The organism is Protofrankia sp. CiP1_Cm_nod3, assembly GCF_982290655.1.
Genome location: NZ_CEVIVD010000003.1, coordinates 17,955 through 74,957, shown reverse-complemented (window position 1 = coordinate 74,957; position 57,003 = coordinate 17,955). Strand labels below are relative to the sequence as shown.

At 69.8% G+C, this 57,003-nt stretch carries 54 protein-coding genes and 4 tRNA genes (1 of these 58 cut by a window edge); 8 read left to right on the top strand and 50 right to left on the bottom strand.

Features of this window, described 5'->3' with window-relative positions; all coding sequences use genetic code 11:
- From rpsE to AC5LUJ_RS01750, 24 genes are all read right to left on the bottom strand, one after another.
- A protein-coding gene (gene rpsE / locus AC5LUJ_RS01865; RefSeq protein WP_013875095.1) for a 30S ribosomal protein S5 crosses the window boundary here: on the bottom strand, positions 1 to 381 show its 5' portion. It extends 228 nt beyond the left edge of the window; only the first 381 of its 609 coding nucleotides appear in the window; it begins with the start codon at positions 379 to 381; the stop codon falls past the left edge of the window.
- 49 nt (positions 382 to 430) lie between these two features.
- Positions 431 to 799 (bottom strand): 50S ribosomal protein L18, encoded by a 369-nt coding sequence (gene rplR / locus AC5LUJ_RS01860; protein WP_250282609.1) that lies wholly within the window; start codon positions 797 to 799, stop codon positions 431 to 433.
- An 11-nt stretch (positions 800 to 810) separates the two neighbouring features.
- A complete protein-coding gene (rplF, locus tag AC5LUJ_RS01855; protein WP_250282606.1) occupies positions 811 to 1,347 on the bottom strand; it encodes a 50S ribosomal protein L6 in 537 nt (178 codons plus the stop codon).
- 11 nt (positions 1,348 to 1,358) lie between these two features.
- Positions 1,359 to 1,766, bottom strand: a complete 408-nt coding sequence (rpsH, locus tag AC5LUJ_RS01850) for a 30S ribosomal protein S8 (protein WP_250282604.1) — start codon at positions 1,764 to 1,766, stop codon at positions 1,359 to 1,361.
- 196 nt (positions 1,767 to 1,962) lie between these two features.
- A complete protein-coding gene (locus AC5LUJ_RS01845; protein WP_131748532.1) occupies positions 1,963 to 2,148 on the bottom strand; it encodes a type Z 30S ribosomal protein S14 in 186 nt (61 codons plus the stop codon).
- A gap of 142 nt (positions 2,149 to 2,290) precedes the next feature.
- Positions 2,291 to 2,863 carry a 50S ribosomal protein L5 gene (rplE, locus tag AC5LUJ_RS01840; RefSeq protein WP_250292537.1) on the bottom strand — a complete coding sequence of 191 codons (573 nt, stop codon included), beginning with the start codon at positions 2,861 to 2,863 and terminating at the stop codon, positions 2,291 to 2,293.
- A gap of 136 nt (positions 2,864 to 2,999) precedes the next feature.
- Positions 3,000 to 3,326 (bottom strand): 50S ribosomal protein L24, encoded by a 327-nt coding sequence (gene rplX, locus AC5LUJ_RS01835; protein ID WP_493464369.1) that lies wholly within the window; start codon positions 3,324 to 3,326, stop codon positions 3,000 to 3,002.
- Between the two features lie 2 nt (positions 3,327 to 3,328).
- Positions 3,329 to 3,697, bottom strand: a complete 369-nt coding sequence (rplN, locus tag AC5LUJ_RS01830; RefSeq protein WP_013875102.1) for a 50S ribosomal protein L14 — start codon at positions 3,695 to 3,697, stop codon at positions 3,329 to 3,331.
- Between the two features lie 175 nt (positions 3,698 to 3,872).
- On the bottom strand, positions 3,873 to 4,238 hold the full coding sequence (gene rpsQ, locus AC5LUJ_RS01825; protein WP_493464364.1) for a 30S ribosomal protein S17: 366 nt from the start codon (positions 4,236 to 4,238) through the stop codon (positions 3,873 to 3,875).
- A complete protein-coding gene (gene rpmC, locus AC5LUJ_RS01820; protein WP_250282598.1) occupies positions 4,235 to 4,540 on the bottom strand; it encodes a 50S ribosomal protein L29 in 306 nt (101 codons plus the stop codon). Before rpmC ends, rpsQ begins: the two co-directional genes overlap by 4 nt.
- Positions 4,540 to 4,956: a 50S ribosomal protein L16 gene (rplP, locus tag AC5LUJ_RS01815; protein ID WP_250282597.1), complete on the bottom strand. Its 417-nt coding sequence runs from the start codon at positions 4,954 to 4,956 to the stop codon at positions 4,540 to 4,542. The genes rpmC and rplP overlap by 1 nt, the downstream gene beginning before the upstream one ends.
- Positions 4,957 to 4,960: 4 nt before the next feature.
- Entirely contained in the window at positions 4,961 to 5,890 is a 930-nt protein-coding gene (gene rpsC / locus AC5LUJ_RS01810; RefSeq protein WP_493464363.1) for a 30S ribosomal protein S3, read from the bottom strand.
- Positions 5,890 to 6,312 (bottom strand): 50S ribosomal protein L22, encoded by a 423-nt coding sequence (gene rplV, locus AC5LUJ_RS01805; protein ID WP_250282092.1) that lies wholly within the window; start codon positions 6,310 to 6,312, stop codon positions 5,890 to 5,892. The genes rpsC and rplV overlap by 1 nt, the downstream gene beginning before the upstream one ends.
- Positions 6,305 to 6,586 (bottom strand): 30S ribosomal protein S19, encoded by a 282-nt coding sequence (rpsS, locus tag AC5LUJ_RS01800; RefSeq protein WP_239310550.1) that lies wholly within the window; start codon positions 6,584 to 6,586, stop codon positions 6,305 to 6,307. The genes rplV and rpsS overlap by 8 nt, the downstream gene beginning before the upstream one ends.
- A gap of 73 nt (positions 6,587 to 6,659) precedes the next feature.
- Complete coding sequence (rplB, locus tag AC5LUJ_RS01795; RefSeq protein WP_250282091.1) at positions 6,660 to 7,493, bottom strand: 50S ribosomal protein L2; 834 nt, start codon at positions 7,491 to 7,493, stop codon at positions 6,660 to 6,662.
- Between the two features lie 84 nt (positions 7,494 to 7,577).
- Positions 7,578 to 7,874, bottom strand: a complete 297-nt coding sequence (gene rplW / locus AC5LUJ_RS01790) for a 50S ribosomal protein L23 (protein ID WP_250282089.1) — start codon at positions 7,872 to 7,874, stop codon at positions 7,578 to 7,580.
- Positions 7,871 to 8,686 carry a 50S ribosomal protein L4 gene (gene rplD / locus AC5LUJ_RS01785; RefSeq protein WP_493464362.1) on the bottom strand — a complete coding sequence of 272 codons (816 nt, stop codon included), beginning with the start codon at positions 8,684 to 8,686 and terminating at the stop codon, positions 7,871 to 7,873. Before rplD ends, rplW begins: the two co-directional genes overlap by 4 nt.
- On the bottom strand, positions 8,683 to 9,417 hold the full coding sequence (gene rplC, locus AC5LUJ_RS01780) for a 50S ribosomal protein L3 (RefSeq protein WP_250282086.1): 735 nt from the start codon (positions 9,415 to 9,417) through the stop codon (positions 8,683 to 8,685). Before rplC ends, rplD begins: the two co-directional genes overlap by 4 nt.
- Positions 9,418 to 9,433: 16 nt before the next feature.
- Positions 9,434 to 9,742, bottom strand: coding sequence for a 30S ribosomal protein S10 (gene rpsJ, locus AC5LUJ_RS01775; protein ID WP_013875113.1), 309 nt, complete (start codon positions 9,740 to 9,742; stop codon positions 9,434 to 9,436).
- A gap of 168 nt (positions 9,743 to 9,910) precedes the next feature.
- Positions 9,911 to 11,104 (bottom strand): elongation factor Tu, encoded by a 1,194-nt coding sequence (gene tuf, locus AC5LUJ_RS01770; RefSeq protein WP_131768537.1) that lies wholly within the window; start codon positions 11,102 to 11,104, stop codon positions 9,911 to 9,913.
- 173 nt (positions 11,105 to 11,277) lie between these two features.
- Positions 11,278 to 13,374, bottom strand: coding sequence for an elongation factor G (fusA, locus tag AC5LUJ_RS01765; RefSeq protein WP_250282084.1), 2,097 nt, complete (start codon positions 13,372 to 13,374; stop codon positions 11,278 to 11,280).
- 6 nt (positions 13,375 to 13,380) lie between these two features.
- The gene (rpsG, locus tag AC5LUJ_RS01760) at positions 13,381 to 13,851 is read right to left on the bottom strand and encodes a 30S ribosomal protein S7 (protein WP_250282083.1); all 471 of its coding nucleotides are present in this window, start codon (positions 13,849 to 13,851) and stop codon (positions 13,381 to 13,383) included.
- Positions 13,851 to 14,225 (bottom strand): 30S ribosomal protein S12, encoded by a 375-nt coding sequence (gene rpsL / locus AC5LUJ_RS01755; RefSeq protein WP_047221564.1) that lies wholly within the window; start codon positions 14,223 to 14,225, stop codon positions 13,851 to 13,853. Before rpsL ends, rpsG begins: the two co-directional genes overlap by 1 nt.
- Before the next feature lie 534 nt (positions 14,226 to 14,759).
- Positions 14,760 to 15,710: an RsmB/NOP family class I SAM-dependent RNA methyltransferase gene (locus AC5LUJ_RS01750; protein ID WP_250282082.1), complete on the bottom strand. Its 951-nt coding sequence runs from the start codon at positions 15,708 to 15,710 to the stop codon at positions 14,760 to 14,762.
- Between the two features lie 1,034 nt (positions 15,711 to 16,744).
- Between AC5LUJ_RS01750 and AC5LUJ_RS01745 the strand changes: the two genes are divergently transcribed.
- Entirely contained in the window at positions 16,745 to 18,754 is a 2,010-nt protein-coding gene (locus AC5LUJ_RS01745) for an ABC transporter ATP-binding protein (protein WP_250282081.1), read from the top strand.
- A 28-nt stretch (positions 18,755 to 18,782) separates the two neighbouring features.
- Here the strand turns inward: AC5LUJ_RS01745 and AC5LUJ_RS01740 are convergent, their stop codons facing one another.
- The 10 genes from AC5LUJ_RS01740 to AC5LUJ_RS01695 form a co-directional block, all read right to left on the bottom strand.
- Entirely contained in the window at positions 18,783 to 19,412 is a 630-nt protein-coding gene (locus AC5LUJ_RS01740; protein ID WP_250282080.1) for a Uma2 family endonuclease, read from the bottom strand.
- Between the two features lie 260 nt (positions 19,413 to 19,672).
- Positions 19,673 to 23,566 (bottom strand): DNA-directed RNA polymerase subunit beta', encoded by a 3,894-nt coding sequence (locus tag AC5LUJ_RS01735; protein WP_250282077.1) that lies wholly within the window; start codon positions 23,564 to 23,566, stop codon positions 19,673 to 19,675.
- Positions 23,567 to 23,857: 291 nt separating this feature from the next.
- Positions 23,858 to 27,280, bottom strand: a complete 3,423-nt coding sequence (rpoB, locus tag AC5LUJ_RS01730; RefSeq protein ID WP_250282074.1) for a DNA-directed RNA polymerase subunit beta — start codon at positions 27,278 to 27,280, stop codon at positions 23,858 to 23,860.
- 1,115 nt (positions 27,281 to 28,395) lie between these two features.
- Positions 28,396 to 28,785, bottom strand: coding sequence for a 50S ribosomal protein L7/L12 (rplL, locus tag AC5LUJ_RS01725; protein WP_250282072.1), 390 nt, complete (start codon positions 28,783 to 28,785; stop codon positions 28,396 to 28,398).
- A gap of 267 nt (positions 28,786 to 29,052) precedes the next feature.
- Complete coding sequence (rplJ, locus tag AC5LUJ_RS01720; RefSeq protein ID WP_250282070.1) at positions 29,053 to 29,625, bottom strand: 50S ribosomal protein L10; 573 nt, start codon at positions 29,623 to 29,625, stop codon at positions 29,053 to 29,055.
- A 390-nt stretch (positions 29,626 to 30,015) separates the two neighbouring features.
- Entirely contained in the window at positions 30,016 to 30,732 is a 717-nt protein-coding gene (gene rplA, locus AC5LUJ_RS01715; RefSeq protein WP_250282068.1) for a 50S ribosomal protein L1, read from the bottom strand.
- A 321-nt stretch (positions 30,733 to 31,053) separates the two neighbouring features.
- A complete protein-coding gene (gene rplK / locus AC5LUJ_RS01710) occupies positions 31,054 to 31,488 on the bottom strand; it encodes a 50S ribosomal protein L11 (RefSeq protein ID WP_250282066.1) in 435 nt (144 codons plus the stop codon).
- A 42-nt stretch (positions 31,489 to 31,530) separates the two neighbouring features.
- Entirely contained in the window at positions 31,531 to 32,343 is an 813-nt protein-coding gene (gene nusG / locus AC5LUJ_RS01705) for a transcription termination/antitermination protein NusG (protein ID WP_250282063.1), read from the bottom strand.
- Positions 32,344 to 32,426: 83 nt separating this feature from the next.
- Positions 32,427 to 32,675 carry a preprotein translocase subunit SecE gene (gene secE, locus AC5LUJ_RS01700; protein WP_250282061.1) on the bottom strand — a complete coding sequence of 83 codons (249 nt, stop codon included), beginning with the start codon at positions 32,673 to 32,675 and terminating at the stop codon, positions 32,427 to 32,429.
- Between the two features lie 30 nt (positions 32,676 to 32,705).
- A tRNA-Trp gene (locus AC5LUJ_RS01695) sits at positions 32,706 to 32,778 on the bottom strand.
- A 468-nt stretch (positions 32,779 to 33,246) separates the two neighbouring features.
- Between AC5LUJ_RS01695 and AC5LUJ_RS01690 the strand changes: the two genes are divergently transcribed.
- Positions 33,247 to 34,455: a pyridoxal phosphate-dependent aminotransferase gene (locus AC5LUJ_RS01690; protein ID WP_250282059.1), complete on the top strand. Its 1,209-nt coding sequence runs from the start codon at positions 33,247 to 33,249 to the stop codon at positions 34,453 to 34,455.
- Between the two features lie 169 nt (positions 34,456 to 34,624).
- On the opposite strand, the gene AC5LUJ_RS01685 is transcribed toward AC5LUJ_RS01690, so the two are convergent.
- From AC5LUJ_RS01685 to AC5LUJ_RS01665, 5 genes are all read right to left on the bottom strand, one after another.
- Positions 34,625 to 35,053 carry a MaoC family dehydratase gene (locus AC5LUJ_RS01685; RefSeq protein ID WP_250282057.1) on the bottom strand — a complete coding sequence of 143 codons (429 nt, stop codon included), beginning with the start codon at positions 35,051 to 35,053 and terminating at the stop codon, positions 34,625 to 34,627.
- 68 nt (positions 35,054 to 35,121) lie between these two features.
- Positions 35,122 to 35,571 (bottom strand): FAS1-like dehydratase domain-containing protein, encoded by a 450-nt coding sequence (locus tag AC5LUJ_RS01680; protein WP_250282055.1) that lies wholly within the window; start codon positions 35,569 to 35,571, stop codon positions 35,122 to 35,124.
- 300 nt (positions 35,572 to 35,871) lie between these two features.
- Positions 35,872 to 36,036, bottom strand: coding sequence for a 50S ribosomal protein L33 (rpmG, locus tag AC5LUJ_RS01675; RefSeq protein ID WP_250282052.1), 165 nt, complete (start codon positions 36,034 to 36,036; stop codon positions 35,872 to 35,874).
- Between the two features lie 99 nt (positions 36,037 to 36,135).
- Positions 36,136 to 36,209, bottom strand: a tRNA-Met gene (locus AC5LUJ_RS01670).
- 85 nt (positions 36,210 to 36,294) lie between these two features.
- Positions 36,295 to 36,367, bottom strand: a tRNA-Thr gene (locus AC5LUJ_RS01665).
- Between the two features lie 640 nt (positions 36,368 to 37,007).
- Here AC5LUJ_RS01665 and AC5LUJ_RS01660 point away from each other — a divergent pair.
- Positions 37,008 to 37,958 carry a glycoside hydrolase family 25 protein gene (locus tag AC5LUJ_RS01660; RefSeq protein ID WP_250282051.1) on the top strand — a complete coding sequence of 317 codons (951 nt, stop codon included), beginning with the start codon at positions 37,008 to 37,010 and terminating at the stop codon, positions 37,956 to 37,958.
- A gap of 293 nt (positions 37,959 to 38,251) precedes the next feature.
- Positions 38,252 to 38,797: a DUF7144 family membrane protein gene (locus AC5LUJ_RS01655; RefSeq protein ID WP_250282050.1), complete on the top strand. Its 546-nt coding sequence runs from the start codon at positions 38,252 to 38,254 to the stop codon at positions 38,795 to 38,797.
- Positions 38,798 to 39,036: 239 nt separating this feature from the next.
- On the opposite strand, the gene AC5LUJ_RS01650 is transcribed toward AC5LUJ_RS01655, so the two are convergent.
- The 4 genes from AC5LUJ_RS01650 to AC5LUJ_RS01635 all read right to left on the bottom strand — a co-directional run bounded on the left by AC5LUJ_RS01650 (position 39,037) and on the right by AC5LUJ_RS01635 (position 40,779).
- A complete protein-coding gene (locus AC5LUJ_RS01650; RefSeq protein WP_493464361.1) occupies positions 39,037 to 39,444 on the bottom strand; it encodes a gamma-glutamylcyclotransferase in 408 nt (135 codons plus the stop codon).
- 8 nt (positions 39,445 to 39,452) lie between these two features.
- Positions 39,453 to 39,980 (bottom strand): orotate phosphoribosyltransferase, encoded by a 528-nt coding sequence (gene pyrE, locus AC5LUJ_RS01645; protein ID WP_250287235.1) that lies wholly within the window; start codon positions 39,978 to 39,980, stop codon positions 39,453 to 39,455.
- 165 nt (positions 39,981 to 40,145) lie between these two features.
- Complete coding sequence (locus AC5LUJ_RS01640) at positions 40,146 to 40,463, bottom strand: VOC family protein (RefSeq protein WP_250287236.1); 318 nt, start codon at positions 40,461 to 40,463, stop codon at positions 40,146 to 40,148.
- A gap of 231 nt (positions 40,464 to 40,694) precedes the next feature.
- Positions 40,695 to 40,779: transfer RNA gene (locus tag AC5LUJ_RS01635), tRNA-Tyr, on the bottom strand.
- A 475-nt stretch (positions 40,780 to 41,254) separates the two neighbouring features.
- On the opposite strand from AC5LUJ_RS01635, the gene AC5LUJ_RS01630 reads away from it, so the two are divergent.
- Positions 41,255 to 41,743, top strand: coding sequence for a YajQ family cyclic di-GMP-binding protein (locus AC5LUJ_RS01630; RefSeq protein ID WP_250287237.1), 489 nt, complete (start codon positions 41,255 to 41,257; stop codon positions 41,741 to 41,743).
- A 241-nt stretch (positions 41,744 to 41,984) separates the two neighbouring features.
- On the opposite strand, the gene htpX is transcribed toward AC5LUJ_RS01630, so the two are convergent.
- Positions 41,985 to 42,863 (bottom strand): zinc metalloprotease HtpX, encoded by an 879-nt coding sequence (gene htpX, locus AC5LUJ_RS01625; RefSeq protein WP_250287238.1) that lies wholly within the window; start codon positions 42,861 to 42,863, stop codon positions 41,985 to 41,987.
- Positions 42,864 to 43,214: 351 nt separating this feature from the next.
- Positions 43,215 to 44,372, bottom strand: coding sequence for a Rossmann-like and DUF2520 domain-containing protein (locus AC5LUJ_RS01620; protein WP_493464360.1), 1,158 nt, complete (start codon positions 44,370 to 44,372; stop codon positions 43,215 to 43,217).
- Positions 44,373 to 45,065: 693 nt separating this feature from the next.
- On the opposite strand from AC5LUJ_RS01620, the gene AC5LUJ_RS01615 reads away from it, so the two are divergent.
- From AC5LUJ_RS01615 to AC5LUJ_RS01605, 3 genes are all read left to right on the top strand, one after another.
- Positions 45,066 to 46,952: a 2-oxoacid:acceptor oxidoreductase subunit alpha gene (locus tag AC5LUJ_RS01615; RefSeq protein ID WP_250285600.1), complete on the top strand. Its 1,887-nt coding sequence runs from the start codon at positions 45,066 to 45,068 to the stop codon at positions 46,950 to 46,952.
- On the top strand, positions 46,949 to 48,010 hold the full coding sequence (locus AC5LUJ_RS01610) for a 2-oxoacid:ferredoxin oxidoreductase subunit beta (protein WP_250285601.1): 1,062 nt from the start codon (positions 46,949 to 46,951) through the stop codon (positions 48,008 to 48,010). The genes AC5LUJ_RS01615 and AC5LUJ_RS01610 overlap by 4 nt, the downstream gene beginning before the upstream one ends.
- A 657-nt stretch (positions 48,011 to 48,667) precedes the next feature.
- A complete protein-coding gene (locus tag AC5LUJ_RS01605; RefSeq protein WP_250285602.1) occupies positions 48,668 to 49,954 on the top strand; it encodes a hypothetical protein in 1,287 nt (428 codons plus the stop codon).
- 220 nt (positions 49,955 to 50,174) lie between these two features.
- On the opposite strand, the gene AC5LUJ_RS01600 is transcribed toward AC5LUJ_RS01605, so the two are convergent.
- The 5 genes from AC5LUJ_RS01600 to nuoK form a co-directional block, all read right to left on the bottom strand.
- The gene (locus tag AC5LUJ_RS01600; protein ID WP_250285603.1) at positions 50,175 to 51,176 is read right to left on the bottom strand and encodes a polyprenyl synthetase family protein; all 1,002 of its coding nucleotides are present in this window, start codon (positions 51,174 to 51,176) and stop codon (positions 50,175 to 50,177) included.
- Between the two features lie 16 nt (positions 51,177 to 51,192).
- Entirely contained in the window at positions 51,193 to 52,767 is a 1,575-nt protein-coding gene (nuoN, locus tag AC5LUJ_RS01595; RefSeq protein ID WP_250285607.1) for an NADH-quinone oxidoreductase subunit NuoN, read from the bottom strand.
- A gap of 17 nt (positions 52,768 to 52,784) precedes the next feature.
- Entirely contained in the window at positions 52,785 to 54,371 is a 1,587-nt protein-coding gene (locus AC5LUJ_RS01590) for an NADH-quinone oxidoreductase subunit M (RefSeq protein ID WP_250285604.1), read from the bottom strand.
- A gap of 1 nt (position 54,372) precedes the next feature.
- Positions 54,373 to 56,334: an NADH-quinone oxidoreductase subunit L gene (gene nuoL, locus AC5LUJ_RS01585; RefSeq protein ID WP_250285605.1), complete on the bottom strand. Its 1,962-nt coding sequence runs from the start codon at positions 56,332 to 56,334 to the stop codon at positions 54,373 to 54,375.
- A gap of 278 nt (positions 56,335 to 56,612) precedes the next feature.
- The gene (nuoK, locus tag AC5LUJ_RS01580; protein WP_250285606.1) at positions 56,613 to 56,912 is read right to left on the bottom strand and encodes an NADH-quinone oxidoreductase subunit NuoK; all 300 of its coding nucleotides are present in this window, start codon (positions 56,910 to 56,912) and stop codon (positions 56,613 to 56,615) included.
- Positions 56,913 to 57,003: the final 91 nt, after the last annotated feature.

Sequence of the window (57,003 nt, the reverse complement as noted above, 5' to 3'; positions counted from 1 at the left end):
GCCGGTACCCGGGGATGCCGGCTTGAGCAGCACGATCCCCGCGGCGGCCTCGCCCTGGATCGGGTGCGGGATCGTCGAACCGATCCGCGGCACCTTGAAGAAGTGCTTCTTGGCCTCCTCCACGCCCTTGGCGATGGCGGCCGGCACCTCCTTGGCCTTGCCGTAGCCGACACCGACGGTGCCGTCGGCGTCCCCGACCACGACCAGGGCGGTGAAGCTGAACCGCCTACCGCCCTTGACGACCTTCGCCACCCGGTTGATGGCGACCACTCGTTCGACGTACGCGTTCTTGTCCTGGGCCGGACCGCCGCCCTGGCGGTCGCGGCGTTCCCGACGGTCAGAGCCGCCGGAGCCGCCTCCGCGGCGCTGCTGGCCTGGCATCAGTGAATCTCCCTGTTCGTTGAATATCCGCGCGTGCAGGCCCGAGGCATCAGAACTCCAGCCCACCTTCCCGGGCCGCGTCCGCCAGCGCGGCGATCCGCCCGTGGTAGGTCCGCCCGCCGCGGTCGAAGACCACCGCGGTGACGCCGGCCTTGCGGGCGCGCTCGGCGACCAGCTGGCCGACGGCCTTCGCCAGCTCGGTCTTGTCGCCGTCCACGGTACGCAGCGCGAGGTCCAGCGTGGACGCCGAGGCCAGGGTGTGGCCGGCGACGTCGTCGATGACCTGGGCGTAGATGTGGCGGGTCGAGCGGGTGACCACGAGGCGCGGGCGGACGGGCGTGCCCGAGACCTTCTTGCGTATCCGCGCGTGCCGGCGGAACTTCGCCGTACGCCGCTGGGCGCTGACACTGACAGCCATGATCCGTTCCCCTACTTCCCGGACTTGCCGACCTTGCGGCGGACGACCTCGCCCTGGTACCGCACGCCCTTGCCCTTGTACGGGTCGGGCTTGCGCAACCGCCGGATCTTGGCTGCCACCTCGCCGACCTGCTGCTTGTCGATCCCGTGAATGACGAAACGGGTCGGCGTCTGCACCTCGAACCTGATGCCCTCGGGGGCCTTCACCGGGACCGGGTGGCTGAAACCCAGAGCAAACTCCAGATCCGAGCCCCGGGCCTGCACGCGGTAGCCGACACCGACGATCTCAAGCGTCTTGGAGTAGCCGGCGGTGACGCCGGTCACCATGTTCGCCACCAGGGTGCGGGTCAGCCCGTGCAGGGCGCGCGAGCGGCGCTCGTCGTCCGGGCGGGCGACGAGCAACTGCCCGTCCTGCGCGCTGACGGTGATCGGCTCCGCCACCGAGTGGCTGAGCGTGCCCTTCGGGCCCTTGACCACGACCTCCGTGCCGTCGACGGAGACATCCACACCGCTTGGCACCGGAATCGGTAGACGTCCGATACGTGACATCGCGCGACTCCTTACCAGACGTAGGCGAGGACTTCCCCGCCTACTCTGCGCTTGTTCGCCTGCTTGTCGGTCAGCAGGCCCGACGATGTGGAAATGATCGCCACACCGAGCCCACCGAGCACCTTGGGAAGGTTGGTCGCCTTGGCGTAGACCCGCAGGCCCGGCTTGCTGATGCGCTTCACGCCGGCGATGGAGCGCTCCCGGTTCGGGCCGTACTTCAGCTCCACGACGAGGGACGCGCCAACGGTCCCGTCCGGGGGCTCCTCGACGTGCCACCCGGCGATGTAGCCCTCCTGCTGGAGGATCTCGGCGATATGCGTCTTGATCTTGCTGTTCGGCATGACCACTCGATCGTGGTATGCCCGGTTGGCGTTGCGGACACGGGTCAGCATGTCCGCAATCGGGTCTGTCATCGTCATGGGGCTGGAACCTTCCTCGCGACGGTTCCCCGCGGCGCGTAGCCGTGGGGCCTACCGCGAACGGTGGGTGGTGTGCGTCAGCTTCCGTGGCCCGCGCGGCCCGCGTCGGCGCGGCCCGTCAGGTACGACGCCCGGCGGGCTGGACGGCATCCCCGTCACGCCGGCACGACGCGCCGGGGAGCCGTTCCCGCGGGCTCTACCACGAGCTCTTGGTGACCCCGGGAAGCTCGCCGCGGTGCGCCATCTGCCGCAGGCAGACCCGGCAGAGGCCGAACGCGCGGTATACCGACCGCGGACGCCCGCACCGCTGGCAGCGGGTGTAACCCCGCACGCCGAACTTCGGCTTGCGGATCGCCTTCTCAATCAGTGCTTTCTTCGCCATCTGACCTGTTTCCTCCAGGGCCGCCGGCCGTATGAAAAAATCTTCGCACAGCCTTTGGCCGGCACTTCTTCCAGGGCCGCCGGCCGTACGAAAAAATCTTCGCACAGCCTTTGGCCGGTATCTCCTAGCGGAGGGCCGCCGGCTAGCTCTCGCGGAACGGGAAGCCCAGCGCCCGCAGCAGCGCGCGGCTCTCGTCGTCAGTGGTCGCGCTCGTGACGACCGTGATGTCCATCCCGCGGACCCGGTCGATCCGGTCGATGTCGATCTCGTGGAAGATCGACTGCTCGGTGACGCCGAAGGTGTAGTTGCCGGCGCCGTCGAACTGCTTCGGCGAGAGCCCCCGGAAGTCACGGATACGCGGGAGTGCGACCGAGACCAGCCGGTCCAGGAACTCCCACATGCGGTCGCCGCGCAGGGTCACCTTCGCCCCGATGGGCATGCCCTCACGCAGCTTGAACTGCGCGATGGACTTCTTCGCCCGCCGGACGGCCGGCTTCTGGCCGGTGATCGAGGCAAGGTCCCGCAGCGCACCGTCGATGAGCTTGGCATCCCGGGCGGCGTCCCCGACGCCCATGTTGACCACGACCTTGACCACGGTCGGGATCTGCATCACGTTCGCGTACTGGAACTGCTCGCGCAGGCCCGCCGCGATCTCCTCGCGGTACCGCTGCTTCAGCCGCGGCAGCGGACGGGCTTCAGTGGTGGTGGTTGTCATCTCTCGTTTCCTTGCAGCCTCGGCCCAACGGACGGCGATCCCCACCGCGATCCGACAGGAACGCCGTCGGCGGCCACCCGAACGCCACCGACGGCCCCTTCGATCACACCGGCTCCGCTCACACCAGCCATGCCGGCTACAGCTCGGTGCCGGTACGGCGGGAGATCCGCACCTTCGTACCGTCGTCGTTGACGCGGTAGCCGATCCGGGTGGGACGGTTGTCGGAGGGATCCACGATCATGACATTGCTGACGTGGATGGGCGCCTCCTGGGTGATGATCCCCCCGGACTGCGAACCGCGGGCCGAGGTGTCCACCCGGGTGTGCCGGGTGACCCGGTTGGCACCCTCGACGAGCACCTTGTTCTCGGTCGGGAAGGCCCTGATGACCTTCCCCCGCAGGCCCCGGTCCTTACCCGTGATGATCTGGACCGTGTCACCCTTCCTGATCTTCATTCCGGCCACGGTCACAGCACCTCCGGCGCCAGTGAAATGATCTTCATGAACTTCTTGTCACGCAACTCGCGACCAACCGGCCCGAAGATACGCGTGCCTCGGGGATCCCCGCCGTCCTTGATGAGCACGGCGGCGTTCTCGTCGAACCGGATGTAGGAGCCGTCAGGACGACGACGCTCCTTGGTAGTGCGTACGACGACCGCCTTGACCACGTCACCACGCTTGACGCCGGCCCCGGGCAGGGCGTCCTTCACGGTCCCGACGATGATGTCGCCGATGCCGGCATAACGACGCCCCGAACCACCGAGCACGCGGATGCACAGCAACTCCCTGGCACCCGTGTTGTCGGCGACCCGAAGTCGCGACTCCTGCTGGATCACTTCCCGCTCCCGAACTGCGTCGGCGCCCGCCTGCCGGCGGCCGGCTCGCTGGACCTACTGTGCGGCCCGCGGCGACACGCCGGACTCGTCGCGTCGCCGTCGGGCCATCTATCCGTCGCCTGCCACTGCCCGGGCGACGCGCCAGCCATCGTCGCGTCGCCGTCAGCGGGTCGACCTATTTGGCTTTCTCCAGAATTTCCACCACGCGCCAGCGCTTCGTCGCCGACAGCGGCCGGGTCTCCATGAGCAGGACCCGGTCGCCGACGCCGCTGGTGCTGTTCTCGTCGTGTGCCTTGATCTTCTTGGTGCGCCTGATCGTCTTACCGTAGAGCGGGTGCTGCACCCGGTCCTCGACGGCGACGACCACGGTCTTGGTCATCTTGTCGCTGACCACCAGGCCCTCGCGGACCTTGCGGAAACCGCGGCCGGCCTCCGCCGCCGGCGCGTCGTGCCCCGCGCCCGTCGCCGCGCCGTCCGTCGCCGCGCCGTCCGTTGCCGGGGTGTCCGTTGTCGGGGTGTCGTCCGTTGTCATCCCACTCACGCCCGTTCCGCCTGGGTAGCCGTCTGTGCCTGCTCGGCCTGCGCCTGGTCAGTGTCAGCCGCGACCGCCACGCCGGTTCCCACCAGCTCCGGGTCCTCGGAAAGACCCAGCTCGCGCTCGCGCAGCACCGTGTAGATACGCGCGATGTCACGCCGGACGACCCGCAGCCGGTGGTTGCTGCTGAGCTGGCCGGTCGCGGCCTGGAAACGGAGGTTGAACAGCTCCTCCTTGGCCTCCCGCAGCTTGTCCCCCAGATCCTGCCGGGACAGTGCCCGCAGCTCGTCCGCGGTCGCGGTCGCCATCACGCACCTCCCTCACGGGTGACGAAGCGGCACTTCATCGGCAGCTTGTGGATGGCGCGCCGCATCGCCTCGCGGGCCACCGGCTCGGCGACACCGGACAGCTCGAACAGCACACGCCCGGGCTTGACGTTGGAGACCCACCACTCGGGCGAGCCCTTGCCGGAGCCCATCCGGGTCTCGGCCGGCTTCTTCGTCAGCGGACGGTCCGGGTAGATGTTGATCCAGACCTTGCCGCCACGACGGATGTGACGGGTCATCGCGATACGCGCCGACTCGATCTGCCGGTTCGTCACGTAGGCCGGCTCGAGCGCCTGGATGCCGAACTCGCCGAACGCGAGCCTGGTCCCGCCCTTGGCCGCGCCGTCACGGCTAGGGTGATGCTGCTTGCGGTGTGCGACCTTACGAGGAATCAGCATCGTTCTAGCCCTCCGTCTCCTGGGTGGCCGCGCCAGCGGCAGGCCCGGCGGTGTCGGCCGGAGACGCGGCCGGTGCCGTGGAGGCCGTGGCCTCGGAGCTCGCCGGTGCCGACGTGGCCTCGGCCGCGCCGCCCGCGCCAGCGCCGCCGCCGCCGCCGCGGCCACGGCGCTCGCCCTGGCGGGCCGCCGCCCGGCCGGCGTCGGTGCCACCGGTGGTGGTACCGGACGAGCCCGACCGCGGCCCGCGGCGCGGACGCTCCCGGCGGTGCTGCCGCTGCAGCGCCTCCTGGGCCTCCCGCTCCGCCCGGCTCTGCACGACGTCACCCTTGTAGATCCAGACCTTCACGCCGATGCGCCCGAAGGTGGTCCGGGCCTCGTAGAACCCGTAGTCGATGTTGGCGCGCAGCGTGTGCAGCGGCACCCGGCCCTCACGGTAGAACTCCGAGCGGCTCATCTCGGCGCCGCCGAGGCGTCCCGAGCACTGCACCCGGATGCCCTTGGCGCCGCCCTTCATCGCCGACTGCATGGCCTTGCGCATCGCCCGCCGGAAACTGACCCGGCTGGAGAGCTGCTCGGCCACGCCCTGCGCGACGAGCTGGGCGTCCACCTCGGGGTTCTTCACCTCGAGGATGTTGAGCTGGACCTGCTTGCCGGTCAGCTTCTCCAGGTCACCACGGATGCGGTCGGCCTCGGCGCCACGGCGTCCGATGACGATCCCCGGACGGGCGGTGTGGATGTCCACCCGCAGCCGGCCCTGGGTGCGCTCGATGTCGACCCGGCTGATACCCGCGCGCTCCATGCCCCGGGACATCATCTTCCGGATCTTCACGTCCTCGCCGACATACGCCTTGTACTGCTTGTCGGCGTACCAGCGGGAGGTGAACTCCGAAGTGATACCCAGCCGGAACCCGTGCGGGTTGACTTTCTGACCCACTACCGGGTCCTCCCTGTGCTCTTCGCGCCGCGGGTTCCCGCGACCGGCGGCCGGCTCTCCACGACAACCGTGATGTGGCTGGTCCGCTTGCGGATCCGGTAGGCACGGCCCTGGGCCCGCGGCCGGATACGCTTGAGGGTCGGGCCCTCGTCGACGAAGGCCTCACCGACCCAGAGCGTGGCCGGGTCGAGGCCGTGGTTGTGCTCGGCGTTGGCCACCGCGCTCGCGACCACCTTGTAGACGTCCTCGCTGGCCGCCTGCGGGGCGAACCGGAGGATGTCGAGGGCTTCGCGGGCCGAGCGGCCACGCACCAGGTCGATGACCCGACGGGCCTTCGTCGGCGACACCCGGACGTAACGGGCCGACGCGCGGGCGCCCGCCAGCCCGGAACGGGTCACCCCGTCGACAAGAGCGTCAGCCACGGCGTGACCTCCGGTCCTCCTTGACATGGCCACGGAAGGTCCGCGTCGGCGCGAACTCGCCGAGCTTGTGGCCGACCATTCCCTCGGTGATGAACACCGGGACGTGCTTGCGACCGTCGTGCACGGCGATCGTGTGACCGAGCATGTCCGGGATCACCGTCGAACGTCGCGACCAGGTCTTGATGACGTTCTTCGTGCCCTTGGCGTTCTGCACGTCCACCTTCTTGAGCAGGTGGTCGTCGACGAACGGGCCCTTCTTCAGACTGCGTGGCATGGCGTGTGTCTCCTCCTTCCCGCTCAGAATCGGTGGTCGGACGTTGGGTGCCGCCGGGTGTGCGCCATCGTGATCACCGCCGCCTGTTCTGCTTCCGACGACGGACGATCAGCGCGTCGCTCGCCTTTCGGGTCCTGCGGGTGCGCCCCTCCGGACGGCCCTTCGGGTTCACCGGGTGGCGGCCACCGGAGGTCTTGCCCTCACCACCACCGTGCGGGTGGTCGACCGGGTTCATCGCCACGCCGCGGACGGTGGGGCGACGGCCCTTCCAGCGCATCCGGCCGGCCTTGCCCCAGTTGATGTTGCTCTGCTCGGCGTTGCCGACCTCCCCGACCGTGGCCCGGCAGCGGACGTCGACGTTGCGGATCTCCCCGGACGGCATCCGCAGCTGGGCGAAGGGACCGTCCTTGGCGACCAGCTGGACGCTCGCCCCCGCACTGCGCGCGATCTTCGCGCCGCCACCGGGACGCAGCTCGATGGCGTGCACCACGGTGCCGGTGGGGATGTTGCGCAGCGGGAGGGCGTTGCCGGGCTTGATGTCGGCGGTCGGGCCCGAGGCGACCACGTCACCCTGCCGGAGCTTCACCGGGGCGAGGATGTAGCGCTTCTCCCCGTCGGCATAGTGCAGCAGGGCGATCCGGGCGGTGCGGTTCGGGTCGTACTCGATGTGGGCGACCTTGGCCGGCACGCCGTCCTTGTCCCGCCGGAAGTCGATCAGACGGTAGGCGCGCTTGTGGCCACCGCCCTGGTGCCGGGTGGTAATGCGCCCGTGGACGTTGCGGCCGCCCTTGGAGTGCAGCGGGCGGACCAGCGACTTCTCCGGGTGGTCACGAGTGATCTCGACGAAGTCGGACACGCTCGCACCGCGGCGCCCCGGCGTCGTCGGCTTGTACCTACGAATCCCCATCGTCACCCACCGTGTCCTCGTCCCCGCGGGCCAGGCCCGGTGAGGCCCTGGCCGCGGACGGCTGCGTACTCGTCGGTCTGCATGTCACGCACCGGGACCCCCGAAGATCTCGATGGAGTCCCCCGGCGCCAGCGCGACCATGGCCCGCTTGGTGGACTTGCGCTGCCCCCAGCCGGTGCGGGTGCGCTTGCGCTTGCCCACCCGGTTGCTGGTGTTGACGCTGAGGACCCGGACGTTGAATATCCGCTGGACCGCGATCTTGATCTCGGTCTTGTTCGCGTCCGGGCGGACGATGAAGGTGTAGACGTTCTCGTCCAGCAGGCCGTAGCTCTTCTCGGAGACGACCGGCTTGATGATCACGTCACGCGGGTCGGCACTCACTTGGTCTCCTCCTCGGCTACCGCGTCCTCGGCTGCCGCGTCCTCGGCTGCCGCGTCCGCGTCGGCACCGGCCGGTGCCGACGGCTCGTCGGAAGCGGTCCGCGCACCGCGGGAGACCGGCGTCAGCGCCCGGTCCACGAACGTGGCCAGTGCGCCGCGGGTGAACACCACGTCGTCGCTGACCAGCACGTCGTAGGTGTTGAGCTGGCCGGGGTCGAGCAGGTGCACGCTGGGGAGGTTGCGCAGGCTCTTCCAGGTGCGCTCGTCGGCGTGGTCGACCACCACCAGCACCCGCCGGACGTCCGCGATCGTCCGCAGCGCGACGCGCGCGGCCTTCGTCGACGGCGCGTCACCGCTGACGAACGATGACACGACGTGCACCCGGCCGCCGCGCGCCCGGTCGGACAGGGCCCCGCGCAACGCGGCGGCCTTCATCTTCTTCGGCGTCCGCTGGTCGTAGGAACGCGGCTTGGGGCCGTGCACGACGCCACCGCCGGTGAACTGCGGGGCGCGCAGCGAGCCCTGCCGGGCCCGGCCGGTGCCCTTCTGCCGGTACGGCTTGCGCCCACCGCCGCGGACCTCGCCGCGGGTGCGGGTGGAGTGGGTCCCCTGCCGGGCCGCGGCGAGCTGCGCCACCACCACCTGGTGGATGAGCGGCACGTTCAGCGGCACGTCGAAGATCTCACCCGGCAGGTCGACGCTGCCGCCCTCGCCACCGGCGGGGGCGTGCACGACGACCGTGCGGGTCTGTGGCAGCGCGCTCCGCTCGTCGTCGGCGGCCCGTGACCGCCGGCGCGCCGTCACTGCGCTCATGCCGATACCTCCTCGCTGGACGTCGCGGCGTCACCGGTGGCGGATGCCGCGGCCGGCTCGGCGACGGGCTCGAAGTCCGCCGGCGCGGGCCGCTTGGCCGCGCTGCGGACGAGCACCAGGCCGCCGTCCGGGCCGGGAACCGCGCCCTTGATCAGCAGGAAGCCGCGCTCGGTGTCGACGGCATGGATGGTCAGGCCGGCGATGGTGACCCGCTCGTGCCCCATCCGCCCGGCCATCCGCAGGCCCTTGAAGACGCGGCCGGGGGTGGCGCACCCGCCGACCGAGCCGGGCGAGCGGTGCTTGCGCTCGACGCCGTGGCCGGCGCCGAGGCCCTTGAAGCCGTGCCGCTTCATCACACCGGCGAAGCCCTTGCCCTTGGACGTGCCGGTCACGTCCACGATGCCGCCCGCGGAGAAGATCTCACCGGTCAGTTCCTGGCCGGGGCGGTAGTTGGTGGCGTCCGCGGTGCGCAGCTCCACCAGATGCCGCCGCGGCGGGACCCCGGCGCGCGCGAAGTGACCGCGCAGCGGCTGGGTCACCCGGCGGGAGTCGATCTCGCCGTAGCCGAGCTGGACCGCCGAGTAGCCGTCCCGGTCGGATGTCCTGACCTGCGTCACCACGTTCGGCCCGGCCTTGACGACCGTGACCGGGACGACGCGGTTGTTCGCGTCCCATACCTGGGTCATCCCGAGCTTGGTGCCCAGGAGCCCCCTGTAGTTGCGATTGAGCATGACTGCGCCGGCCCCTTTAAAGCTTGATCTCGATGTCGACACCGGCGGGAAGGTCGAGGCGCATCAGCGAGTCGACCGTCTTCGGTGTCGGGTCAAGAATGTCGATCAGCCGCTTGTGCGTACGCATCTCGAAGTGCTCGCGGCTGTCCTTGTACTTGTGCGGCGACCGGATCACGCAGTAGACGTTCTTCTCCGTCGGCAGCGGCACCGGTCCCGCGACCTGCGCACCAGTCCGCGTCACCGTCTCGACGATCTTGCGGGCCGAGCTGTCGATGATCTCGTGGTCGTAGGCCTTGAGCCGGATGCGGATCTTCTGTGCCGCCATGGTGGGCTTCGCCTGTCCTGTCTGTCTCGTCCGGCTGGCAGGCCCCACAGGGTCCGTTCCTTCGCCGGAGCTGCCGCCGGATGTACCGCTTGTTGTCAGGTGCGTGCACCGTGCAAGCGGCGGGCCGTATGCCCTGGATGAGGCATAGTGGGCCCGCCGCCGCGGTGGCTACTTCAGGATCTTGGTGACGCGACCGGCACCGACGGTACGACCGCCCTCGCGGATGGCGAACCGCAGGCCTTCCTCCATGGCGATCGGCTGGATGAGCTCGACCGTCATCTCCGTGTTGTCGCCCGGCATGACCATCTCGGTGCCCTCGGGGAGGGTCACCACACCGGTCACGTCGGTGGTACGGAAGTAGAACTGCGGGCGGTAGTTGTTGAAGAATGGAGTGTGACGACCACCCTCGTCCTTGCTGAGGATGTAGACCTGAGCCTCGAAGTTGGTGTGCGGCGTGATCGACTTCGGCTTGGTGACGACCTGGCCGCGCTCGACGTCCTCGCGCTTCACACCGCGCAGGAGCAGGCCGACGTTGTCGCCGGCACGCCCCTCGTCAAGCAGCTTGCGGAACATCTCCACGCCGGTGACGGTCGTCGTGGTGACGTCCGGCCGGATGCCGACGATCTCGACCGTCTCGCTGACCTTGACCACACCGCGCTCCACACGACCAGTGACGACCGTGCCACGACCGGTGATCGTGAAGACGTCCTCGATCGGCATGAGGAAGGGCTTGTCGATGTCACGCTCGGGCTCCGGGATGGAGTCGTCGACAGCCTGCATGAGCTCGAGGAGCTTGGCTCCCCACTCCTTGTCGCCCTCCAGCGCCTTGAGCGCCGAGACCCGCACCACCGGCACGTCGTCGCCGGGGAACTCGTACGAGCTCAGCAGCTCCCGGACCTCCAGCTCGACGAGCTCGAGGATCTCCTCGTCGTCGACCATGTCGGCCTTGTTCAGCGCCACGACGATGTAGGGCACGCCGACCTGGCGGGCGAGCAGCACGTGCTCCTTGGTCTGCGGCATCGGGCCGTCGGTCGCCGAGACGACGAGGATCGCGCCGTCCATCTGCGCCGCGCCGGTAATCATGTTCTTGATGTAGTCGGCGTGGCCGGGGCAGTCGACGTGAGCGTAGTGCCGGTTGTCGGTCTGGTACTCGACGTGGGCGATCGAGATCGTGATGCCGCGGGCCTTCTCCTCCGGCGCCTTGTCGATCTGGTCGAACGGCGTGAAGGGGTTCAGGTCCGGGTGCGCGTCGTGCAGGACCTTGGTGATGGCCGCGGTCAGCGTGGTCTTGCCGTGGTCGATGTGACCGATGGTCCCGATGTTGACATGCGGCTTGTTCCGCTCGAACTTCTGCTTCGCCACGGGTGTCCCTCCAAGGACGGGTGGTGTCGTGCCGTGCTGGTGGTCCTGGGACCGCCGGCGGCGCGGGAGAAGGGATCGCGCCGCCTGCCGGCCACTTGTAGCCTGCTAATGATCAATAGTGGCGCCGGGCCCGTGAGTGGCCCCCGGACGGGGCCGCCGCGCCCGGCCACCGGTCACTCCCCGCGCGCCTTCGCGATGATCTCCTTCGCGACTCCCGCCGGAACCTCGGCGTAGGAGTCGAACTGCATCGAGTAGACGGCCCGTCCCGAGGTCTTCGAGCGCAGGTCCCCGACGTAGCCGAACATCTCCGACAGCGGGACGATCGCCTTGACGATGCGCGCGCCGGACCGTTCGTCCATCGCCTGGATCTGCCCGCGCCGCGAGTTCAGGTCGCCGATCACGTCACCCATGTAGTCCTCGGGGGTGGTGACCTCGACCGCCATCATCGGTTCGAGCAGCACCGGGTCGGCCCGCCGCGCCGCCTCCTTGAACGCCATCGAACCGGCGATCTTGAAAGCGAGCTCGGACGAGTCGACGTCGTGGTACTGGCCGTCGAGCAGGGTGACCTTTACGTCGACGAGGGGGTAGCCGGCGAGCACGCCGAACTCCATCGCCTCCTGGCAGCCGGCGTCGACCGAGGGGATGTACTCACGCGGGATGCGGCCACCGGTGACCTTGTTCTCGAACTCGTAGCCGCCGCCGTCGCCGCCGGAGGGCTCGAGATCGATGATCACGCGGGCGTACTGCCCGGAGCCACCGGTCTGCTTCTTGTGCGTGTAGTCGACCTTCTCGACCTTGCGCCGGATGGTCTCCCGGTAGGCGACCTGCGGCTTGCCGACGTTGGCGGCGACACCGAACTCGCGGCGCATCCGGTCGACGAGCACGTCCAGGTGCAGCTCGCCCATGCCGGCGATGATCGTCTGCCCGGTCTCGTCGTCGGTGCGGACCTGGAAGGTCGGGTCCTCCTCGGCCAGCCGGCCGATGGCCGTGCCCAGCTTCTGCTGGTCGGCCTTGGTCTTCGGCTCGATCGCGACGCTGATGACCGGCGCCGGGAAGGTCATCGACTCCAGGATGACCGGAGCGTTCGGGTCACACAGCGTGTCACCGGTCGTGGTGTTCTTCAGACCGACGACCGCGACGATCTGGCCCGCGCCGACGCCCTCGCGGTCCTCCCGGTGGTTGGCGTGCATCTGGAGGATGCGGCCGATGCGCTCCTTGCGGTCCTTGGTGGAGTTCAGCACCGGGGAGCCCGAGGTGAGCCGGCCGGAGTAGACCCGGATGTAGGTCAGCTTCCCGACGTAGGGGTCAGTCATGATCTTGAAGGCGAGTGCGGCGAACGGCTCGCTCTCGTCCGGCTCACGGGAGACCTCGGTGTCCTCCCGGCCGATGGCGTGACCGACCGTGACACCGATGTCCAGCGGGCTCGGGAGGAAGTCGACGACGGCGTCGAGCATGGGCTGCACGCCCTTGTTCTTGAACGCCGACCCACACAGCACCGGGTTGAGCGAACCGGCCAGCGTGCCCCGGCGCAGCGCCGCCCGCAGCTGCTCCTCGGTCGGTTCCTCGCCCTCGAGGTAGAGCTCCATCAGGGCGTCGTCGTTCTCGGCGACGGTCTCGATGAGCTTGTCCCGCCACTCCTGCGCGGCCTCCAGGTGGTCACGCGGGATGTCGACGGTCTCGTAGGAGGCGCCCTTGTCCTCGGTGTGCCAGAGCAGGCCCTTCATCTGGATCAGGTCGATGACGCCCTTGAAGTCGGCCTCGACGCCCCAGGGCAGCTGGATGACGGCCGGGGTCGCGGCGAGCCGGTCGACCATCATCTCCACGCACCGGTGGAACTCCGCGCCGACCCGGTCCATCTTGTTGACGAACGCGATCCGCGGGACGTTGTAACGGTCGGCCTGGCGCCAGACGGTCTCGCTCTGCGGCTCCACACCGGCCACGGCGTCGAAGACGGCGACCGCACCGTCGAGCACCCGCAGCGACCGCTCCACCTCGACGGTGAAGTCGACGTGCCCCGGAGTGTCGATGATGTTGATGGTGTGGCCGCGCCAGGTACAGGTGGTGGCGGCGGAGGTGATGGTGATCCCCCGCTCCTGCTCCTGCTCCATCCAGTCCATCGTGGCGCCGCCGTCGTGGACTTCACCGATCTTGTAGTTGACGCCGGTGTAGAACAGGATCCGCTCGGTGGTCGTGGTCTTGCCCGCGTCGATGTGGGCCATGATCCCGATGTTGCGGGTCGCGGCCAGCGCGGCACGTACGTCAGCAGACATTGTTGGTTACCAGCGGTAGTGGGCGAAGGCTCGGTTGGACTCCGCCATCTTGTGGGTGTCCTCGCGCCGCTTCACGCTCGCGCCGAGACCGTTACTGGCGTCGATCAGCTCGTTCATGAGGCGCTCGGTCATGGTCTTCTCGCGGCGCTGCCGGGCGTAGCCGACCAGCCAACGCAGCGCGAGGGTGGTGCTCCGGCTCGTGCGCACCTCGACCGGTACCTGGTAGGTGGCGCCACCGACCCGGCGGCTGCGCACCTCCAGCGTCGGCTTGACGTTGTCGAGAGCGCGCTTGAGCGTGACCACGGGGTCGTTGCCGGTCTTCTCCCGAGCGCCCTCGAGCGCCCCGTAGACGATCCGTTCGGCCAGCGACTTCTTACCGCTGAGCAGAACCTTGTTGACCAGCGCTGTCACCAGCGGTGAGCCGTAGACCGGATCGACGACGACGACGTGCTTGGGAGCCGGGCCCTTGCGTGGCATCAGGCCTTCTCCTTCTTTGCTCCGTACTTGCTGCGCGCCTGCTTGCGGTTGCGGACACCCTGCGTGTCCAGCGTCCCGCGAACGATCTTGTAGCGGACGCCCGGAAGGTCCTTCACCCGGCCGCCGCGCACCAGGACGATCGAGTGCTCCTGCAGGTTGTGCCCCACCCCCGGGATGTAGGCGGTGACCTCTATCCCGCTGTGGAGCCGGACCCGGGCGACCTTGCGCAGCGCCGAGTTCGGCTTCTTGGGCGTGGTCGTGTAGACGCGGGTGCACACGCCACGGCGCTGCGGGCTCCCCTTGAGCGCCGGGGTCTTGGTCTTCTCGACCTTGTCCTGCCGGCCCTTGCGGACCAGCTGCTGGATCGTCGGCAACGCCGCTCCCGTTCCTCTTCCGTTCCTGCCGGTACCTGCCGTCATCTCATCTGTGTCCGACCCACGCTGTCCGACCCACGCGGTCGGGCGTGTCGCGACCCCCGGGAACAGCCCGACAACTGGGACGGTCTGCCATGGGAGTACGCCCGCCCGCCTTGGTGAAGGCCGGGCCACCCTCGGCACCACGGGCCCGGCAGGACGGGCCACGGTGCCACGGGACGGCCATGGGATGGCGCAGGACACAGGTCAACCTTGCAACGCACAGCGCCGCAGAAAGCGAGACTACAGACCCGTCGACGGCTGTGTCGAATCGGGGTACCCCACGTGCCACTGGTAGCCGGATCCCCCGCGCTGCCGGAACCGCCGGAACCGCCGGCAGCAGCGGGATCTTCGGCGCGCATCCCCTGGTCGACGATGCCGCACAGGCCGTTTGTTGTGATGGCGGCGTCCATCTGATGTGACAGCGTTGCTGGATGGTGCGCGGGCCGCTGCCCCCGGCAGCTTGGCCGGCCCGGCGGTTCCAGCCCGGCGGTGTCAGTCCGGCAGCTTCCGCAGCTTGCAGACGAAGAAGCCCTCGAACGCCGGGCCTGGCAGGATGCGCCGGGCGTCGGCGAGCGCCGGATGGAAGGTCTCGGTCCGCCAGTGGCGCAGGCCTGGCCGCCACGCGTCCGGCGCGGAGCCGTCGATGTCGACCTCGATCGGGCACACCTCGACGGGATGGTGGCGCAGCAGGTAGCTCAGCGGCGCCTCGTTCTCCTCCGGGCCGAACGTGCAGGTGGAGTACACCAGGATGCCGCCGGGACGCAGCAGCCGGCAGGCCGCCACCAGCATCTTGCGCTGCAGCCAGCCGTAGTCGGTCACCCGCTGCTCGGTCCAGTACCGCAGCGCCGAGGACGACCGCAGGTCGACCAGGCCCTCGCCGCTGCACTGGGCGTCCAGCAGCACCCGGTCGAAACGCTCCGTTATGAACTTGTCGGCGTACTGCGCCGGGTGACAGCTCGTCTCGGCCAGGCGGACGTGGAACTGCCGGGTGACCGCGCGCAGCTTCTCCAGCCGGGGCGCGATGCCGTCGTTGGCCCACAGCCGCGCGTCGTTACCGACCAGTGCCGCGATGTGCGCCGTCTTGCCGCCCGGCGCCGCGCACAGATCGATGATCGATTCGGCGGGCGCGGGCGCGAGGGCCAGCGCCGGCACCAGGCTGGAGATGTTCTGGATGTAGGCGTGACCGCCGCCGAACACCTCCGAGCCCGACAGCACCCGCTTGTCGCCGCGCAGGAGGTAGCCGTCGGGGCACCAGTCGAGCGGGTCGAGGACGAGCCCGAGATCCCCGATGGCGCGGTGGACCGCCGCCGCACCCAGCGGTGAGAGCCGGTTGACCCGGACGCCGGGACGGCGGTCCAGGCAGAGCCGCTCGACCACCTCGGGCTCGGCGAGCTGGAGGATCTCGGACAGCCGCCGTACGAACAGCGCCCGCTTCCGGCTCACCCAGCCCCCCGCCACGTCCTGCCCGCGCGCCACCACGGGTACGCCAGCCCGGCGACACCGCCGCCGCCGCCAAAATACCCACCGCGCACCCACAGCGCGGCCGGGCCCCACCCAGCCACGGCATACCTGGTTGACACCTGGTGATACCTGGCTGTAACTGGCCGGTGACCAACCGGCACCTGGCCGCGGCGGCCGGGCCCCGTCCAGCCCCGGCGCCGGTGGCGGCCCTGAGATATCCGCCACATCGGGTGCACGGGGCGTCACATACGAAGCGTCGCGGGCTCGACCGGACGAGACGCGGCCGGGACCACCGGCCTCACGCCAGGCATACCGCCGCCGGCGGGATGGCCGCAAACGCCCGGCCGGCGGCCACACCCCCCGGGCCGTCCGATTACCGACCACGGCGGTGTACAGCAGCCGACGAACCGCTTTTCCCGGGCCGCCACCGGCCAGCCCGGCCGCCCCTGCCGGCGCCCCCGCCACCTGCGAAAACACCGCGGACCGGCCGGCCGGCAAAAAATCCGCCGGCACGTCACAACCTTTGTCGCAGCGCACATGTCGTGCTCGAGACCGAATACCCGAGTACCGCGAAATCTGTGAGCCGATTCATGATGTTGAATCCTTGCCCGGTAATCGGCGCCCCGATAACTTCGGCTTTGCCACCGCCACGTCCAGCCGATCCCGATGGAGGACAAATGTCTAGTTCCTTCCCCTTTCCCAGCCATACGGAAATTAGCTCGTCAAGCGCTTTCGGGCTGGTCATAGAAATATCCGACGCCGTCGAGATATCCGTCTTCCGCGGCACCGAGGAAATCCCCGGGAAAACCCCTCCGGTATGGCCGGACACCCGTGCCGGGCGGTGGGAAGAAGACCACGGCGACCAGCCCGTGAGCACCCGCCCCGGCCCGGGCGACGCCGTCAGGGCGGATTCCGGCACCGCTGTCGACACGGCCCCCGACAGCGCTGCGGACGCAACCAGAACCACGCACCGCGACGACTGACCCCCACAACCGGCACCAGGCAGGCGGCTCACAATGACGACATCTCGCCGGTCGTCCACCGGGACCAACAGGTGGACCGGGCAGCCGGCCCACCAGCAGACCTCGGCGGAGACGGCATTCCCGAAGACCACCGCCGGTGTGTCCTGGCTGTACGGGCGCCTCTTCGCCTGGCTCACCGGAAATCCCGCGGCCGCCCGCGTCGAATATTTCATCCGGGACCAGAACAGGGCGGCCGCCACACACGCCGCTCTTTCCCTGCTGGGCTCGTCGGCCCTGGTGGCCGCTCCGTTCGCGATCCGGGACCTGATCGACAGCTGGCTGCTGCTGCTGCGGACGGACGGCATACTCCTCCCGGTCATCCTCATCCTCGGCGCCTTTGTGCTCAGCGCCGTGGTGTCGGCCCTGCGATACATACTGGTCAGTTATTTCAGCGAGAAACTCGCCCTGCGAATCCGGCGCGACCTGTACCAGCACGCGATCGCGCTGCCGTTCCCCCACGTCGCCCGGGCCCGGCACGGGGACGTCGTCGCCCTGTTCACCATCGACACCGCCAGGGTGCGCGCGGCCGCCGCCGTCTGCCTGCCGGCCATCGCGACCATGGCGGTCGAACTCGTCGTGGCCGGGGTGGTCGCCTGCCTGCTCCAGTGGCGTCTCGCGTTCGCCGTGGCCGTGATCGGCGTGGTCCCGCTCGTCCTGCTGCGCCTGGTGCGTGAGCGCGTCCGGGCCATCTCCCGGGTGGAAGGCGAACGGCTCAGCCGGCTGGTCGATCATCTCATCGAGCTGACCGGGCCAGCGGGAGCGCTGCACCTGCGCGCCTTCCGCGCGCAGCACACCGGCCAGGAGGAGTTCGACCGGCTGGGCGCGGCCATTGCGACGGCCGCTCGCACCCGCGTGCAGGTCTTCGCCCGCCTGCAGCTCATCGCCGCGGCCAGCTCGGTGCTGGCGACCATGACCGTGATCGGGCTCGGGGTGTGGCTCACCCTGAACCAGACGATGACGGTCGGCACCTTCGTGGCCTTTCTCAGCGTGCTCCTGCTGGCGTTCCGTTCCATCGCCGGCTTCGCCGACCTGCGTACCCAGCTCTTCGACGGCGAGGCCTCCCTCGTCCGCATCCTGGATTTCCTCGACATCCCGCTGGGGACGGCGCCGGCCGGCGGCCGCAGCAACGTCAGGCCGCTGACCACGGCCGACCGGCCGCATCCACCCAGGGACAGCACGCCACCGGCGGGCCCGGCGGCCACCGGCTCCGAGGACGCCGGACGGCCACCGGTCCACGGCGATCTCGTCCTGGAGAACGTCTCCTACTCCTACGCGCCCGGCGTGCCCGCCCCCAGGTGGGCGCTGCGCGGCGTCGACGTCGTCGTGGGCCGCGGCGAGATGGTGGCCGTCGTCGGGTTCAGCGGCGCCGGGAAGACCACGCTGTGCCATCTCGCCAGCGGCCTGCTCACCCCCACCAGCGGGCGTGTCCTGCTCGGCGGCTGCGACGCCGGCGGGCTGTCCCCCGCCGCGGCCCGGGCCGCGGTCGGCCTGGTGTCGCAGGAGCCGTTCGTCCAGCGTCGCAGCGTCGCCGAGAACCTCCGCTTCGGCAGCCCGGCCGCGGCGACCGACGAGCTGTGGGCCGCGCTGGAGGCGACCGGGCTGGTCACGCTCGTGCGTTCGCTGCCGGAGGGGATTCACACCCCGCTGGGGCACAACGGCCACCAGATCTCCGGCGGGGAGCGGCAACGGCTGTCCATCGCCCGCGTACTGGTCCAGAACCCGCGGACCGTCATCCTCGACGAGGCGACGTCGAACCTCGACGCGCTGACCGAGGACCTGCTGCGCGCCTCCCTGGAACGTCTGCTCGCCGAGCGAAGCTGCCTCGTCGTGGCCCACCGGGCGACGATGACCGTTGCCGCCGACCGCATCTACGTGCTGGAGAACGGCACGGTGATGGAGGCCGGGCCACACGACCGGCTCGTCCGCAGCGGCGGTGTCTACGCCCGGCTGGCCCGCGGCCCGGCCGAGCACGCCCTGCGGAAGAGCAGGAACGGCGTCCGGTAGAGGGGCCAGCGGAGGAAAGCGCCGGTGGTCAGAAGAGCAGGTCGTCCCAGTCGACGGTGACCGGGATCGGGTTGGTGACCTCAGGCGCTCCGCCGGCCTCGTCCTTCATGAACGTGCCCAGGTGCTTGTAGAGCAGGGTCGCCCGGTCGAGCGCGTAGCGTTCGATGCTCGTGACGCCGTCGTTGTCGAGCCGGGTGATCCAGTAGTGCGCGATGCCGGCCCTGGCGTATTCACCGAGCTTGTCGGTGGTGTCCTGGGTCTCCGAACCCGGCAACACGATCTCGATGACGAGCAGGGCGTGCTCCGCGCGGAGACGTTCGCCGGCCGCGCGGTCGAGACAGCGGTAGAGGATCACATCCGGGCGGCGGTTGAGCAGCGGGATGTCACGCAGCCGGAGATCGACGTCGTTGTTGACGGCCAGGCATCCGTGGCCGCGGGCCATCGCGCGCCGTGCGTGCCGTTCCAGCAGGTTGGCGAGGCGACGGCCGGCGGTCTGATGATCCGGAGTCGGCGCCTCACAGAAGACGACGTAGCCGTCGACGATCTCGATCGCCCTGGCGATCTCCTCGGGCAGCGCCTCGTACTCCGCGGCGGTCACCCGCGCGGGCTGCGGCTGTATACGGAGCAGCCAGCTGTCCTCCGGCAGTGCCGTCGTCATCGCCGTCTCCTCCTCGGCATCGTGCCGATGCGGTGCTCCCCTCGGCATCGTGCCGATGCGGTGCTTCCCTGGTGCAGGCCGGCAGATCTACCCGGCGCTGTCCAGCGTAGTGCCGTACCAGGCAACGTCTGCCCTGTTGACCGATGGCCAGGCGCGAGGCCGGATCCACACAGCAACGCGGCCCGGGTGAACGTCCGGCAGGGACGCCCACCCGGGCCGCCTGGAGCACTTGCGTGGCAGGAACTACCGGGTAGCGAGAACTACCGGTAGTCGCCGCCGGTGCTGCGGTAGTCGAAGTCGTCCAACGGGACGGCCTGGCCGCTGCCGGTGCCGAACGCGCCGTACTCCACGGTCGCGCCCTCCTCGTAGCCGCTGACCGAGTACACCGACGCCCGTGCCTCCTCGGTCGGCTCGACCCGGATGTTGCGGTACCGCGAGATGCCGGTACCCGCCGGGATGAGCTTGCCGATGATGACGTTCTCCTTCAGGCCGACCAGCGAGTCCGACCGGGCGTTGATCGCGGCGTCGGTGAGCACCCGGGTCGTCTCCTGGAAGGATGCGGCCGACAGCCACGACTCGGTCGCCAGGGACGCCTTGGTGATCCCCATCAGGACCGGACGGGCCGAAGCCGGCTGACCGCCGGTCTCGACCACCCGACGGTTCTCCTCCTCGAACCGGGCCCGCTCGACCAGCTCGCCCGGCAGGAGCGTGGTCTCCCCCGACTCCAGCACGTTCACCCGCTTGAGCATCTGCCGGATGATGATCTCGATGTGCTTGTCGTGGATCGACACACCCTGCGAGCGGTACACCTCCTGCACCTGGTCGACCAGGTGGAGCTGCACCTGACGCGGGCCGAGGATGCGCAGCACCTCGTGCGGGTCGACCGCGCCGTCGACGATCTTCTGACCGACGGCGATGCGCTGGCCCTCCTCGACCTTCAGCCGCGACCGGCGGGAGACCGGGTAGGCGATCTCCTCGCTGCCGTCGTCGGGGATGACCACGACCTTGACGGTCTTCTCGGTCTCCTCGATGCGCACCCGCCCGGAGACCTCGCTGATCGGGGCCTTGCCCTTGGGGGAACGGGCCTCGAACAGCTCCACGACACGGGGCAGCCCCTGGGTGATGTCGTCGCCGGCGACGCCACCGCTGTGGAAGGTACGCATCGTCAGCTGGGTGCCGGGCTCACCGATGGACTGGGCGGCGACGATACCGACGGCCTCGCCGACGTCGACGAGCTTGCCCGTGGCCAGCGACCGGCCGTAGCACTGCGCGCAGACACCCATCCGGGCCGCGCAGGTGAGGGCGGAACGCACCTTCACCGACTCGATCCCGGCATCGATGATCTTGCTGATGACCACGTCGCCGAGGTCGGTGCCGGCCGGTACCACCACGTCACCGGCGGCGTTCGCCGCGTCCGAGGCGAGCGTGCGCGCGTAGGCCGCGGTCTCGGCGTAACGGTCGCGGACGAGCACGCCGTCCGCTCCCTTGCGCGCGATGCGGGTGGCGATGCCGCGCTCGGTGGCGCAGTCGTCCTCACGGACGATGACGTCCTGGCTGACGTCGACCAGACGCCGGGTGAGGTACCCGGAGTCCGCGGTCCGCAGCGCCGTGTCGGCCAGGCCCTTGCGGGCGCCGTGCGTGGAGATGAAGTACTCCACCACGCTCAGCCCCTCGCGGAAGTTCGCCTTGATCGGACGCGGGATGATCTCGCCCTTGGGGTTGGCGACCAGTCCGCGCATCCCGGCGAGCTGCCGGATCTGCATCATGTTCCCGGCGGCCCCGGAGTTGACCAGCACGGCGACCGGATTGGTCTCCGGGAAGTTGGCCTCCATGGCCTCGGCGACCTTGTTCGTCGCCTCGTTCCAGATCTGGACCAGTTCGGCGCGGCGCTCGTCGTCGGAGAGGAAGCCTCGGTCGAACTGCTTCTGCACTCGTTCGGCCCGCTGCTCGTACTCGTCGAGGATCTGCGCCTTGTTCGGCGGCGCGACAACGTCCTCGATCGCGACGGTCACCCCCGAGCGGGTGGCCCAGTAGAAGCCGGCGCTCTTCAGCGCGTCCAGCGTCGCGGCCACCTGGATCTTCGGGTAGCGCTCCGCCAGGTCGTTGACGATCGCGGCCTGGGCCTTCTTGTTCATCAGGTAGTTCAGGAACGGGTAGCCCTCGGGGAGCGCCTGGTTGAGCAGGCAGCGGCCGAAGGTGGTCTCCAGGGTGAACGGGTCGCCGGCTGCCCAGCCGGGCGGCGGGGCCCAGTCCAGCGGCGGCGTGGTGTCGCGTAGCCGGACCTTGATCTTCGCCTGTAGCTCGATCTCCCGCGCGTCGAAGGCCATCTGCGCCTCGGCCACGCTGGAGAACGCCCGCCCCTCGCCGCGGGCGCCCACGGCCAGCCGGCTGAGGTGGAACACCCCGGTCACCATGTCCAGGCTCGGCATGGCCAGCGGACGCCCGGACGCCGGCGAGAGGATGTTGTTGCTCGACAGCATCAGGATGCGCGCCTCGGCCTGCGCCTCCGCGGACAGCGGCAGGTGCACGGCCATCTGGTCCCCGTCGAAGTCCGCGTTGAACGCGGTGCAGACCAGCGGGTGGATCTGGATGGCCTTGCCCTCGACGAGCTGCGGCTCGAACGCCTGGATGCCCAGCCGGTGCAGGGTCGGCGCGCGGTTGAGCAGCACGGGGTGCTCGGTGATGACCTCTTCGAGCACGTCCCAGACGACCGGGCGGGCCCGCTCCACCATGCGCTTGGCCGACTTGATGTTCTGCGCGTGGTTGAGGTCGACCAGCCGCTTCATCACGAACGGCTTGAACAGCTCCAGGGCCATCTGCTTGGGCAGGCCGCACTGGTGCAGCTTGAGCTGCGGGCCGACGACGATGACCGAACGGCCGGAGTAGTCGACGCGCTTGCCCAGCAGGTTCTGCCGGAACCGGCCCTGCTTGCCCTTGAGCATGTCCGACAGCGACTTCAGCGGACGGTTGCCCGGCCCGGTCACCGGCCGGCCGCGGCGGCCGTTGTCGAACAGCGCGTCGACGGCCTCCTGCAGCATCCGCTTCTCGTTGTTGACGATGATCTCGGGCGCGCCGAGGTCGAGCAGCCGCTTGAGCCGGTTGTTCCGGTTGATCACCCGGCGGTAGAGGTCGTTGAGGTCGGACGTGGCGAACCGGCCACCGTCGAGCTGCACCATCGGGCGCAGGTCCGGCGGGATCACCGGGACGCAGTCGAGCACCATCCCGTTCGGGGAGTTGCGGGTGTTGAGGAAGGCCGAGACGACCTTGAGACGCTTCAGCGCCCGGGCCTTCTTCTGCCCCTTGCCGCTGCGGATGGTCTCCCGCAGCGACTCGGCCTCCGCCGCCAGGTCGAAGTCGACGAGCCGGCGCTGCAGGGCCTCCGCCCCCATGCCGCCCTCGAAGTACTGGCCGAAACGGTCCCGCAGCTCGCGGTAGAGCAGCTCGTCCGGCTCGAGGTCCTGGACCTTCAGGCCCTTGAAACGGTCGAACACCCGGCCCAGATCGTCGATCTTCCGCTGGGCGCGGTCGCGGATCTGGCGCATCTCGCGCTCGGCCGCCTCCCGCACCTTGCGCCGGACGTCGCCCTTGGCGCCCTCGGCCTCCAGCTGGGCGAGGTCGGCCTCCAGCTTCTTCTGCCGGGTCTCGACGTCGGCGTTCTTCTTGTCCTCGAGATGCTGCTTCTCGACGGAGATCCGGGCTTCGAGGGTGGGCAGGTCGCGGTGACGCGCGTCCGCGTCCACGCTTGTGATCATGTAGGCGGCGAAGTAGATGACCTTCTCAAGGTCCTTCGGCGCCAGGTCGAGCAGGTAGCCGAGCCGGCTCGGGACACCCTTGAAGTACCAGATGTGGGTGACCGGCGCGGCCAGCTCGATGTGGCCCATCCGTTCCCGACGCACCTTGGCGCGGGTGACCTCGACACCGCAGCGCTCGCAGATGATGCCCTTGAAACGAACGCGCTTGTACTTACCGCAGTAGCACTCCCAGTCCCGGGTCGGGCCGAAGATCTTCTCGCAGAAGAGCCCGTCCTTCTCCGGCTTGAGGGTACGGTAGTTGATCGTCTCCGGCTTCTTGACCTCGCCGTGTGACCACTGGCGGATGTCGTCCGCGGTGGCGAGGCCGATGCGCAGCTCGTCGAAGAAGTTGACGTCGAGCACGTGTCTTCTCTCTCTGCCGTCTGGCTGCCCGCTGTCGCCGGCAGGTGTTCGTGCGGATGGCGGCGGCGGGGGGCGTGGGCCGTCAGTTTGTCCAAGGTCGGCGGGGGTGCCGCGACACGGCCGGGGCCCGGAGGCTACCGGCTGCCGTGTCCCGGCCGTGTGGTCCGCGACCGCGGCGGCGCGGGGGCGGCGGCTCCAGGAGGATCATCCTGTGGTCCCCATGGTCCCCATGGCCCCCTGGTCGCGCCGCCTCCGGCCGCTGGCGGTCACCCGGCCGCAGACCACTACTCGTCAGACCTCCTCAACGCTGCTCGGCTCCCGCCGGGACAGGTCGATACCGAGTTCCTCCGCGGCGCGGAAGACGTCCTCGTCGGTGTCACGCATTTCGATGGAAACGCCGTCGCTGGAGAGGACCTCGACGTTCAGGCACAGTGACTGCATTTCCTTGATGAGCACCTTGAAGGACTCCGGGATACCGGGTTCGGGAATGTTCTCGCCCTTGACGATGGCCTCGTAGACCTTGACGCGGCCGAGAACGTCGTCCGACTTGATGGTGAGCAGTTCCTGCAGGGCGTAGGCGGCACCGTAGGCCTCCAGCGCCCACACCTCCATCTCGCCGAAACGCTGCCCACCGAACTGCGCCTTACCGCCCAGCGGCTGCTGGGTGATCATCGAGTAGGGGCCGGTCGAACGGGCGTGGATCTTGTCGTCGACCAGGTGCAGCAACTTGAGGATGTAGATGTAGCCGACCGCCACCGGATACGGGTAGGGCTCGCCGGTCCGGCCGTCGAAGAGCTCGGCCTTGCCGCTGGACCCGATGAGCTGGACGCCGTCCCGGTTGGGCAGCGTCGAGGAGAGCAGACCGGTGATCTCCTCCTCGCGGGCGCCGTCGAAGACCGGAGTGGCCACGTTGGTGTTCGGCGGCGCCTGGTCCGCCCGGATGCCGCGCAGCCGTTCCTTCCACTCCTCGGTGCCCGTGTCGACCTGCCAGCCGGTCTTGGCCACCCAGCCGAGGTGGGTCTCCAGGATCTGGCCGATGTTCATCCGGCGGGGCACACCGTGCGGGTTGAGCACGACGTCCACCGGGGTGCCGTCGGAGAGGAACGGCATGTCCTCGGCCGGCAGGATCTTCGCGATGACGCCCTTGTTCCCGTGCCGCCCGGCGAGCTTGTCACCATCGGTGATCTTGCGCTTCTGGGCGACGTACACCCGGACCAGCTCGTTCACGCCGGGCGGCAGCTCGTCGCCGTCCTCCCGGGAGAACACCCGGACCCCGATGACCTTGCCGGACTCCCCGTGCGGCACCTTCAGCGAGGTGTCGCGGACCTCCCGGGCCTTCTCACCGAAGATCGCGCGCAGCAGCCGCTCCTCCGGGGTCAGCTCGGTCTCGCCCTTGGGCGTGACCTTCCCGACCAGCACGTCACCGGGCGAGACCTCGGCGCCGATACGGATGATGCCGCGCTCGTCGAGGTCGGCGAGGACCTCCTCGGCGACGTTGGGGATGTCCCGGGTGATCTCCTCCGGCCCGAGCTTGGTGTCCCGGGCGTCGACCTCGTGCTCCTCGATGTGGATCGAGGACAGGACGTCGTCCTGGACCAGCCGCTGGGAGAGGATGATCGCGTCCTCGTAGTTGTGGCCCTCCCACGGCATGAAGGCGACCAGCAGGTTCTTGCCCAGCGCCATCTCGCCGTTGTCCGTGCAGGGGCCGTCCGCGATGACCTGGCCCGCCTCGACCCGGTCCCCCTCGTCCACGATGGGCTTCTGGTTGATGCAGGTGCCCTGGTTGGACCGGCGGAACTTCGCCATCCGGTAGGTGCGCCGGGTGCCGTCGTCGTGCATGACGGTGATGTAGTCGGCGGAGAGGTCCTCGACCACGCCGGCCTGCGCGCAGACGACGACGTCACCGGCGTCCTTGGCCGCGCGGGCCTCCATGCCGGTGCCGACCAGCGGCGCCTCGCTGCGCAGCAGCGGGACGGACTGGCGCTGCATGTTCGAGCCCATCAGGGCGCGGTTGGCGTCGTCGTGCTCGAGGAAGGGGATCATCGCGGTGGCGACCGACACCATCTGCCGCGGCGAGACGTCCATGTAGTCGACCTCGTCGGGCGGGATGAACTCGACCTCGCCGCCCTTGCGGCGGACCAGGACCCGGTGCTCGGCGAACGACCCGTCGGAGCTCAGCGGCGCGTTCGCCTGCGCGATGACGTGCCTGTCCTCCTCGTCCGCGGTGAGGTAGTCGATCTTGTCGGTGACCCGCCCGGCCACGACCTTGCGGTAGGGCGTCTCGACGAAGCCGAACGGGTTGACCCGCGCGAACGTCGACAGCGAACCGATCAGACCGATGTTCGGCCCCTCCGGCGTCTCGATCGGGCACATCCGGCCGTAGTGGCTGGGGTGTACGTCGCGGACCTCGAAGCCGGCCCGCTCCCGGGAGAGACCACCCGGGCCGAGCGCGGACAGGCGCCGCTTGTGGGTGAGGCCGGCCAGCGGGTTGGTCTGGTCCATGAACTGGGAGAGCTGGCTGGTGCCGAAGAACTCCTTGATGGAGGCGACCACCGGCCGGATGTTGATCAGTGTCTGCGGCGTGATCGCCTCGACGTCCTGGGTGGTCATCCGCTCCCGGACGACCCGCTCCATCCGGGCCAGGCCCAGCCGCACCTGGTTCTGGATCAGCTCACCGACCGTGCGCAGCCGCCGGTTGCCGAAGTGGTCGATGTCGTCCACGTCGTAGGACTGGTCCCTGCCGGCGTGCAGCTGGACGACGTACTCGATCGTGCGGACGATGTCGTCCTCGGTGAGCACGCCGACGTCGTGCGGAACGTCCACCTCGAGCTTCTTGTTCACTTTGTAACGACCGACCTTGGCCAGGTCGTAGCGCTTCGGGTTGAAGAAGAGGTTCTCCAGCAGTGTCTGCGCGGACTCACGGGTCGGCGGCTCACCCGGGCGCAGCTTGCGGTAGATGTCGAGCAGCGCGTCGTCCTGGCTGGAGGTGTGGTCCTTCTCCAGGGTCACCCGCATCGACGGGAAGTCGCCGAACCGCTCCAGAATGCGCGCCTCGTCCCAGCCGAGCGCCTTGAGCAGCACGGTCACGGACTGGCGGCGCTTGCGGTCGATACGGACACCGACGGTGTCCCGCTTGTCGACCTCGAATTCCAGCCAGGCACCCCGGGACGGAATGACCTTGCAGGAGAACAGGTCCTTGTCGGAGACCTTGTCGATGGTCTTCTCGAAATACACCCCAGGGGAACGCACGAGCTGGCTGACGACGACCCGCTCGGTCCCGTTGATGACGAACGTGCCCTTCGGGGTCATGAGCGGGAAGTCGCCCATGAAAACCGTCTGGCTCTTGATCTCACCGGTGGTGTTGTTGGTGAACTCGGCCGTCACGAACATCGGGGCCGAGTAGGTCATATCCTTGTCCTTGCACTCCTCGACGGAGTACTTCGGCGGTTCGAAACGGTGGTCCCGGAACGACAGTGACATCGAACCGGAGAAGTCCTCGATCGGGGATATCTCCTCGAAGACCTCTTCGAGACCCGACGTGACGGGTACGTCGTCACGTCCGGCGTCGATGGCTTCCTGGACCCGTTCCGCCCACGCATCACTGCCGATCAGCCAGTCGAAGGACTGGGTCTGCAGGGCGAGAAGATCGGGGACCTCGAGAGGCTCAATGATCTTTGCGAACGAGATGCGGGAGGAGGTAGGCGAGGCGGCCAAGGTGGTCCTTCCGGTGGCCTGATCGTCGGGCTGGTGGCGCTGTGGCTTCCTTGATACGGCTTCCGGCAGCACGGGAGAATTCATGATCGCGTCGCCTTCGGCCTGCTGGAGAACAATCCGACGTAGGGGTGGTCGGGTGATCAGTGTCTCGCTACGGTTGTGGTGACTGTCGGCGGGGGTAGTCCAACAGGGTGCACGGGTGGCTCACGAACGCAGGCAGACGCGACACGGGCGTCAGCGAGTAGTCCGTCACGACAGCTTTCGGACGGGGACCTCCGCGTGGGATGGTCGTCCTGTACCGGTGACGTGGCGGCGCTTCGGTGGCGGATTGCGATCAACGGTCTCGCTCGGGTTACCTCGGTCGTGACGTCTGTCTGGACGGTCGCGCCCGGTGGGCGCGGCTGCACAGGGACTGAAGCCGTACGCGGGCTGGCACCGTCGCATACCTCAAGGAGCAGTGAGCGCACGACGAAAGGACAGCCCAAACGAGCAGTGTAGCCGATGGCTGCACTGCTGACAAGGCTGACCGCAGGGCCAGCTCCGGAAAGGGCTAGTCCTGAAGGCTGAACTCCTGAAGGCTGAGCTCGAGGCCGGCCAACGGAGACCGCCCGGCGGAAGCCGGTCAGCCGATGCTGGCTGACGGAGGCCGCCCGACGGGTGTGGGTCACCGCTTCGGAGATGATGGAACTCCGTCCCGGGTAAGGTCGTCAACCGGTTGCGAGGTAATGAGCGCGAGGAAGTCCGTGGCGCGCCCCGGCCGGGCCCGGTACGTGGCCCGCGCGCCCGGGCGGGACGTCCGGCCGCACGAGGCGTGGCGGGGCTCCCCACCCGGCCCGTCTGCGCGCGGCCGGGCCGACGGCCGCGACAACCGGCCCGGGCGCGACCGGCCCGGGCAGACGCTCGGCAGCCCGTCCGACGGGCCCCGGCGGCCTCGGCTCCGCTGCCGGAGCGGCCCGAAGCGACAGGGCACCCGAAACGGCAGGGCACCCCGAAGCAGCGGAGCGGCCCGCGCCGACGGGGCGGTCCGAAGCGTCAGGACAATCCGAGCCAACCACGCGGGCCGTTGCCCTCTCGTCTCCGGGGAGGGAGAGGGCAACGGCCCGCGGGCGTCATGGCTACTTGACGGTGACCGTGGCGCCGGCGCCCTCCAGGGCTGCCTTGGCCTTCTCCGCGGCTTCCTTGGTCGCCTTCTCCAGCACCGGCTTGGGCGCCCCGTCGACGAGGTCCTTGGCCTCCTTCAGCCCGAGGCTGGTCAGCGCGCGGACCTCCTTGATGACCTGGATCTTCTTGTCGCCGACGGACTCGAGGATGACGTCGAACTCGTCCTGCTCCTCGGCGGCCGGTGCCTCGGCGGCCGGCCCCGCGGCGCTCGGCGCGGTGACCGCGACCGGCGCGGCCGCGGTCACCCCGAAGGTGTCCTCGAACTGCTTCACGAACTCCGACAGCTCCAGCAGCGTCATCTCCTTGAACACGTCCAGCAGCTCGTCGGTCGACAGCTTCGCCATGATGGCGGTCCTTTCATCGTGGTGGATCAGGAAGTCCGGCCGGGCGTACCGCGTCAGCGGGCCGAAAACGGCGCGGCCGCCGCCCGTCGGGTCACTTGTGGCTATGTGTCATTACTGGGGATTACCGGGGATCACCGGGGACCGCTTGGCTCGCGGCTCCCGGGGACGGGCCGGCCGGCGCTCGTCGGCGTCGGCCCCACCAGCCAGGCTGGCCGGGTAGCGGGACGCGCCGGGCTGTACGTGGCTGGCGCTCTACTCGCTCGCCTTTTACTCGCTCGCCTCGGCCGGGGACGCATCGGCCGCCGGCTCCTCGGCCACGGGCGCCTCCGCCTCCCGCTTGGCCCGCAGTGCCTCGGCCAGGCGGGCCGTCTGGGACAGCGGCGCCGCGAACAGGCCGACCGCCTTGGCCAGCGAGCCGTTGAGCGCACCGGCGAGCTTGGCGAGCAGCACCTCGCGCGACTCGAGGTCGGCCAGCCTGCGGATGTCCTCCGCCGACACCGGCCTGCCCTCGACGACCCCGCCCTTGACCACCAGGGCCGGGTTGGCCCGGGCGAAGTCACGCAGGCCCCTGGCCGCCTCGACCGGGTCGCCGGTGACGAACGCGACCGCGGTGGGGCCGACCAGCAGCTCGTCCAGGCCGTTGATACCGGCCTGCCCGGCGGCAATCTTGGTGAGGGTGTTCTTGACCACCGCGTACTGCGTGCCCTCGCCGAGCGAACGGCGCAGTTCGGTGAGCTGGCTCACCGTCAGCCCGCGGTACTCGGTCAGCACCGCCGCGGACGCGCCCCGGAACGAGTCTACGATCTCCGTTACCGCGGCGACCTTTTCCGGCTTCGCCATCGGGCTCCTTCATGGGGTCTGGCCGGTCGTCCGAAAGGTGCCGCAGACGACGAACGCCCCGGCGCAGGCGCGCGGGGCGTACCGACCGGGGCGAAACAACGCCGTCCCCGGGCAATGCTCCCTCACCTGCGCGGGCCGTCCGGTGGCTCCGGAACCTTCGGCCGCCCCACGAGGGGACGACGACCAGCGGTCTTCGGTTTGGTTCTCAGTGACCAGTTGGTTCTCAGTAAGCAGGATACTCGAGCCTGCGGCGATACGAAAAATATGATCGTTCCGCTTTCGGCCTCCGTGTCGAAACGGTACACGGCCTTGAAAGCCGCGGCCGGCCGGGGGGGCCGCATGCGCGCCCCCGGCCGGCCGCGGCCCACCGCGAGGCCGGTGCCGCCCGGCTCAGGCGGCGGCGTCCTCGAGAAGGTTGCGGGTACGGCCCGGGTCGACCAGAATCCCGGGGCCCATCGTGGTCGTGAAAGTGATTTTCTTCAGGTAACGGCCCTTGGCCGCGGCCGGCTTGACCCGGACGATCTCGTCCAGCGCGACGCTGTAGTTCTCGATCAGCTGCTCGTCGGTGAAGGCCGTCTTCCCGATGACGATGTGCAGGTTGCCCTGCTTGTCGACCCGGAAATTGATCTTTCCGCCCTTGATGTCGCGGACGGCCTTGGCGATGTCGAGGGTGACCGTGCCGGTCTTGGGGTTGGGCATGAGCCCGCGCGGCCCCAGGATACGGGCGATGCGGCCGACCTTGGCCATCTGGTCGGGGGTCGCGACGGTCGCGTCGAAGTCGAGGAAGCCCTCCTGGATCCGCTGCACGAGATCGTCGCTGCCGACGACGTCTGCACCGGCGGCGGTGGCCTCGGCCGCCTTCTCGCCGACGGCGAAGACCGCCACCCGCGGGGACTTCCCGGTGCCGTGCGGCAGGTTCACGGTGCCCCGGACCATCTGGTCAGCCTTGCGCGGGTCCACACCGAGGCGCAGCGCGACCTCGACGGTGGCGGCGTACTTGGTCGTGGACGTCTCGCGGGCCAGCTGGACGGCTTCCAGCGGGGTGTACAGCCGGTCCGCCTCGATCTTCTCGATCGCGGCCCGGTATGCCTTGCTGCGCTTGGTCATGCGTGTCTCCTCGTGGTGATGGCGGGCCGGAGCCGCTGCACCACCCGTCTCGTCCCGGTCGGCGGCCACAAGGCCCGGGGTGGGACGACAGGGAAACATGATCCCGCCATCGTCGGCCCCTGGTGGCCCGACAGGCCAGTGCGCTGGCGCCTCCGGCGCCCTTCGCGGCGGCGGAGCCCCTCGCGCCGAAGCCTCCGGCGCCTTCGGCCCTGGCCGCCTTCGGCGTCCTACGGGCCAGGCACTTCCCAGGACGGGTCGGGCGTGATCGGGCGCCCTCCCACAGCTGCGGTCACGGCCGCGACCGCGCGGCCGGACTGGTCGTCACCCGCTGATGGTGATACCCATCGACCGGGCGGTCCCAGCGATGATCTTCTCAGCGGCTTCCAGGGTGGTGGCGTTGAGGTCCGGCAGCTTGGTCTGGGCGATCTGACGGATCTGCTCGGCGGTCAGGTTGGCCACCTTCGTCCGGTGCGGCACGCCACTGCCCTTCTCCACCCCGGCGGCCTTGAGAATCAGCCGCGCCGCCGGCGGCGTCTTGGTGACGAAGGTGAACGAGCGGTCGTCGTACACGGTGATCTCGACCGGCACCACATTCCCGCGCTGGGACTCGGTGGCGGCGTTGTACTGCTTGCAGAACTCCATGATGTTCACGCCGTGCTGGCCGAGGGCCGGCCCCACCGGAGGCGCCGGCGTCGCCACACCGGCCTTGATCTGGAGCTTGATGATGGCGGCGATCTTCTTCTTCTTGGGAGGCATGGTGTCGTTTCTCTCCGAGTTGCTGCTGGCGGTGGGGCGGGCTCAGATCTTCGCGACCTGGTTGAACTGAAGTTCGACCGGCGTCTCGCGGCCGAAGATGGACACCAGCACCTTGAGCCGCTGTGCGTCGAGGTTGATCTCGCTGATGGTGGCCGGCAGGGTCGCGAACGGGCCGTCCATGACGGTCACCGACTCCCCGACCTCGAACTCCTGTACCCGGACCGTCTCGACCTTCTTCTCGCGCGGCGCAGGCGGCGCGAGGATCGAGAGGACCTCCTCCGTGCGCAACGGCGACGGCTTGTTGGTCAGCCCCACAAAGCCGGTCACGCCCGGGGTGTTGCGGACCGCCGACCACGACTGGTCGGTGAGGTCCATCCGCACATAGATGTAACCGGGGTACTTCTTCTGCTGCACCAGTTGCCGCTTGCCGTTCTTGATGACCGGGACCTCCTCGGTCGGCACCTCGATCTGGAAGATGTACTCCTCCATGTTGAGGCTGGAGATCCGGGTCTCAAGGTTCGTCTTGACCTTGTTCTCGTATCCGGCATACGAATGTATGACGTACCACTGTCCCGGAGCGTCCTCCAGGGCCCGCCGGATGTCCTCGGAGTCGTCCTCGGCCTCGGCGGCGGCGGGCTGGCCCGCGTCCGCCGGACCGGTCACGTCCGCCCGGTCCGTCGTGAGGTAGCCGGGGGATGTGTCGACACCCGTGGCGCCGTCACCGCTCTCGCCGGCCTGCGGCAGTGCGCCGGCCTCCGTGCTCGCCACCTCGTCGCGCGCCAGTGCCGCCAGCGGATCGAGACCGTCGAGAGCCTCCCCCTGTTCGGAGGAGACGTGCTCGGGAAACTGGGACACGCGGACGTTCCTTCTCTCTTGTGGCCGTGCTCTGTGAGCCGTGCGGGCCTCGGGGCGGCATGAATCCGTAGAATCCGGCCACATCAACCGAAAACGGCCAACACCGCCTTGGTGAGACCGAAGTCCAGCGAGGCGACGAAGGCCACCGTGATCGAGCAGAACACGAGCACGACGATCACATAGGTGATCAGCTCGTTCCGGCCCGGATAGACGACCTTCCGAAGCTCGGCGACAACCTCGCGGTAGAACCGCAGTGGCGTCGTGCGACGCCGGCCCGCGGGCCTGGTCGGCCGGCCGGCCCGCGGTGCCGCGTCACGTGTGTCGGTCGCCACTCACTCCACCTACCTGGTCGTCGGGTACCGCAGGGGCGACAGGACTCGAACCTGCAACCGCCGGTTTTGGAGACCGGTGCTCTACCAATTGAGCCACGCCCCTCTGCACTGCGACCGCCGTCGGAGCAGCGGCCACCGAACAAGATCGTATCTATCGGAAAAACCGATCTTGATGGTCATCGGCGGCACTGCATACCGGGAGGACAGCCCAAGCGCATCCACCATACTCCTACGCAGGCCCGCTTACCTGGCCGCCCGGCCCCGGCCCCGGCGGGGCCAGCGGGACGCCCACCCCGCGGCGGCCCGGCGACGCGGATTCGGCGTCCCGCATTCCCGCCCGGCCGGCACGCGGCCGGGCGCGGGACCGGCGCGGAACCAGTGCGGAACCAGTGCGGGACCGGCACGGAACCGAGGGCCCGCCGGAAGGCGGACGCCGAAGGTCTTCCTCCGGGCAGGGCGGATACCGACCGAAACCGCTGTCGGACCATCCGCGCACCGGCCCTTGTGGCGTCCCGTGGTGTCCGAACGGCCCCGGCAATGATCGGGCGGGCAACCCCTGACACATGGCAGCATGACAGTCATGACCCGGATCTCTCATCGCATCGGCAGCATCGCCCCCTCCGCGACGCTCGTCGTGGACGCGACCGCGAAGGCGCTTCGTGCAGCCGGCCGGGACGTGATCGGCTTCGGCGCCGGCGAACCGGACTTCCCCACCCCCGACCACGTCGTCGCGGCCGCCGAGAAGGCCTGTAGCGACCCGAAGATGCACCGGTACACACCCGCCGCCGGCCTGCCCGAGCTCCGGGAGGCGGTGGCGGACAAGACCCGCCGCGATTCCGGGCTCGACGTCCCCGCCGGCGCCGTGCTCATCACCAACGGTGGCAAGCAGGCGGTCTACCAGGCGTTCGCCACCCTGCTCGACCCCGGTGACGAGGTCCTGCTGCCCGCTCCCTACTGGACGACCTACCCGGAGTCGATCCGGCTCGCCGGCGGCGTCCCGGTGGACGTCGTCACCACCCCGGAGCAGGGCTACCGAGTGACGGTCGAGCAGCTGGAAGCCGCCCGCACCCCCCGGACGAAGGTGCTGCTGTTCTGTTCGCCGTCCAACCCCACCGGAGCCGTACACACCCCTGAGGAGGTCCGGGCGATCGGGCGCTGGGCGGCCGACGCCGGCCTGTGGGTGATCGCCGACGAGATCTACGAGCACCTGGTGTACGGCGACGCCCGGTTCGCGTCCCTGCCGGTCGAGGTGCCGGAGATCGCCGACCGCACCATCGTGGTCAACGGGGTGGCCAAGACCTACGCCATGACCGGCTGGCGGGTCGGCTGGCTGATCGGCCCGCCGGACGTGGTGCAGGCCGCCACCAACCTGCAGTCGCACGCCACGTCCAACGTCTCCAACGTCGCGCAGGCCGCGGCGCTGGCGGCCGTGACCGGGCCGCTGGACGCCGTCGTGGAGATGCGCAAGGCGTTCGACCGGCGACGGCTGACCATGCACCGGATGCTCTCCAGCGCGCCCGGGGTGGTCTGCCCGCTGCCCGACGGGGCGTTCTACTGCTACGCGTCGGTGGCCGGCGTCCTCGGCCGCACGCTGCGGGGGAAGACCCCGGCCACCTCGGCGGAACTGGCCTCGCTCATCCTCGAGGAAGCGGGGGTGGCGATCGTGCCGGGCGAGGCGTTCGGGACCCCGGGCTACACCCGGCTGTCCTACGCGCTCGGCGACGAGGACCTGGTCACGGGCGTCCAGCGGCTGTCCGACCTGCTGGCCGAGGCACGCTGACCAACACGCGGGCCACGCCGCCCGGCGGACACACCGTCACCACGACCAGCCCGCCACGCGCCTGCCCCGCCGCGCGCATGCCCCGCGGGCCGCGGGCAGGCGCGCGTGGCAGGCGCGTGGCGGGCCTTCGGAACCCGAGCGGGCCTCCGAAAGACGAGCCGAGCCGGCCTCAGGCGAGCTGGACGGTGGCCCGGGAGGCCAGCAGCACCTTGCTGCCGTCGAACCGCACGGTCAGGTTGACGACCACTTGGTTGTCCTCGAGCTTCTTCTCGACGACGCCGCTGGCCACGAGCGTGGCACCGGTGTCGTCGTCCGGTACCGGCACCGGGGAGGAGAAACGGACACTGTAGTCGACCACGCTGCCGGGGTCCCCCGCCCAGTCGGTGACGAGCCGGGCGGCCGTGGCCATGGTGTACATCCCATGAGCGATCACACCGGGCAGGCCGACATCGCGCGCCGCCCGCTCGTTCCAGTGGATCACGTTGAAGTCGCCGGAGGCCCCGCAGTAGCGGACAAGGTCCTCCCGGCGGATCCGGAACTCCCGCTCGGGAATCCGGGTACCGACCTCGACGTCGTCGTAGTCGATGATGGCAGGCATGTGAGCGCTCAGCACCCTTCCTGATCCCTGGAGGGCCGGCAGGCCGGCCCGCGTCCCTCTGGATGCCGTCAGGCCGCGGTGCCGCGCGAGGCCAGCGCCGTCCGGGCGGTCGCGACCAGCTCGCCGCCGGTCGTGACGAACTCGTACTCGCTGATCAGCAGCTCGTTGCGCCCGGCCTGGCGGATGTCGGCGATGGTGGCGGAGACGACGAGCTCGTCACCGGCGATGACTGGCCGGCGCAGCGAGTAGCGCTGCTCGACGTGCACCACCAGTGAGTAGTCGAGACCGAGCTGTGGGTCGCGCACCGGCACCACGGGCCGCCAGAGAGCCACCGCCGTCAGGAAGGTGGGCGGCGCTACAAGATCGACATAACCGGCCGCCTTGGCAGCCTCAAGATCGTGCGAGAGCGGACTGTTGTCCTGGATCGCGGCCGCGAACTGCCGGATGTGTTCGCGACCGACCAGGAAGGGAGCGTCCGCGACGAACCTGCGTCCGACAAAGTCCCGATTGAGCGGCACCACATGCTCCGATCTCGCCGTCCCCACGGCTGGAACCACCCTGGAACGCCCGGGAGCTACCACCCTCCCACGCGCCACCCAGCGAGGACAGACGGCTCCAGGAGTCGAAGCGGCGATCACCAACAGTGAAGAGATCAGTCCAACGGACTGAACACTAGCCCCGCGCGCCCTGGCTGCCGTACCGACAGGCCGTAGCGGCCCGACATCATCCCGGAAGGACCCGTGGAGCCCTGGAAGGCTCCTGGAAAGACGATGCCGCCCCGCGGGCCACGAGCCTGCCAGGGATGTCCGCGAACGCGGTCAGCGGGTCTCTCGGTGCTCGGTGTGGTGCCGGCAGTTCGGGCAGAACTTACGCAGTTCCAGACGGTCCGGATCGTTGCGGCGGTTCTTGCGCGTGATGTAGTTGCGGTGCTTGCACGCCTGACACGCCAGGGTGATCTTCGGACGGACGTCGGTGGCGGCCACGGTGCTGTGCCTCTTCCTGCAGGTGGGACAAGAACGAACCAGAGCTCGGACGTGCCGCACGACTGCGGCGCCGCCCATGGCGGGACGCGACCCGACCGGTAGCGGTGGCCGGATTTGAACCGGCGACACAGCGATTATGAGCCGCTTGCTCTGCCTGGCTGAGCTACACCGCCTGGGTGGACCCACTCCGGCAGCTGGCCCCCAGCCGACGGAGTGAAGGCCGGCAGCCGTTCACCTGGCTACCGACCGGTGCCACAGAGCCCCTTTACGGAATCGAACCGTAGACCTTCTCCTTACCATGGAGACGCTCTGCCGACTGAGCTAAAGGGGCGAGTACGCGCGCCTTACGTTACACGACGACGGGGCAGTGCGTGTCACGGGCCCGGTAGCAGTGACGCCGCCCGCGCCCGCCACGGCCGCCCGGCTCCCCCCGGCACGCGTGCGCGACAGCGCCCGGGAAGCCGCGGCCCAAGGCGAACAGATCTTCGCTGTCCGGCGCGATCCGCTCTGATGTAGACACCACTACATGTCACGAAAATGGGCCCGATCATAAAGATCGCAACTTTGAGTAGCGAAAAGATCGACTCGCGTACTGTTTATATCACTATAAGTAGATATTATTCTTCTTAGCGTAGTATCTGGTCGAGCGAGCCTGCCTCTGGCATCATCCGTCGGCCAGCCCACCCGGTCACGCCAAGGAGCTCCCGTGGGCATCGCACCCACATCCGCCTGCCAGGACGACCGCCTGCCAGGATGACGCCGGGCCAGGCCGGGCCGTCCGGCCCCACCGGTGGGGCGGCACACGCGGGGCCGTCGTAGCGGCCGTGGCGCACGGCATCCACGATCAGGCTGTTCGCGGCGCGCAGGCCGTTCGCGGCGGGTGGGCTGTTCGCGGCGAGTGGGCTATTCGTAACGCGACCGCCACGTTCGACGCGCCTGCCCCGGCGGCGGGCACCACGGCCGCCGTCCCCATGACGGCGGACACAGCCGCGGCCGCATCCGGTGCGGCCGTACCCATCGCGGACCGGTCCGCGCAGACAGTCCCGGCTCGGTGGCCGCAAGGTATCGACATCTCGTCATGGCAGCACCCCGCTGGCGCGCAGATCGGCCGGAACGCGGTCCACCCGGCCGGCGTCACCTTCGCCATCGTCGGGGCGACCGAGGGCATGACCTACACCAGCCCGTGCTTCGCCCTCGACCGCCTCCCTGCCCTCCAGACGGGCCTGGTCGTCGGCGCGTACCACTACGCCCGGCCCACCCAGCCGATCACGGCCGCGGTCGAACAGGCCGACCGGTTCCTCGCCGTCACCGGCCTCACCCGGTCCAACGGTCATCTGGCCCCCATCCTCGATCTCGAGGCCGACGGAAGCCTGTCGGCCGACCAGCTCACCGCCTGGGCCCGCGCCTTCCTGGAGGAGGTCGAGACGAGAACCGGGCGCGCGCCCATCCTGTACACCTACCGGTCGTTCTGGAGCGACACGATGAAGAACACCACGTCATTCTCCCGCTACCCACAGTGGTTCGCCATTTACAACGGAAGCTCGGCCCCGGGCTCCCTGCCCGGCGGCTGGCAGAAGTGGGCGATGTGGCGGTTCACCTCCTCCGGGAGCGTTCCCGGCATCACCGGGAACGTCGGCATGAACGTCGTCCGCTGTGGCATCGACGCGCTGGCGGCGAACGCCGGCGGACGGGCCGGCGAGGCCGACCGGCGGTACGGCTCGGACTCCCGGGTGCGCTCGGTGCTGAGGGCCGCCGCCCGCGGCGAGGAGCCCGCCGGTGGTGGGCCGGTGGCGACAGTTCGGCCAGGGGCCGCTCTTCTGGCCGGTGGCGACCGGCGTCCACGAAGGGCCGTGCCCGGCCGGACAGCCACCGGCCGTGCGGGCCAGAGCGCGCCGGATGGATCTTCGATCAGCCGAACGTGACCCTGCGCGACGGGTCTCCAGGCCGGAATGCCGGGCAACCGGGCATGTCCAGGGCGTGCGCAGGCATGCGCGAGGCGCCCGGAGGGCACACGGAGGGTATGGCCATGTGGGCCAGCCGGCCGCCGGTGACCCAGTCGTGCCCCTTGCGCGCCGCCGGAGACCTGGCGGCCCCGGGGCCGCCAACCGACCCGAAAGCGACACCGAAGGTGACGCGACCGCGGCCCCTCCGCGGCCGCCAGCGGCCACCGGGCCCCGGGTCGCCAGGCGTCCCGCCACGCTCCAGGGAGGATTTCATGCAACCGGCACGGTCAGCGGCACGCACCAACGGATGGCTGGTATTCGCCGCGGTCATCCTCTTCATCACAGGCTTTCACAATATCATTTATGGAGTTGCCGCTCTCGACAGATACTCCTATCTCGTCACCGGCAACGGTGTGATCATCTACCAGGATCTGGACTTCTGGGGCTGGCTGCTGATAGCCATGGGCATCGTCGAGGTCGCCGTCGCGGCGGGTCTGTTCATGGGCCGGCAGTGGGCCCGCTGGGCGGCGATCGCGATCTGCACGGTCAACGTGATCGCGCACCTTGCCTTCCTCGCGGTCTTCCCGGTGTGGGCAGTCATCCTCATCGCGCTCGACGTACTCGTGATCTATGCGGTGACCAGGCCTGACACACCGCCTCGCGGGTCCTACGAGCCCTACCCCGAAACCGACCGGATCGAGGCCCGCACCGGCGGCCGGGAGTACACCGAACCATCCCGGTCCACCGTGCAAGGCACGTCCAGCACGCCGTCCGGCACGCGAGGCAGCCGGTCCGGCCCTGAGGCGCCCACTCGCTGAGCGCCCGGGAGCGAACAGCGGGAACCCGCTCGACGACGCCGGCGTTCCGGCCCTTCCACGGGCCGTGGAACGTCGGCGTCGGCCGTGTGCGCCCGGCTCCGGAAAGGCCGTCCGTCCCCCCGGGCCTTCGGGTCCGGCCCGTGGCGACGGCAGCCCGGAGCAACAACGATCAAGTAACAGCGATCAGGACGATCAGGAGTGCTGGCAGCCGCAACCGCGGCAGCCGGGAACGGCGGCGGTCAGAAACGAGGGTGGGACAATATCCGCGCCACGAACGCCGGCAGGTGGGCGGCGGCGAACGCGTCGGCGTCCCACGTCTGGTCCAGGGCGGCCGCGACGTCACGCCAGACGTAGGCCGATGCCGGCCGGCCGTCGACGAGTACGAGGCGCCGCGTCTCGTACTCGTCGCCTTCGAACGCGTCGAGAACGGCCCGCTCCGGCGGGCTGAGGCCGGACAGCGCGCGTCCGGCCACCACCGCGGCCGCCCCGGCGGCCGGCACCAGGCCCGGGTAGGCCCGACCGGGCAGCGCCGCCGCCCGCCACCCGGCGGCCGCCGCCGGCCGCGAGCACGGCAGCCGGCCGAGCAGGGCCCGGGCAACCTCCGGGAAGCACAGGGTGCCGTAGACGAACAGCTCGGACGGCCCCACGCCCGGCCTCAGGCGACCGCGTCCAGTTCGGCGCGGGTGAGGACCGGATGCAGGGTGAGGCCGAGGGCGGCGAGAGTTTCCCCGCCACCCTCCTGGCGGTCGATCACGCACAGGACGTCCTCGACGAGAGCGCCCTGCTCCCGCAGCACCCGGGCGGCTTCCACGACGGCGCCACCGCTGGTCACCACGTCCTCCACCAGGACGACCCGCAGGCCCGCGACGTCACCGCCCTCGGCGGTGCGGCAGGTGCCGTACTCCTTGGCCTTCTTGCGGACGAACCGGGCCGGCAGCCCCGTGCGCTGGGACAACAACGTGACCAGCGGAATCCCACCGAGCTCGAGGCCGGCCAGCACGTCGGTGGCCACGGGCAGCAGCGGACGCATCGCGTCGACGACGTCGGCGAGCAGCACCGGGTCGGCCTCGAACAGGTACTTGTCGAAGTACTCCCCGCTGGTCCGGCCGGAGCGCAGCCGGAACTGCCCGGTCAGATGGGACGCGGCCCGGACGCGGGCGGCAAGCGTGCCGGTATCACCCATGCCTGCGGACTCTATCCATCCCGGCGCCGGTCATCAGGGTGGAAGCTCGCCGTCCCGTGCCGGAAGAATGGTCCCGCGCCGGAAGAATGTCTGCCCCAGGACGGCGTCCATGCAGGGGCCGTGAAGAAACGCGGTGAAGAAACATCGCGATATGGATGCGTTCCGCTACCGGGCGACCACCTGGAGGTCCACCGTGCGCCCGTCAGGGTCCCGCAGGAGATGGCGGCCGGGTGGCAGCTGGAGACCGGTCGCGCCCGGATCCGCATCCACCGTGAGGCCCAGCCGCAGACGGCCGGTCGGCGGCTGCGACCGAGCGGGGTAGAACTCCAGCACGCCGCCGTCCGAGAGGGTCGCGGCCAGGTGCTCGGGCCCCGGGCCGTGGCGTTCCCGCACCAGGCGCAGCCCGAGCCCACGGTAGAACTCCTCGCAGGCAGCCAGGTCAGCGGTGTAGATCACCAGAAGACTGATCGCAGACGTCACCATCGCCGCATTTTCGGGCCCAGCCGGCGCCCCGCGTCGACGGCAACGACGTCGCGGCCCGGGAGCGGACCGAGGCGGCGCCGCGCCTCGGCGGGGACCAATGATCGCGTGCATGAATTGTGCACGAGCTACCGGCAACAGCCATGATCATCCGGGACCGGTCGCGGGCCTGAGAAAGGCCCTGGAGTGCTCTCCAGGGCCTGTGGCACAGCATGTTCCGGGTGGATCCGGGGGTGGTGGCAGGTGTTGGGTTCGAACCAACGTAGGCTGAGCCGGCGGTTTTACAGACCGCTCCCTTTGGCCACTCGGGCAACCTGCCGTTGGTGGACAGCATACGGGATGCGGCGAGCCGTTCGACGCCCCCCTCCTACCGCGGACGCCATCCCCGGTCGTCCGCCGTCCTGGGCAGACCGGGCTGGCACCGGGCCAGCACCGAGCCGGCGGCGAACCGGCGGCGAGCGGGCATGGCGAAGCCGCGACAAAGCATGAGCAGGCCGGCTTTGGCTCTCGTCGACCGCGGCCATCCAGCCATGCTGGAGTCCGGGCAGACTCGTGCCCGGACGTCGTGTGCCCGCGCGGCGTACGGGCCGCGGGCACACCGGTCCGCGCCGGGGCCGCGGGCAGCCGGGGCGACCGGCAGGCAGGCAGACAGCCCGCGGAGCGGGCGGTCCCGCGGACCAGGCAGGCTGGGCGGACCAGGCGGCCTGACGGACCGACAGGCTGCCAGAACGGGCAGAACAGGCAACGCGGCAGGCAGTGACAGACAACCGCAGACACCGAGGAGGCGCTTCGTCGTGGTGGACCCGTCGTTCGACATCGTGAGCAAGGTCGACCGTCAGGAGATCGACAACGCGATCAACCAGACCACCAAGGAGGTGCGGACCCGTTTCGACTTCCGCGACACGGCCGCGTCGGCGACGTGGTCGGGTGAGTCCATCCTGCTCACCGCGAACACCGAGGAACGGGTCAAGGCGGTGCTGGACGTCCTGCAGGAGAAGTGGGTCAAGCGCGGTATCTCGCTCAAGGCTCTGGAGCACGGCGAGCCCACTCAGTCCGGCAAGGAGCACAGGCTGGTCGTGACCGTCCAGCAGGGCATCGCCGACGACAAGGCCAAGGCGATCTCCAAGAAGATCCGGACCGACGGCCCGAAGGGGGTGCAGGCCCAGATCCAGGGGGACCAGCTGCGCGTCACCGGCAAGAAGCGGGATGACCTTCAGCGGGTTATCCAGCTGCTCAAGGAGACCGACTTCGGGGTGCCGCTCCAGTTCGTCAACTACCGCTAGCCTGCCGAAACAGCGGCTGGATGATCGACAACCGGGCATATTCCGCAAATAAGGATGCACCCCGCCCGATGGGGGGTTTCGGGCGGGGTGCCGCACGGCGAGGCCTGGGGGGTTGCCTCGCCGCGAGTCCGCGGTTGCGCGCCTACGGGGTCTGGGCCCTGAGGTTCCCGACCGGTAGCCCAGGGAGGTACCGGACCCGTGGCTCAGGCATTTTCAGAATACGACCCCTCCTCACTCGGATTCAACGGTAAGGGTCGATCCGGGCCATCTCCTCCAGCCGCTCGATCCGACGCTCCATCGGCGGGTGGGTGCTGAACATCCGGCCGAGGCCACCGCCCCGGAACGGGTTGGCAATCATGAGCGAGGACACCGGCGCCAGCTCGGAGCTCTGCGGCAGCGGCCGGGCCGCCGTGGCAGCCTGCAGTTTGCGCAGCGCGAGCGCGAGGCCCAGCGGGTCGCCGGTCAGCGTTGCGCCGGAGGCGTCGGCCTGGTATTCCCGGGCCCGGCCGATCGCGAGCTGGATGACCGCCGCCGCGATCGGTCCCAGCACGATGAACAGCATGATCTCCAGGAGGCCCGGACCGTCCTCGTCGTCCCCACGGCCCAGCCCGAAGAGGGCCGCGAACTGCGCGAAATGCGCCAGGTAGACGATGACGCTCGCGAGCGCCCCGGCGACGGACGCGATGAGGATGTCCCGGTTGTGGACGTGACTGAGCTCGTGGCCCAGGACCCCGCGCAGCTCGCGGTCGTCCATGATTTCCAGGATTCCCACGGTGCAGCAGACCGCGGCGTTGCGTGGGTTACGGCCGGTCGCGAATGCGTTGGGTGCCGCGGTCGGGCTGATGTAGAGCCGTGGCATGGGCATCCGCGCCCTGGTAGCGAGTTCGTGGACGATCGCGTACAGGCGCGGCTGCTGGATCTGGCTGACGGGATAGGCCCGCATCGCGCGCAGGGCCAGCTTGTCCGAAAAGAAGTACGAGACGCCGTTGACACCGAGGGCGAAAATGAGGGCGATCAGCAGGCCATGGCTCCCGAACAGAGAGCCGACAAGCAGAATCACCGCGGACAGTACGCCTAGCAGGACGGCGGTCTTCAGCCCGTTGAAGTGGCGGTGGGACATGGAGTCGGTGTCCTGTCGTCTCGAGGGTTGCGTCCATAGCAACGCCCGGATCGACCAGGAGCGTTCCCACCACACGTGGTCACCAATCGCAACACCTTACTCACAGAACCGCCAACGGCAGCATCAATGACCCACCGGCTGCCCGGATCCGCCGCTCCCCCGCCGATCCCTGGCCGGCCCCGGCCGCTCCCCGGTGGCGCTACCGCTCGGGCTTGCCGACGCAGCCGCCCGACGAGTTGCCCGACGAACTGCCCGACGGGGCGTACCGGTGGCGGCACCGGCCCGCCGACCAGTGTCCGGTGCCGTCGAAGTACCCGCCCCGCCCGTCGGCGTCCGGTCCGCGCGGGCTCTTCACCCGTGGGGCTCCCGTCCGTGAAGGCCCTGCCCGGCAGAACTCCGCGTGACGGGACTCCGCCCGACGGAGCTCTGCGTGCCAGGGCTCTGCATGACGGAGCTCCGCGTGCCAGGGCTCTGTGGGGCCGGGCCCTGCCCGCCGGCCGCGCGGAGGACGTCGCGGATGCCACCGGCCGGTTCGCCGCCGCCCAGCCCCGCCCGCTCGAGCTGGTCCACGGTGAGGGCCGCCAGGGCCGCGTACACCGATGCCACCGCCTGGTCACGCGCCGCGAGGGCGTCCAGGTGCGCCCGCACCGTCCCGGCGTCCCCACGCCGGACCGGGCCGGTCAGCGCCGCCGGGCCACGCTCGACGGCACCGCGCAACGACCGCTCCAGCAGCGGCGCGACAGCGTCCGCCGGCTGGTCGACGCCGAGAGCCGCCAGTAGTTCCACCGTGGCCGTGACCAGCGTCGCCAGGTAGTTGGCGCCCAGGACGATGGCGGCGTGGTAGGCCGTGCGGGCCTGCTCGGGCACCGGGACGACCCGGCCGCCGACGGCGGTCACCAGGGCGTTCGCGACCGACCGGGCTCCCGGGTCAGCGGTCACCCCGAAGCCGGCGCCCACCAGCCGGCTCGCGTCGTCGTCGGCACCGCTCAAAGTCATGATCGGATGTACTGCCGCGCGCAGCGCCCCGTGGGCGAGCACGGGGCGCAGGATGCCCGTGCCGTGCCGTCCGCTGGCGTGCGCGACGACCTGCCCGGCCCGTAGGACGCCGGCGGCGGCGATGCTTCTAGCGACATCTTCGATCGCATCGTCGGAAACTGTAAGAATAATCACATCCGATGCTTCGGCCACCGATGCCGGCGTCCCGATCGACGCCGCCGGGAAGCGGGCCCGGGCCCGCTCCAGGGCCGTCGCGGAACGCGCGTGCACCGCGACCACCGGCCAGTTGGCGCCCGACAGCGCCGTCCCGAGGGCGCTGCCCGCCCGGCCGAGGCCGACGATCCCGACCCGCGGCCCCGCCGCCGCGGGCACCGGCCCGCCCGCGGGCCGCGCGGCGGTGTCGGCGCCGCCGGCAACGCTGCCGCCAACAGCGCCGCCACCGGCAGCGTTGCCACCGGCGGTGCCGCCACTACTGACAGCGTCGCCGCTGGCAGCATCCGTATGCCTGCCCACCTGGCCATGCTCCCACCGGATCCCACGCCCCGGGCCCGCCGGCCATGGGATTCCCGGCCGGCGTAATCCGATGTGTCCGGCCGGGTATGGCCCGGGCCCGCCGGCCATAGGGTTCCCGGCCGCGGCCCTGCGCGCGCCCCACCGGACCATGGGCCCCGCGCGCAGGGCCGTGTAGCGCCGGCTCTCCGGCCCGGCGAGCTCGTCTCCGGCTCCGCTGACCCCGCACAGGGCCGGCCGGCAGGCCCTCAAGGAGTCCAGGACCGGTGGGCCTCATCCGGTCCGCCCCACAAGGATGTGGGCGGACGTCTCGGCCGGTCCGGCTCCACCGCCCCGCCGGGCGCGCCCCGCCGGCCGCGGGCGTTGTTCACCGCACGTTCTCCGCGTCTCCTCGCAAGCGGTACCCGCAACAGGTACGGGGCTGGCCGCCTGATAGCATCAGAGAGACAGGTCAGCACATCCAATTACACAATTTTTACACAAAATTTGCGGATATCCTGACAAAATCGAATTTTTTGTCATTCCGCCAGAAAACCGCAAAGTATTTCATCGCCGACATCCCAGCAGCTGGCCGACGCGCCGCCCCCATCGGGATGTGTCATATTCATCACACGGGCCTGACCCCGTCGGGACGTTGCGCCCCACGCCAATAGTCCGGCCGGTACGCTCAAGTGGTACCCGAGGAGGTTACACAACGTGTCAGGCCAGGTCAGGGATCGTCAAATCCATCGACTCGACCGGGTCGTCATCCGCTTCGCGGGCGACTCGGGCGACGGGATGCAGCTCACCGGGGAACAGTTCACCAGTGAGACGGCGGCGTTCGGCAACGACTTGTCCACCCTACCGGACTTCCCGGCCGAAATCCGCGCCCCAGCCGGCACCCCGGCCGGCGTGTCAGGATTTCAGCTCCATTTTTCCGACCACGACATCCTGACGCCCGGGGACGCCCCGAACATGCTGGTGGCGATGAATCCCGCGGCGCTGAAGTCAAATCTGAAGGACCTGCCGGCCGGCGCCGACCTCGTCGTCAACACCGACGCCTTCACCAGTGCCAACCTGAAGAAGGCCGGATATTCCTCCGACCCGCTCACCGACGGCACCCTCGACGGATACCGGGTGCACCGGGTGCCTCTGTCGTCGATGACCATCGACGCGGTGAACGCGTTGGAAAGCAGCACCGGCACCGTCAACAAGAAAGAGGCCGAGCGGGCGAAGAACATGTTCGCGCTCGGCCTGATGAGCTGGCTCTACCAGCGGCCCACCAACGGTGTCGTCGCGTTTCTTGAGAAAAAATTCGCGAAACGCCCCGAGATCGCCGCCGCGAACATCGCGGCGCTGCGTGCCGGCTACAACTACGGTGAGACGACCGAGGCCTTCGCCGTCGTCTACGAGGTCGCCCCGGCCCGGATGAAGCCCGGCCGCTACCGCCGCGTCTCCGGCAACCTCGCACTGTCCTACGGGCTGATCGCCGCCGCCGAGCTCACCGGGCTGCCGCTGTTCCTCGGCTCCTACCCGATCACCCCGGCCTCCGACATCCTGCACGAGCTGAGCAGGCACAAGCGGTTCGGGATCCGGACCTTCCAGGCCGAGGACGAGATCGCCGGCGTCGGCGCCGCCCTCGGCGCGTCCTTCGGCGGCTCGCTCGGCGTCACCACGACGTCCGGGCCCGGCCTGGCCCTGAAGACCGAGACCATCGGCCTCGCGGTGACCCTCGAGCTCCCGCTGGTCGTCGTCGACATCCAGCGGGGCGGGCCGTCCACCGGGCTGCCCACCAAGACCGAGCAGGCCGACCTCAGCATGGCCGTGCACGGCCGCAACGGCGAGGCGCCGCTGCCGGTGATCGCCCCGCGCTCCCCGGCGGACTGCTTCGACGCCGCCATCGAGGCCGCCCGGCTGGCGACGAAGTACCGCACCCCCGTCATCCTGCTCTCGGACGGCTACCTCGCCAACGGCTCGGAGCCGTGGCTGCTGCCCGACCGGGCCGACCTGCCCGACCTGCCGGTGACGTTCGCGACCGGGCCGAACCACACCGGCGACAACGGCCCGGAGTTCTGGCCGTACCTGCGCGACAACGAGACGCTCACCCGGCCGTGGGCCGTGCCCGGCACCCCCGGGCTGGAGCACCGCATCGGCGGCCTGGAGAAGGCCGACGGCTCCGGCGGGATCTCCTACGACCCGGCGAACCACGACCGCATGGTGCGCCTGCGCCAGGCGAAGATCGACGGTATCGCGCGCGACATCCCCGCTCTCGAGGTGGACGACCCCTCCGGGCAGGCCCGGGTGCTCGTCCTCGGCTGGGGCTCGACCTACGGGCCGATCGCGGCCGCGTGCCGCCGGGTCCGCGCGCAGGGGCTCCAGGTCGCCCACGCACACCTGCGCCACCTGTTCCCGTTCCCCGAGAACACCGGCGACGTGGTGCGCGCCTATGACCGGATCCTCGTCCCCGAGATGAACCTCGGCCAGCTCAGGGCCATGATCCGGGCGGAGTTCCTGGTCGACGCCATCGGCTACAACCAGGTCCGTGGGCTTCCGTTCAAGGCCGCCGAACTGGCGGGTGTCCTGGAGGACGTGATCAAGCAGTGACCGTCACGACGAACCAGACCGGTATCACCAACCGGCTGCTCGACCTCATACCCGCCGCCAGCCAGCCGCAGACCCGCAAGGACTTCACCTCCGACCAGGAGGTCCGCTGGTGTCCCGGCTGTGGTGACTACGCCATCCTGGCCACCGTCCAGGGCTTCCTGCCGGAGCTCGGGATCGCCCGCGAGAACATCGCGTTCATCTCCGGCATCGGCTGCTCCTCGCGCTTCCCGTACTACCTGAAGACCTACGGGATGCACTCCATCCACGGCCGGGCGCCGGCCATCGCGACCGGTCTCGCGGTCTCGCGGCCGGACCTGTCGGTCTGGGTCGTCACCGGTGACGGCGACGCGCTGTCCATCGGTGGCAACCATCTGCTGCACGCGCTGCGCCGCAACGTCAACATCAAGATCCTGATGTTCAACAACCGGATCTACGGGCTGACCAAGGGCCAGTACTCGCCCACGTCAGAGGTAGGGAAGGTCACGAAGTCGACCCCGTACGGCTCGCTGGACCGGCCCTACAACCCGATCTCGCTGGTGCTCGGCGCCGAGGCGACGTTCGTGGCCCGGTCGATCGACTCCGAACGCGCGCACCTGACCTCGGTGCTGCGCGCGGCCGCCACCCACCCCGGCTCGGCCTTCGTGGAGATCTTCCAGAACTGCAACATCTTCAACGACGGGGCGTTCGACGCCCTGAAGAACCGCTCGTCCAAGGACGACGCGACCCTGCGGCTGGCCCACGGTGAGCCGCTGGTGTTCGGCGCGGAACGCGACAAGGGCATCCGCCGCGCTCCGGACGGCAAGCTGGAGGTGTGCGCCGCGACCGACGAGGGCGTGCTGGTCCACGACGCCCACGCGGCCGAGCCGGGCCTGGCGTTCGAGCTGTCCCGGCTGACCGGCGATTCGGCCGGGGTCACGCCGATCGGGGTCTTCCGGGACGTCGACCTGCCCACCTACGACGAACAGCTCAACGAGCAGATCGCCGACGCCCGGGCCCGCCAGGGCGAGGGCGACCTGATACAGCTGCTGGGCAGCGGCGACACCTGGACGGTTTCCTGAGATTCACCCCCGGGACCGTCTCCGGTGGCTCTTCGGTCGTGTCCGGCCGGGAGCCACCGGAGCGGCCCGGCCGGTCGGCTCCCGACAGTTCGAGGAGCGCGCGGCCGCGGTTGCGGGCATACCCGCCGGGCCCCGCGGCACCAGCCGATCGACAGGCGTAAAATTTTCTTTTCGTACGACTTTTACGAAACAATTTCTTGTACATCCGCCGCTCCGGAGAAACTCGGGCCACCGAGGAACGCGGCTGGGATTCTTCTCCTCGGGACTCCGGTCGGGCCGGACTACACCAGGGCGGCCGCTGGCCCACTACGGATGCCGGACCGCTTCGAGCCATCCGGACAGCGGCAGGCCGCTCAGCGGAGCGAATAGCGCCTTTGATGGAAAGTTGTCCATATGGCGTCGGAACATCCGTGACCGGTCGGTTAGCATTGTGATTGCTCTGGCATCCCGAATCCGCCTTTCTGGATCTTCATAACAGCTCGGCGGGCGGTGGGGGCTCGGGGGCTACAGCTCGAGGGCTACAGCGTGGGGACTACAGCGCGGGGGCTACAGCAAGCTACCGATCCGGAGGCACAGTGCAGGACAGATCGTCCCGTTGCCGGCAGGTCCAACAGCGTTCTCCTTGGGTGCCGCTCCCCGTGGCGGGCGAGGTGAGCCGTGGGTAACCACTCCGCTGCCCGGCACTCACGGAAGCAGGCAGCAAGTGCCTCCCAGCGGGCCGTTCCCGCGCGCACACCCGCGGCCACCGGCACGCCGGGCGGCAGGAGGGCCGACGCCGGCGCGGCAACCGCCGACAGCCCGAGCGCGGCCGAGCCCGTCAGATCACCGCGGATCTTCCGGAAGCGCGACGCTGGCCCGGATGCCCGCCTGCGGCCCGTCGCGCCGGCGTTCCCCCCGCCGGTGTCGGCGCGCCCGGGAGCGATGTTCATCCCCCGCCAGCAACTGATGAACTCCGCTGAACCGGACACGCTGAGCGGGCCGTCCCCGTTCGGCGCGGACAGGGCACGGCCGGACGACCGGCAGGCACACGGCACACGCCGCGGCGCGCACCGGGAGATCCCCGTCAGACAGCCCACCGTCAGACAGCCCAGGCCGAGCCGCAACCGGCTGGTCGCCACCGGTACCGCCTCTCTCGCCGGGATATCCGCCCTGCTCACCGGCATAGCCCTGGCCGGCGCCCAGGACGAGCAGGTCGTCGACCTCGGGGCAGCCGCCGCGGCACCGTCGGTCGGGCTGGGCAGCTCGCCGTCGGTTCTCCAGCAGACGGCGGGGAGAACTTCCCGCAACGTGCACAGACCGGCGGCACGGCCGGCCGCCCCACCGCCGCAGACCGTCGTCACGCCTGGCCCGGGCTTCGCCGGGAACGACCCGCTGTGGGCAGCCGGCGCTCCCAGCCCCGCGGGCACGGATCTCCCGCAGGCCGTAGCCACCCATCCCGAGTACCCGTATCCCGCGTATTCGTACTATTCCCATGCGTACTACGCCGACGCCGCCCCCAGCGAGGCCGGCCCGCTGCCCCCGACGCCCGCGCCGGCGACACAGCCCGCCCTTGAGCAGCCCGCCTTCCCGGGCGGGGCGGTGACCGATCCGGTCGAAGTCACCCGGACCAGCGAACCATCCGCCCAGCCGACCACGACCACGCTGCGCGGCTTCGAGACAGGTCAGACACCACTGGCCGGGGCACCCGCCCCGGCGGCCGGCCTGGTGGGGGTCCCTCCCACACCCGTCCCGTCGGAGGCCCTGCCCCCCGCGGCGGCGGTGCCGGCAGCCACCGGGAGCAGCGCTTCAACCAGCCAGCCGCCGACGTCCTCCGCCGTGGCTCCGGACGCCCAGGCAGCGGCCCCGCAGCCGCACCCGGCCAGAGCGGGCGGGGCATTCGGCGACAGGCCCACCAAGCTGATCGAGTTCTACGATCCCCCGCCGTTCTCGCCGCTGAGCAGATAAGAAACCGGGTGGAAGGAAACAGCCGGATCCACCTGTGTGGGGGCCGCGCCGTCCGCGCGGCTCCCACTCCTTTCCTTCCACCCGGCTTCTTCCGCTCGGCTCCTTCAACAGTCATCCGGGCGTCCGGAGTCATCCGCTCGCCCGGAGTCATCCGGGCGTCCAGCGCATCCGGCGTTCGCATCCGGGCGCGCACAGGCCGCTCGACGCGGCCGCGAACGGGTCAGCTGGTGCGGTCGATCACGTAGTCCGCGAGTGCCGCCAACGCGGTTCTGGCCGGCCCCTCCTCCAGCCCGGCCAGGCAGCCGCGTGCCTGGCCCGCCCAGCGCGCCACCTCACGGCGGGCACGTCCCATGGCCGGATGGCCGCGCAGCAGGTCCAGCGCCTCGGCGAGCGCGCCTTCCGCCGCGAAGCCGTCCTTCATCAGGCCGCGCAGCCGGGCCGCGGCGGCGTCGTCCTCCTCAAGCGCGTAGAGCACCGGCAGCGTGGGAATCCCCTCCCGCAGGTCCGTCCCGGGTGTCTTACCCGAGGCGGCCTGGTCGGAGGCGACGTCGATGAGATCGTCGGAAAGCTGGAAGGCCACCCCGAAGTAGCCGCCGAAGGCGGCCAGGGCGTCCACGGTGAGCGGATCGGCCCCGGCCAGCATCGCGCCGAGCCGGCCGGAGGTGGCGATCAGTGACGCGGTCTTCTCCCTGATCACACGGAGGTGATGCTCGACCGGGTCCTGTCCCGGTACCGGCCCGACGGTCTCCCGGATCTGCCCCTCGCACAGGGTCGCGATCGTGCGGGCCAGGATGCGGGTGGCCTCCGGCCCCAGGTCGGCGGTGATATCCGAGGCCCGGGCGAAGAGGAAGTCGCCGGTGAGGATCGCGATCGTGTTGGTCCACCGGACGTTCGCCGACGCCGCTCCCCGCCGCAGCGGCGCCTCGTCCATGACGTCGTCGTGGTACAGCGTCGACAGGTGGGTGAGCTCGATGGCGACCGCGGCCGGCAGCACGCCGACGGCGTCCGGGTCACCAAAATGGGCCGCGAGCAGGACGACCATCGGCCGGAAACGCTTGCCGCCGGCGTCCACCAGATGCCGGGACGTCTCGGTGACGAACGGCACGTCGCTGCGGACGGCGTCGCGTAGCAGCCGTTCGACCTCGTGGAGGCCGCGACGGACAGCCTGCTCCAGATCAGGGTCGGTCCTGATCCCCACGAGGTTCAGCCCCGTTGCGCTCATGTGGATTCCCTGGGCGTCAGCGTACGAAGCCGGACGTGGCCGCGGTACCGGCGAGATCGAGCAGAGGCTGTGGCGCGACTCCCAGCAGGAGCGTCACGACCGCGCCGATGCCGACGGCCGCGTAGGTGAGTGTCGGACGAGTGACAATTATGGGGCCGTCCGCACCCGGTTCCTGGAAGAACATCAGAACGATCACTCGGACGTAGAAGAACGCGGCGATCGCGCTGGTGACCAGGGCGACGACCACCAGCGGCGTCGCGTCACCGGCGATCGCGGCCTCGAAGACGGCGAACTTCCCGGTGAATCCGCTGGTGAGCGGGATGCCGGCCAGGGCGAGGAGCAGGAAGGCGAAGATCCCCGCGAGCAGCGGTGAGCGCCGCCCGAGCCCCTGCCACTGGGACAGGTCGCTCGCCTCGCCGTCCGCCGTCCGCACCAGGGTGACCAGAGCGAACGTGGCGATCGTGGTGAAGCCGTAGGCGACCAGGTAGAACAGGGAGCCGCTCAGCCCGTCGCTGTTGGCCGCGGCGAGCCCGGTGAGCAGGAAGCCGGCGTGGGCGATCGCCGAATAGGCGAGCATCCGCTTGATGTCACGCTGGGTCAGTGCCAGCACCGCGCCGACCACCATGGTCAGAATCGCGATGATCCAGACTATCGGCCGCCAGTCCCAGCGCAGCCCGCCGAAGGCGACGTAGAACAGCCGCAGCAGCGCGCCGAACGCCGCCACCTTCGTGCCCGCGGCCATGAAGGCCGTGATCGGGGTCGGCGACCCCTGGTAGACGTCCGGTGTCCAGGAGTGGAACGGCGCGGCGCCGACCTTGAAGAACAGGCCGATGCCGAGCAGGGCCACCCCCAGGTAGAGGTAGGTGTCGTTCGCGCCGACCGTGCCCGCGGCATCGGCGATCCGGCCGAGGCTGACGCTGCCGGCGTAGCCGTAGATGAAGGCCAGGCCGTAGATGAAGAACGCCGAGGAGAAGGCGCCGAGCAGGAAGTACTTCATCGCCGCCTCCTGGGAGAGCAGGCGGCGGCGGCGGGCCAGGCCGGCGAGCAGGTACAGCGGCAGGGAGAGGATCTCCAACGCGACGAACATGATCAGAAGCGTGTTCGAGGAGACGAACAGCAGCATCCCGGCCACCGAGAACGCCATCAGCGGGTACGCCTCGGTCTGCACGGCCGCGGAGGAACGCTGGGCGGTCGCGCCCGGCGACCCCGGGGTGATCGCCGCCGACGCCACGATCGCCCCGCCGGAGGAGTCCAGCCGCCGCTCGGCGACCAGCAGCACCGCCAGCAGGGCGAAGAGCAGGATGGCGCCTTCCAGGAACAGGGCCGGGCCGTCGATGGCCAGCGCCCCGGCCGCGAGCACCTGCCGTCGGGCGTGCAGCAGGACGACCGCCACGAACGCGGCCACGAACCCGGCCGCGGCCAGCAGCGGCTGGATGCCCCGGCGGGCCCTGGCCGGCGCGAACGCGTCGACGAGCACACCCGCCAGCGCCACCCCGAAGACGATGAGGATCGGGCTCAGCGCGCTGTACTGGATCGCCGGGACGTCGATCGTCCCCTGCGCGCCCTGGGCCAGCACCTGCGGGGCGGCGATGGCGGATGCTGTGGCGCTCACGAGTGGCCTCCGGCCTGGCTTGCGTTCACGGGGGCGGTTGGTGTGGGGTCGGTGTGCCCGGCATCCTCGAACGTCGCCGTGACAGTCGGCCGGACGATGTCGATGAGCGGCTTCGGGTAGATGCCGAGGGCGATGATCAGAGCGACCACCGGTGCGACGACGATCTTCTCGCGGACGCTGAGATCGAGCACTCCACGAGCATCCTCGGACACCACCGGTCCTGTCATCGTCCGCTGGTAGAGATAGAGGATGTAGATCGCGGCGAGCACGATGCCGGCGGTGGCCACGATGGCCAGCGCCCGGTACCGGGTGAACGTCCCGGCCAGCACCAGGAACTCACTGACGAAGCTGTTCAGGCCGGGCAGCGCCAGCGACGACAGCCCGGCGATGAGGAAGACGCCGGCCAGCACCGGTGTGACCTGCGCCATACCGCGGTAGGCCCCCACGTCCCGGCTGCCGCGCCGGGCCACCAGGAAGCCGACGACGAGGAAGAGCAGGCCCGTCGACAGCCCGTGGTTGACCATGTAGAGGACGGCACCGGTGCCCGCCTGCGACGTCAGCGCGAAGGTGCCCATCGCGATGAAGCCGAAGTGGGCCAGCGAGGTGTACGCCACCAGGCGTTTCATATCCCGCTGGCCGATGGCGAGCAGTGCCCCGTAGAAGATCCCGATCACCGCCAGCGCGAGCACCACGGGCGCGAAGTAGGACGACGCGTCCGGGAACAGCGGGATGCAGTAGCGGATCAGCCCGAAGGTCCCGACCTTGTCCAGGACGCCGACCAGCAGGATCGCGCCGCCGGTCGGCGACTGCGCGCCCGCGTCCGGCAGCCAGGTGTGGAAGGGGAACAGCGGCGCCTTGATGGCGAAGGCGATGAAGAAGCCCAGGAAGAGCAGCTTCTGCACGCCAGGGGTGATGTCCAGCTGGCGCAGGGTGGCGAAGTCGAAGGTGCCGGTGCCGAGCTGGTCGGACGAGACCACGTAGAGACCGATCACCGCGGCCAGCATGAGCAGCCCGCCGAACAGGCTGTAGAGCAGGAACTTCACCGCCGCGTAGGACCGCTGCGCCTGCTCCTTCACCGGCCCGTAGCTCCCGATCAGGAAGTACATCGGGATCAGCATCGCCTCGAAGAAGACGTAGAACAGGAAGACGTCGGTGGCGGCGAACACCCCGACCATCCCCGCCTCGAGCGCGAGCAGCAGCGCGAAGAACGCCGGGACGCTGCGCCTGCCCGCCACCGGCGCGCCGTCCGGGGAGGCGGCGTCGACCTCGTCCCAGGAGGCCAGCACGACGATCGGCACCAGCAGCGTCGCGAGCAGGATCAGCACCAGCGAGATCCCGTCGGCGCCCACCGAGTAGGAGATGCCGAACTGCTTGATCCAGGAGTACTTCTGGGAGAACTGGAAGCCGGCCTTTGCCGGCTCGTACGCGATGGTCGCCAGCAGCGCCAGCACGAACTCCACCAGCGTGACCGCCAGCGTGACCTGCTTGGCCAGCGTGCCCAGCCGTCGCGGGACGGCCGCGACGACGACCGCCGCGGCGGCCGGGATGATCAACAGGAGGGTCAACCACGGGAAACTGTTCACGTCATCCGGTCCTTACCAGCAGCGCCGTCATGACCACGAGGACAGCACCTCCCAACATCGACAGCGCGTAGGAGCGGACGAACCCGGTCTGGGTGCGGCGCAGCCGCCCGGACAGGCCGCCGATCCCGGCGGCGGTGCCCCGGACCAGCCCGTCCACCCCGACCGTGTCCAGCCAGACCAGGAAGCGGGTGAGGTACTGCCCCGGGCGCATGAACACGGTCTCGTTGAACGTGTTGGCGTAGAGATCGTGCCGGGCGGCCACGGTGACCAGCCCGACCTCGGAGTCGGGGCGGCCGACGGCCTCCACCGGGCGGAGCTGGTAGCGCAGGTAGGCCCCGGCGAAGCCGCCGGCGGCGACCAGCAGGGTGAGCGCCGTGACCACCGCCGGGGAGAGCGTGTGTGCGCCCTCCTCGTGCCCCTCGCCGAACACCGGTGCCAGCCAGTCCTGCAGGGTGCCGCCGACGATGAACAGCCCACCGGCGAACACCGAGCCCACGGCCAGCAGCGCCATCGGCCCGGTCATCACCCTCGGGGACTCGTGGGGGTGCTTCGCGTGTTCGCCCGAGGACGACCAGCGGCGCTCCCCGTGGAAGGTCAGCAGGAACAGCCGGGTCATGTAGAAGGCGGTGATGCCCGCGCCGAGCAGCGCGGTCAGGCCGAGCAGGTACCCGCTGGTGCCGCCCTTGTCGAAGGCAGCCTCAATAATCTTGTCCTTGGTGAAGAACCCGGACAGCGGGGGAAGGCCGATGATGGCCAGGTAGCCGAGGCCGAAGGTGGCCCAGGTGACCGGCATCAGCCGCCACAGGCCACCGTATTTCCGCATGTCCTGTTCGTCGTCCATCGCGTGGATCACCGAGCCGGAGCCGAGGAACAGGCCGGCCTTGAAGAAGCCGTGCGCCAGCAGGTGCGCGATGCCGAGCGCGTAACCGGCCGGGCCCAGCCCCACGGCGAGGAACATGTACCCGATCTGGCTCACCGTCGAGTAGGCGAGCACCTTCTTGATGTCGTCGTAGGCGCAGCCGATGACGCAGCCGATGATGATCGTTACGGCGCCGATGATGACGACCACCGTCCGGGCGGCCTGGGTCTCGGTGAAGATCGGGCTGGCGCGGGCGATGAGGTAGACCCCGGCGGTCACCATGGTGGCGGCGTGGATGAGCGCGGAGATCGGGGTCGGGCCCTCCATCGCGTCCGGCAGCCATGCCTGCAGCGGGAACTGGCCGGACTTGCCGCAGGCGCCGAGCAACAGCAGCAGGGCGATCGCGGTCAGCGTGCCGTACCCGATGACGTCGGCGGCGGCGGCGCCGAGCACCGAGTCGTAGTTCGTGCTGCCCACCGTGGCGAACATCAGCATGATGGCCAGGGCGAGCCCCACGTCGCCGACCCGGTTCATGTAGAAGGCCTTGTTGGCCGCGGTCGCCGCGGCCGGCTTGTACTCCCAGAACTTGATCAGCAGGAAGGACGACAGGCCGACCAGTTCCCAGCCCGCGTACAGGACGAGGAAGTTGTCCCCGAGGACGAGCAGCAGCATGGACGCCAGGAACAGGTTCATGTAGGCGAAGAACCTGCGCCGCCCGGGATCGTGCGCCATATAGCCGATCGAGTAGATGTGGATCAGCGTCCCCACGCCGGTGATCAGCAGCACGAAGACCGCGGAGAGCTGGTCGAAGAGCAGGCCGGCATCCACCTGGAAGCCGTTGACCGAGATCCAGGAGAACAGGTGCTGGGCGACCTGCCGGTCATCGGCGGCCCGGCCGCGCAGCCCGAAGAACAGCACCAGCCCCACGACGAAGCTCGCCGCGGAGGCCGCGGTGCCCAGCAGATGGCCCCAGCGGTCGGTCCTCCGCCCGCCGAGCAGCAGGATCAGCGCCCCCGCCAGCGGGAGCACCAGCAGCAGCCACGTGGCCGAGAACACGCCGCTGGCCGCCGCGTATCCCACCTCGTGTCCCACCTCATGCGGCATGGGGTACCTCGCCCTCGAAGAGGCGGCCGGCAAGGAGGCGGCCGGCTGGCCGGTGGCCGTCAGGCAGGTGCTCGTCAGGCAGGTGGCCGTCGGATGCACGGCCCTCGGATGCCCTGCCGCCACACGCGTCGACACCACGCGTGTCGACACGGTGCGTATGGCCGTGGGGTATATGCGTCACTGCACTCATCGTCCGTTCTGCCGTGACCGGGGTCCCGGCCACCACGTCCCACCGGCGCCTGGTGAGATCGTCACCGGTGACACACCTGAGGAACTGGCTAGTACTTGAGCAGGTTCACGTCGTCCACCGAGGCGGACCGGCGGGTGCGGAAGATCGTAAGAATGATCGCCAGGCCGATGACCACCTCGGCCGCGGCCACCACCATCACGAAGAACGCCATGATCTGGCCGTCCAGGGTGCCGTTGATCCTGGAGAAGGTGACCAGGGTCAGGTTCGCCGCGTTCAGCATCAGCTCGACGCACATGAAGACGACGATCGCGTTACGGCGCAGCAGGACACCGACCGCGCCGATGGTGAACAGCAGCGCGGCGAGGATCAGATAGTTCGCGGGGTTCACCGGCCCGTCCCCTTCCCGGCCCCGACCGGACGCTGGTTGCCGCGGCCATGCGCCCCGGCGCCGTTGTCGCCGTCACCGGGAGCCCCGGCGT

Coding starts and splice junctions, on each gene's coding strand:
- rplR (WP_250282609.1), bottom strand. CDS start 799: ATGGCTGTCAGTGTCAGCGCCCAGCGGCGTACGGCGAAGTTCCGCCGG.
- rplF (WP_250282606.1), bottom strand. CDS start 1,347: ATGTCACGTATCGGACGTCTACCGATTCCGGTGCCAAGCGGTGTGGAT.
- rpsH (WP_250282604.1), bottom strand. CDS start 1,766: ATGACGATGACAGACCCGATTGCGGACATGCTGACCCGTGTCCGCAAC.
- AC5LUJ_RS01845 (WP_131748532.1), bottom strand. CDS start 2,148: ATGGCGAAGAAAGCACTGATTGAGAAGGCGATCCGCAAGCCGAAGTTC.
- rplE (WP_250292537.1), bottom strand. CDS start 2,863: ATGACAACCACCACCACTGAAGCCCGTCCGCTGCCGCGGCTGAAGCAG.
- rpmC (WP_250282598.1), bottom strand. CDS start 4,540: ATGGCGACCGCGACCGCGGACGAGCTGCGGGCACTGTCCCGGCAGGAT.
- rplP (WP_250282597.1), bottom strand. CDS start 4,956: ATGCTGATTCCTCGTAAGGTCGCACACCGCAAGCAGCATCACCCTAGC.
- rpsS (WP_239310550.1), bottom strand. CDS start 6,586: ATGCCACGCAGTCTGAAGAAGGGCCCGTTCGTCGACGACCACCTGCTC.
- rplB (WP_250282091.1), bottom strand. CDS start 7,493: ATGGGGATTCGTAGGTACAAGCCGACGACGCCGGGGCGCCGCGGTGCG.
- rplD (WP_493464362.1), bottom strand. CDS start 8,686: ATGAGCGCAGTGACGGCGCGCCGGCGGTCACGGGCCGCCGACGACGAG.
- rplC (WP_250282086.1), bottom strand. CDS start 9,417: ATGCTCAATCGCAACTACAGGGGGCTCCTGGGCACCAAGCTCGGGATG.
- rpsJ (WP_013875113.1), bottom strand. CDS start 9,742: ATGGCGGCACAGAAGATCCGCATCCGGCTCAAGGCCTACGACCACGAG.
- fusA (WP_250282084.1), bottom strand. CDS start 13,374: ATGTCTGCTGACGTACGTGCCGCGCTGGCCGCGACCCGCAACATCGGG.
- rpsG (WP_250282083.1), bottom strand. CDS start 13,851: ATGCCACGCAAGGGCCCGGCTCCCAAGCACGTCGTCGTCGTCGATCCG.
- AC5LUJ_RS01745 (WP_250282081.1), top strand. CDS start 16,745: ATGACGACATCTCGCCGGTCGTCCACCGGGACCAACAGGTGGACCGGG.
- AC5LUJ_RS01740 (WP_250282080.1), bottom strand. CDS start 19,412: ATGACGACGGCACTGCCGGAGGACAGCTGGCTGCTCCGTATACAGCCG.
- rplL (WP_250282072.1), bottom strand. CDS start 28,785: ATGGCGAAGCTGTCGACCGACGAGCTGCTGGACGTGTTCAAGGAGATG.
- rplJ (WP_250282070.1), bottom strand. CDS start 29,625: ATGGCGAAGCCGGAAAAGGTCGCCGCGGTAACGGAGATCGTAGACTCG.
- rplA (WP_250282068.1), bottom strand. CDS start 30,732: ATGACCAAGCGCAGCAAGGCATACCGGGCCGCGATCGAGAAGATCGAG.
- rplK (WP_250282066.1), bottom strand. CDS start 31,488: ATGCCTCCCAAGAAGAAGAAGATCGCCGCCATCATCAAGCTCCAGATC.
- AC5LUJ_RS01690 (WP_250282059.1), top strand. CDS start 33,247: ATGACAGTCATGACCCGGATCTCTCATCGCATCGGCAGCATCGCCCCC.
- AC5LUJ_RS01685 (WP_250282057.1), bottom strand. CDS start 35,053: ATGCCTGCCATCATCGACTACGACGACGTCGAGGTCGGTACCCGGATT.
- AC5LUJ_RS01660 (WP_250282051.1), top strand. CDS start 37,008: ATGACGGCGGACACAGCCGCGGCCGCATCCGGTGCGGCCGTACCCATC.
- AC5LUJ_RS01655 (WP_250282050.1), top strand. CDS start 38,252: ATGCAACCGGCACGGTCAGCGGCACGCACCAACGGATGGCTGGTATTC.
- pyrE (WP_250287235.1), bottom strand. CDS start 39,980: ATGGGTGATACCGGCACGCTTGCCGCCCGCGTCCGGGCCGCGTCCCAT.
- AC5LUJ_RS01640 (WP_250287236.1), bottom strand. CDS start 40,463: ATGGTGACGTCTGCGATCAGTCTTCTGGTGATCTACACCGCTGACCTG.
- htpX (WP_250287238.1), bottom strand. CDS start 42,863: ATGTCCCACCGCCACTTCAACGGGCTGAAGACCGCCGTCCTGCTAGGC.
- AC5LUJ_RS01600 (WP_250285603.1), bottom strand. CDS start 51,176: ATGAGCGCAACGGGGCTGAACCTCGTGGGGATCAGGACCGACCCTGAT.
- nuoL (WP_250285605.1), bottom strand. CDS start 56,334: ATGCCGCATGAGGTGGGACACGAGGTGGGATACGCGGCGGCCAGCGGC.